The following is a 57,671-nucleotide window of genomic DNA, read 5'->3' on the forward strand; positions in this document are numbered from 1 at the left end:
AAACAATGGGTCCATACTGAATCTGAAGATTTGGTGCATTTTACAGAAACAGGTGTTAAGCTTCAACCTGATAACCCACATGATAGCCACGGTGCCTATTCTGGTAGCGCCTATCCGATTGACGATAAACTTTTCATCTTCTATACAGGAAATGTTCGTGATGAAAACTGGGTTCGCGACCCTCTTCAAGTCGGGGCTTGGATGGACAAAGATGGCAATATTGAAAAATTTGACCAAGTGCTCATCCAACAACCATCAGACGTCACAGAACACTTCCGTGACCCTCAAATCTTTGTTTACCAAGGTCAGTTTTACGCTATCATTGGGGCACAAAATCTTAATAAACAAGGCTTTATCAGACTTTATAAAGCTGTTGGTAATGACGTTCATAACTGGGAGTTGGTCGGTGACTTAGACTTCGGTGGCACTGGTTCAGAATACATGATTGAATGTCCTAACTTAGTCTTCGTTGATGGCAAACCAGTTCTTCTTTACAGCCCTCAAGGACTTGATAAATCAGAACTCAACTACGATAACATTTATCCCAACACTTATAAAATCTGTCAAGCGTTTGACACAGAGAAACCTGCACTCCTAGGTGCTTCAGAAATCCACAACCTCGACTACGGGTTTGAGGCTTATGCTACTCAAGGCTTCAACATGCCTGACGGACGTGCCTTGATTGTGAGCTGGATTGGGCTTCCTGATGTAGATTATCCAACTGACCAATACGACTACCAAGGCGCTATGAGTTTGGTTAAAGAATTGACACTGAAAGATGGCAAACTTTACCAATACCCTGTCGCAGCAATGGCTGAGCTCCGTGGGCAAGCAGAAAACTTAGCTGATAAAGCCCAAACAAACAACACTTACGAACTTGAAGTGACCGTTAAGGCTAACAGCAAAGCTGAACTTATCCTTTTTGCTGATAAAGACGGCAAAGGATTGTCATTGACTGTCGATACAGAAAATGGTCAAGTCGTCCTCGATCGTTCTCAAGCTGGCCAACAATACGCTACTGAATTTGGAACAAGCCGTAGCTGTCAAATTGACAATCATGACATCACTTTAAACATCTTCGTCGATAAATCAATCGTTGAAATCTTTGTTAACAAGGGTGAAAAAGTCTTCACCAGCCGTGTCTTCCCAGATACTGACCAAACAGGAATCACTGTCAAATCAGGCTCTATCTCAGGAACTTACTACGAATTGAATTACTAATATGGTCGCTAAACTAACTGATGTCGCTGAGCTAGCTGGTGTTAGTCCCACTACTGTCTCTCGGGTCATTAACAACAAAGGCTATCTCTCGGAAAAAACAATTCAAAAAGTCAAAGATGCTATGAAAGAGTTGGGTTACAAGCCCAACAGCCTAGCTCGAGGACTTCAAGGAAAATCTGCCAAACTCATCGGGCTCATCTTTCCAAATATCTCTAACATTTTTTATGCGGAGCTGATTGAGCATCTTGAAAATGAGCTCTTTCAGCATGGCTATAAAACCATCATCTGCAATAGCGAGAGCGATCCCATCAAGGAAAAAGAGTATCTCGAAATGTTAGAAGCCAATCAGGTGGATGGCATCATTTCAAGTAGCCACAACCTTGGGATTGATGATTACGAGCGCGTTGAGGCTCCCATCGTCGCTTTCGACCGCAACCTCGCACCAAACGTGCCCATCGTCTCTTCGGATAATTTTGAAGGGGGAAAAATGGCTGCGCGGACATTGCAAAAGAATGGCTGTGAGAAAATCATCATGATTACTGGAAATGATAACTCCGACTCCCCAACAGGACTCCGAAAACTAGGCTTCAATTTCCAAAATAAGGAAGCAGAAGTTATTCACATTCCAAATAACCTCTCCAACATCCGTCGTGAAATGGAGATTAAATCAATCCTCGCTACTCGAAAACCTGATGGTGTCTTCACCTCGGATGATTTGACAGCCCTGCTCACCATGAAGGTTGCTGGTCAAATGGGGCTCCGTATCCCCGACGATATCAAATTCATCGGCTACGACGGCACCCAGTTCATACAGGATTTCTTCCCACAGTTAACCACTATCAAGCAACCCATCAGCGAAATTGCTAAACTTTTGGTTGATGTCTTACTTAAAAAAATTAATTGTGAGAAAACCAGCAAAGATTACATTCTACCAGTGAGCCTGCATCCTGGAAATAGCATTTAAGACAAAACTGTAGATTGACACCAAATCTACAGTTTTCTTTATGCACTTAAAAAGCCATTGAGCATAGACTCAATAGCTTGTTGTTATTCTTCTTCGGATGTTACTACAAACTGGCTCAAAAGCCCGTTTACGAATTTTGCAGATGTTTCATCTGAATACTTCTTAGCAATTTCGATAACTTCGTTCAAAGCTACACGGTCAGGTGTTTCATCAAAATATTTGATTTCATACAATCCCAAGCGGAGCAATGATTTATCAACAGTTGTCAAACGGTCCAAGCTCCAACCATCTTTCAAATGGTCAGAAATTTCTTTGTCTAACTCGTCCTTGTGGTCAACAACACCGTTAACCAAGTTAAGCAAGAATGCTGGAACATCTACTTCGGTATCTTCACCAATATTTTTGTCATAGACAAAAGCAAACGCCGTCGCATCGACAAATTCACCGCCAGTTTCTAGACTAAACAAGGTTTGAAATGCACGTTCGCGAAGGTCGCGTCTTGAGTTTTTAAATAGATTAGTCATTCAAGAAATCCTCGTCAAAAAGTGATTTCATATCTGGTTTTGGTGTTTTTTCTGGGACAATGCCTTCAACATGGATGTTCACTGCTGAAATAGTTACTTCTGCCATATCATAAACGGCTGCTTTAACGGCCTGTTGAATCTCCATAGAAACAGTTGGCACGCTAACGCCATATTGAAGATAGACGTAAATATCAGCAGTTACGGTTCCATCTTCCTCAGTGTGAAGGTAAACACCTTTGCTGAGATTGGCTTTGCTGAGGCCATCTGTTACTGCTTTATTGCGAAGAGAATGCACACCTTCTACTTTTGTTGCAGCAATCCCTGTGATTACTTCAAGGACACGTGGTGAAATGACGATTTCACCGATATTTTCAGTTGTCATAGCCTATCCTTTCCATCGTGTTTTCACGAAAATCGTAAAGAAGAGGGGCAAGTCCTTGCCCACACTCTCACTTCTGATACTATCTTATTAGGCGCGTGAAACGTAAGTTCCTTCTGTTGTGTTGATAACCAATTTTTGTCCTACTTCGATAAAGTCTGGAACGTTAACAACAAGACCTGTTTCAAGAATTGCTGGTTTACCAGAACCTGTCACAGTTGCACCTTTGATTGAAGGTTGAGTTTCAGTGACAGTCAATTCAACAGTTGTTGGTACTTGCACACCGATAACTTCTGTTCCGTAGAATTGGATTTTAACATCTGAGTTTTCAAGGATGTAAAGCAATTCTTGTTCAACGTTTGCAACTGGGATTTCGTATTGATCGTAAGTTTCGTTGTTCATGAAGTAGGCAGTGTCATCCATCTTGTAAAGGTATTGCGCTGGCACTGTTTCGATGATAGCTTGTTCAAATTTTTCTTCTGGACGGTAGCTTGTATCAAATGTTGAACCAGTACGCACGTCACGCAATTTCATACGCATGATTGTGTTACCTTTACCTGGTTTGTGGTGGCTTGCTTCAAGAACGCGGATCAATTTTCCATCTGCTGTTTCAAAAGTCATACCTGCTTTAAGCTTACTTGCTTCGATCATTTTATCAATACCTCTTTTTAATTAAAAATTTTATCACTTCATTCTATCATAAAACGCAAAGATGCTCAAATGTTTTCAGCCCTTTAGCCTTTCTGTATTCGATTTCTTTAAACTTCCAGCAAGAAGCGGTCTATTTATGATGACTTTTTTGGGAAAATGGCAGAGCTGACAATTGCCATCGTTCGCCTACAAAAGGTCTCCCCCATCTTGAAAAATACCATTGTCAGCTGACAATGGGGGTTCCCAAGCAAAATGAGTCCCATTGTTTGCGAACAAGAGAGAGCTATTCTCAAACAAAATTAGCCCATTATTCACGTACAAAGGACAGTTCCGACTAGAATTCCTCCAATTGTTTTCGTACAATGAGTTTTTTCAAGCAGAATTACTCCCTTGTTCTCGTACGATGGCACTTCTCAAACTTGATAAGCTCCTTCGTTTCCGTGCGAAAAGAATTTTCAACTGGCGTTGCGTTACCTCCTCGGATCGATGCGAGGGGACTTCTCTATTGCGATTTCCGCTCTTGTTATTGTTCGAGAAGCATTATCAAACAGGTTAAGCCCTTTTGTTCTCATTTGAAGAGACTTGTCCACCAAGATTTCTCTCTTTGTTTCCGTTCGAGGGAACTTTCCAAACAAGATTGCCTCCTTGTTCCTGTTCGAGAAGGGTTCTCAACTGCGATTACCTCTCTTGTTTTCATTTGAGAATACTCCTCATCTACAACCAACCTTCTTGTCCTTGTTCGAGAGGACCTCCCAAATCAGTTAACCTTTCTTGTTCTCATACGAGTAGACTTTTCAAGGGAGCTGAACCCTTTTGTTTTCGTTCGACGGAGATTTTCTGACTGGGAAATAGCTCTTGTCAGCTGACAAAAGACATAGCAGAGAAAAATACGACTCCTTGTCTGGCTACAATGACCATCCTGAGACAAGAAAAGCCCTACTTCAAGCGAAGCAAGGCTCATCGTTTATTTGTCTAAGACCTACTTTTCCACACCCAGCCTTATCTCAGGCACATCGTGTTGGAAGTAAGGGACATTTTTGGCTTCTAGGAGCTCGATAGCAAAGGGGTGAATGCGATAGGCAGTCTTGTAGGTGATTTTCTTAATGCCTGCTTGCAGAAGAGCCTTAGTGCAGTTGATACAAGGGAAATGGGTCACGTAAATTTCGGTGTCTTTAGTGGAAATGCCTTCCTTGGCACACTGGATGAGGGCATTCATTTCGGCGTGGACGGTGCGAATGCAGTGACCATCCTCCATCTGGTGCCCCACTTCACTGCAGTTATCAGTGTCAGAAACCCCACCATTGTAGCCTGTGGCGATAATGCGTTTGTCCTTGACTAGAACAGCGCCGACAAAGGCGCGGTCACAGGTGGAGCGTTTGGAAATCAGCTCCGCGTTAGCCATGAAATAATCCTGCCATGAAAGTCTATCTGTCATCTCATCCTCTCCTTCTCATCAGCTCTGCTATTTGCCAAAAGCCTACAAAACAATCAACTCTTTAGGCGCCAATGTCAAGACTTGGCAACCTTCCTCTGTCACCACAAGGTCGTCTTCGATGCGGACGCCATACTTGCCGTCAAGGTAAATCCCAGGCTCATCAGTGATAGCCATGCCCACCTCAACCAGCTCCTGCGACTTGCCAAAGTAAGGAATTTCGTGAATATCAAGCCCGATGCCATGCCCGATGCCGTGAGTAAAGAAATCACCGTAACCCGCCTCAACAATAATGTCACGCGCCACCTTATCATAGTCCACACGGGTCATGCCAGGCTTAACAGCATCGATAAGCGCCTGATTACTGCGAAGGGTGATGTCGTAAATGGCGTGCTCCTCGTCCGTCGTCTGTCCGATGTGGATGGTACGGGTCATGTCGCTGACATAGTGGTTGTAGTAGCAGCCAAAATCCATGGTCAAGCTCTCACCAGAGCGGATAACCTTGTCGCTAGCCACCCCGTGGGGCATAGCAGAGCGTTCACCAGATGCCACGATGAACTCGAAAGAAGGCCCTTGGGCACCCAGCTCACGCATACGAAAGTCAAGGAAATTAGCCACCTGAATCTCAGTGGTTTCATTAGGTTTGATGAAGTCAAGCACGTCTAGGAAGGCCTGGTCAGAGATGGCACAAGCCTGACGAATGGTAGCAATCTCACTGTTGTCCTTAATCATACGCAGATTTTCAAGGAAATTAGTCATGGCAACCAGCTTGTAATCCGCAAAAACAGTTTCCAAGGTCTTGTAGAAGTTGTAAGACACTATTTCACCGTCAAATCCGATGGTCTTGAGACCGTCTTCCTTGATAATCTTAGCAATCTCAGTCAGAGCATCCCGCGTTTCCACAATATCAAAGCCCTTGACCACACCCTTAGCAATCAAAGTGTAACGCGAATCCGTTAAAAAGAGACGACGCTTTCCAGAAATAAAGACCGTCCCAGCTGTCCCATGAAAACCAGTTAGGTAATAAACATTAGTCAGGTTAGTCACCAAAACCCCATCGCAGTTTGTTTTCTCCATAGCAGCTACAAACTTGTCAACACGCGCTTCAAATACCATTTTATTCCTCCAAAGACTTAAATTACCTACATTTTAGCACGAAATAAACAAAAAAACAGCCCTTCACGGCTGTTTTTCAGTTTACAATTTATCTTTCAAATAATGACCCGTATAACTCGCTGGGTTAGCAGCTACTTCTTCTGGTGTGCCAGTCGCAACAATAGTCCCGCCACCGACACCACCTTCTGGACCAAGGTCAATGATATAGTCGGCCGTCTTAATGACATCAAGATTGTGCTCAATGACAAGAACGGTATTGCCATCATCCACAAAGCGGTCAAGCACACGAAGCAGACGCGCAATATCATCCGTGTGAAGGCCAGTTGTTGGCTCATCCAAGATATAGAGACTCTTACCAGTTGAGCGTTTGTGGAGTTCAGACGCTAATTTCATACGCTGTGCTTCACCACCAGATAAAGTTGTGGCTGGTTGACCTAGGGTCACATAGCCAAGACCCACATCCTTAATCGTCTGCAATTTACGAGCAATCTTAGGAATAGCACCAAAGAATTCAACCGCGTCATTGACTGTCATATCGAGAATTTGAGCGATATTTTTTTCCTTGTAATGCACTTCAAGCGTTTCACTGTTATAACGAGTGCCGTGACAAACTTCGCAAGGAACGTAGACATCTGGAAGGAAGTGCATCTCAATTTTGATAATTCCATCACCAGAACAAGCTTCACAGCGTCCGCCCTTGACATTAAAGGAGAAACGTCCTTTCTTGTAGCCACGAATCTTAGCTTCATTGGTCTGAGCAAAGAGGTCACGGATATCATCAAAGACACCAGTGTAAGTCGCTGGGTTTGACCGTGGCGTACGTCCAATTGGACTTTGGTCAATGTCAATCAAACGGTCAAGATGCTCAATACCTTCAAGCGATTTGTGTTTACCCGGTTTCTCAGAATTACGATTGAGCTTTTGAGCGACAGCTTTTTTCAAAATACTGTTAATCAAGGTTGATTTTCCTGACCCTGAAACACCTGTCACGGCGATGAATTTACCCAGCGGGAATTTAACATCTAGGTTTTGAAGGTTATTTTCAGCTGCACCTTTGATTTCTAGGAAGCGACCATTTCCAGAACGGCGTTCAGTTGGGACTGGAATGGATTTTTTACCTGACAAATATTGGCCGGTGATGGAGTTGCTGTTCTTGGCAACTTGCTTGGGCGTGCCAGAGGCAACGATTTCCCCACCAAAAGCGCCAGCTCCTGGTCCCACGTCAATAAGCCAGTCAGCAGCCATCATGGTATCTTCATCATGTTCCACGACAATGAGGGTGTTACCCAAATCACGCATCTTCTTGAGACTGTCAATCAAGCGGTCATTGTCGCGCTGGTGAAGCCCAATGGAAGGTTCATCGAGGACATAGAGGACACCAGAGAGATTTGACCCAATCTGAGTCGCCAAACGAATACGCTGGCTTTCCCCCCCAGAAAGTGTTCCCGCAGTCCTTGAAAGGTTGAGGTAGTTGAGCCCCACATTATTGAGGAAACTGAGGCGGTCATGAATTTCTTTGACAATAGGACGCGCAATGATTTCTTCGTTTTCCGTCAAGGTTAAGTGATTCAAGAGTTCCAAATGGTCGGCGATTGACAGGTCAGACAGTTCACCGATGTTCAACCCTTTTTCACCACCCACGCGCACACATAGGGCTTGGTCATTGAGACGATAACCATGACAGGTCGTACACTTGAGCTCATTCATGTACTCGCGCATGACATTGCGGGTGTAATCACTGTTGGTCTCATGGTAACGGCGGTTAACATTATTGACAACCCCCTCAAACGGCAAATCTAGATTTCGTTCGCCACCAAAATCATTAACATAGTGGAAATGGAATTCTCGGTCACTCGAACCATAAAGTGCAAGCTCTTGCGCTTCTTCCGATAAGTTTTCAAACGGTGTATCCATGTCAATGCCAAACTGCGTCATGGCTTGTTCAAGCATGGCTGGGTAATAGTTAGATGAGATTGGATTCCATGGGGCTAGCGCTCCTTCACGAAGTGTTTTGGACTTATCTGGAACAACTAAGTCCAAATCCACCTCTAGCTTGCTCCCCAAACCATCACAGGTTGGACATGAGCCAAATGGAGCATTGAATGAAAAAAGACGAGGTTCAAGTTCTGGCACTGTAAAACCACATTTTGGACAAGAATAATGTTCAGAAAAGAGTAGCTCATTCCCGTCCATGGTATCAATAATCACATATCCATCTGCCAAGCGAAGCGCAGCCTCAACGGAGTCAAAGAGACGTGAGCGGATGCCATCCTTCTGAACCAAACGGTCAACCACAATCTCAATATTGTGCATCTTGCTCTTAGAAAGCTCAGGAACCTCAGTCACATCGTAAATCTCGCCGTCCACGCGCACGCGCACATAACCATCCTTTTGAACCTTATCAAAAGTCGTCTTGTGCTGCCCCCTTTTACGACGAACAATGGGCGCTAGAATCTGCATCCGAGTCCGCTCTGGCAGCTCCAAGACCTTATCCACAATCTGCTCCACAGACGAAGCCGTGATAGCCCCGTGACCATTGATACAGTAGGGCGTCCCGACCCGAGCATAAAGCAGGCGGAGGTAATCATTGATTTCCGTCGCTGTCCCTACGGTTGAGCGGGGATTCTTGCTAGTGGTTTTTTGGTCGATGGAAATGGCAGGGCTGAGACCATCAATGGAATCCACATCAGGTTTCTCCATATTGCCCAAAAATTGTCTGGCATAGGCCGACAAGCTTTCCACATAGCGACGTTGACCTTCGGCATAGATGGTATCAAAAGCCAAACTAGACTTACCAGACCCAGACAAGCCCGTCACAACAACCAATTTATCCCGCGGAATATCCACGTTAACATTTTTCAAATTATGGGCACGCGCCCCACGAATCATTAATTTATCTTGCATTTTCTACGCGCAATCCCTTCAAAAGACTGCACTCCTCCTGTTCATATCTTTACCATTATATCAGAATTTAAAAACCAATTCCTGTATTTGATATGGAAAATGACTACTTAGATATCTAAAAAGCAGAGCTGTTTTCTAGCTCTGCTATGATTTTATTTCTTCTCTGGCAATTGAGTAGTTGGACTCAAGGCGTTTTGAACGTTGTATTTCTTTTTAAGCCAGTAACGTCCTCCAAATGCTAGGATTGAAAGAACAAAGAGAACTAGCGCTGGTAATTGTGGGTTAATCACTGCTGGCAAGAAGGATACGACGGTGAAGGCAAGGACCCAAAGAATTGTTGCTACTACCATGACAAGAATGGTCTTGACCCAACTTGGACGCTCTGATTTTGGTTTACCCATGTGGCGGTAAATGAAGTGATAAGTCGAATACATAACCGCACCACCACCGAAACTAATAGCAAGAATCGATAGAAGACCAGATTCTGTACCTTTAGTGCCGAAAAGTATCATAAAGCCGTTAAACAAGGTCACCAATCCCATGAATAGCAAGGAAGTATCCAACCACATCAACCACGGATTTGTATTTTTCTCATTTTCCTTAGCAATCGCTTCTTGTTTAGCTTTTTCAGTAAATGAAGCTGCCCAAACCGTTGGAGCACCTAAAAAGTTACGAGCTGGAATACCTCTTTCTTGATTTTCCACAATCTCTGGCATCACTTGGTCAAAGATTTCCTTGATTTCAGCTTCTGTTTTGCCATCAGCTTGAAGTTGATGGGTCGCGATGTAAACAAATTCTTGATTTTTCTTTGTCAATTCAGTCATAGTATCTCCTAGTCAGTTCTTAGAACCATTTTTTTCGAATAAAATAAATCACAACTGCCGAGCTGAGTGCCGCAGCAATCAAAATAATGTACCAAAAGGCATACGGAAGCCCGTTCAGAGGCATCCAGTTATTCTTGAAGTTCATCCCGTAAGCCGAGAAAATCACGGTCGGAACGTCGAGAGCCATGGTCATCAGGGCCAGTGTCTTCATAATCGTATTCTGGTTATTACCAATGATGGAAGCTGTCGTTTCGGTCATGGCATTCAAGACATTTTCATAGATGTTTGCCATCTCAATGGCCTGTTGGGTTTCGATGAGCGTATCTTCCAGCAAATCCTCATCTTCAATGTATTTTTTCAAGCTGCTGGTACTCGACGTCAACTTCTTAACAATACGTTCATTGAATTTCAGTGAGGCTTTCAAGTAGACGATAGATTTTTCCAGCTCCATCATATCAATCAGCTGCTCATTTTGAGTGGCATTTTCCAGTTGAGCTTCGATTTTATCGCTTTGTCTGTCGATAGAACGAAGGGCAGCTAGGTAAAGCTCTGCATTACGATAAAGCAGTTGAAAAACAAAACGCGTCTTCATAAAGGTGTAGAAATTCCTCACCCGACGGTTGTAAAAATTATCAAAAAGCGTTAATTTTTCCAAACAAGTCGTAATGACGGCATTCTCTGTCACGATAATTCCCATCGGGATGGTCACATAGTAATTTTTATTATTACGCTCTTCATAAATAGGAACGTCGACGATAATCAAGGTATAATCATCCTCTACCGAAATACGGGAAGTTTCTTCCACGTCGAGAGGAGCCCTGAGGTCCGTAATGTCAATGTTAAATTGCTCTGCTAACTTGACAGACTCCTCCTGGGAAGGGTTCACCAGATTAATCCAAGCACCCGGCTCGAATGTTTCTATTTCTTTGAATTCTAAGGCTGTTGAAAGAAATATTTGTTTCAAAGCTAGACCTCCTTAATCTGATAAATCCATACCTTATTATTATACAAGAATTATAGCCTTTTGACCATGAAAATCTGACCAATATTTTCATAGCTATAGTCATCTAGCTCATCTTTTAACCTAATTAACCCACTTTAACCCCCTTCAACTACAACTCAGTCCAACCTCACTAAAAACTATAAAGAAAAAGAAGACTGGTTTCCCAATCCTCTTTTGATTATTAGTCTTCGTTTACGTAAGGCATAAGAGCCATAACGCGAGCACGTTTGATTGCTGTTGTCACTTTACGTTGGTTTTTAGCTGAAGTTCCTGTTACACGACGAGGAAGAATTTTTCCACGTTCTGAAACGAAACGGCTAAGAAGTTCTGTATCTTTGTAATCAACGTATTCAATCTTGTTAGCTGCGATGTAATCAACTTTTTTACGGCGTTTGAATCCGCCACGACGTTGTTGAGCCATGTTTATTTCTCCTTTATAATTTTAAATTCTGTCCATTTTAGAATGGTAGGTCGTCATCTGAAATGTCCATTGGATTTGTATTACCAAATGGGCTTTCATCACGGCCAAAGTTTGGTGTAGATTGTGAAGCAGGTGCACCAAAGTTATTATTTGGTGTGGAGCTAAAGTTGTTTTGACTTTGTTGACCAAAGTTTCCACCAGCTGAATAGCCACCGTTATTTTCACGTGTAGCACGACTTTCCAAAATTTGGAAGTTGTCTGCGATAACTTCTGTTACATAAACGCGTTGACCCTGTTGGTTTTCATAATTACGAGTCTGAATACGACCTGTAATCCCAATAAGAGTACCTTTCTTCGCCCAGTTAGCCAAATTTTCAGCCTGTTGGCGCCAAATGACACAATTGATAAAATCAGCTTCGCGTTCACCCGCTTGATTTTTAAAATTACGATTGACAGCCAATGAAAAAGTAGCAACTGCTTGATTACTTGGTGTGTAACGAAGCTCTGCATCACGGGTCATGCGACCGACAAGTACTACATTATTAATCATAAGACACCTTCTTAAGCGTCAAGCTTAACGATCATGTGACGAAGAATGTCACCGTTGATTTTTGAAAGACGGTCAAACTCGTTAAGAGCTACAGCGTCAGTCGATTCAACGTTAACAACGTGGTAAAGTCCTTCACGGAAATCTTGGATTTCATATGCAAGACGACGTTTTTCCCAGTCTTTTGATTCAACAACAGTTGCACCGTTGTCAGTCAAGATAGAGTCAAAACGTGCTACCAAAGCGTTTTTAGCTTCTTCCTCAATGTTTGGACGAATAATATAAAGAATTTCGTATTTAGCCATTGATATGTTCCTCCTTTTGGTCTAATGACTCACGAGTCTACCCGTGAGTAAGTGAGGTAATGCTCACAAGATAGTATTATACAGGAAAAATAAGGTGAAGGCAAGAGAAAAGCAGGGAAAATTTTTATTTCCTGCTTTTCTTTTTATATTATGGTTGATAAGTTTTATCAATAATCAAAACTGGTTTAATGGTCTTACCAGATACTGAATCGGCATTGGCTGTGTTGATGTCTTCAAAATCATAGAATTTTTCCGTTTTATCAAAATCAAACCAACCAAGTTTGTAAAATTCAATCAAGCGAGGGATGTCAATTTGTGGGATGGAGTCACCCATGTTAACACCGACAATTTTCTTGTCGTCAACACAGAGGTCATTCCAAGTTGAAAGGTTGATATTATGTGGCGTTACGGCGATGGCTGCGCAAGTACCACCTTGAGCAAGGGCAGCGACGCTATCCATAATAACAGATGACAAGCCAGTCGTATCAACCGTCCAATCAACACCGTAGCCACCTGTCAATTCCTTGATTTTAGCAACAGCATCTTCTTCTTTGCTGTTGATGGTATGTGTTGCACCGAGCTCTTTAGCCAAGGTCAAACGTTCTGGCACGATATCTACGGCAATAACTTTGGTACAGCCTGAAATGCGTCCAGCCATCATTGCAGCCAAACCAACAGCACCTGTACCAAAGACCGCAATGGTTTGACTAGGTTTAGGTTGAAGGGTATTAAAGACAGTACCTGAACCAGTCACGTAACCACAACCAAGAGGACCTAAAATACGGAGGTCAAGGTCTTTATCCACCTTGACAGCATTACGTTGGTCAACAACTGTCGTCGTTGTAAATGATGATTGGTTGAACATGTCTGAGATATGATGACCATCTTCTGTAAAGTGGTCGTCACCATCTGCACGCACGCCAGACAAATTGTACTTAGCGTAGCTACGACATTGGGTAGGCACCCCCTTCAAACAGTTGTCACACGTACCGTCTGAATAGAATGACAAGATAACGTGGTCCCCAACTTCAAAATTCTTCACTTCAGAACCGACAGCTTCAACAATACCAGCACCTTCATGCCCCAAAATAACTGGGTAACCAAGGGAAGCATCACCCTTGCGGATAGCTTCATCGGAGTGGCAGATACCTGATGCTACCATGTGAATTTGCAAGTCCGTTGGACCTACTTCATGCAAATCAACCTTGTCATGGATTTCAAATTGAGCTCCAACTTCAGGAACTACAGCTGCTTTAATTTTCATAAGAGTAACTCCCTTTCTTTGGTGAATTCGTTTACAAGTTTATTGTATAACTTTCCACAAGATTTTCAAGTATCAAATGATTTTTCAGTAACAGTAATTGGACACCAGCAATAAATATGTGTAATTAGCTAATAGAAAATTGTTGGCATTATCACAGAAGCTCGCAAGCACATCCTGACAGTGATTAAATGCTGTTATTGATGCCCTTGCCTAACCCTGTCAGAATTACTCTGCTGTCTAGGTATTTTTTCTAAATTTCCCACAAACCACTAATCCTATCAGATAGTTCCTGTCAGCTGTTGGGCAAAGCTTTCTAGTTTAGGGGAAAACTTTTGTACAGTGGGGCAAAAAATCTTTTTTTGATACGAAGTTTCTCAAACAATGGCCTAAAAAAATATTTTTCGGTCCATATTTCTCGATCAATGTCTAAAAAATTCTTTTTTCGGTTCATATTTCTCAATCAGTAACCTAAAAAACATTTTTTAGCTCGAAGTTGACCAACGTGAGACCAACCAATGATTTTTTGGCGGATGGCTTGATTTCATTCTACTCATCATTTTTCTGATTCCTGTGGAATCACTCTGATGCAGAAAAAGATTATCATTGAATCAACTGACGATAGAGGTCTTTATTGCCCAAGTGTAACTGATTGTACTGATTATAGACGGCTTCTATGAACAGGTCTTTATTTGATAATAGGGTGCTTAATTTTTGAATCAAATGCTGCACTTCTTGTGCTTCAAAGGTATTTTGAGGAGAGACGTACTTGCTTTGGTGCTGTGTCTCCTTGAAGGCAAACAAAAGCATGGCTTGTTCAAAGGATTTTCTGACCGCAGACAAGATTTCATCGCCATGATTGATGTCCAGATAGATATCACAATTAGATAGCAAGAAATCCTTAAACTTACTTGTGACGTTTGGATAGAGCTTGACATTAGGGTACTTGGCATAGGACAGCAATTTACTTGAAATCTCTGTTATGGCAGCTATGTGGAAAGTGAGCTGAGGAAGCCCTTGGACAAGCTCAGTCAGAGATTCAATATTGTCCGAATTGGTAAAAATCAGTGCTTGGGGACGTGCTTGATTCTGACGATGCAAAGGATAGAGATAACCAAGGTAAGACAAGGCTGTTTCTTGAGGGAGTTGTTGGCTCAAGGCAAGATAAGCTTGCCAGTCTTGAACCGCAATATGTGTGTTAGACTTGGCATCCTCCAAAAGGACCTTCATATTTTCTGGAACATCGCTACGCGCTACTTCTTGCCAGAATAAGACATCCTTCCCAGGGTGAGCTAGCTTTCTAGCGACCGCCAGTGGTGTTGACAAAGAATTATAAATGAGACGTTCAGCTGCTAGCCCCATCTCTTTCAAATAGAAAATGATAAAATCAGCTTTATCCTTGAAAACAAGCAACTGCTTATCCTTATTGACGATAATATCCCCTGTCCTATGATTTTCTACAAGGACATCTCGCTTGTGAGCATCATAATAAGTCGTTGTTGTTAGTTTTTGGTCACTGCCATAAACGGTCTGGGCAAAACGATAGCCCTGTTTATTGTAGTGGTCAAGGCTGTAACGTTTTCCCGCTTCATCCAGCCATTCCACCTCTTTGACAAAACGCTGGTGGGTCGGTGAAGCGTAGATGATGTTTGCTCTGAGATGACTATAGTCATGAATCTGCCCTGTGCGATTGTTACTGCTAATCTTCCAAAAGGCTGGAACCTCTATCTGGTTAAAGTAGCGTGGCTTTCCTTGGACCTTGTCAAATCCGGTAATATACTGATAGGGAGAGAGGACATCGTCAGGCAAAAAGCCGTCGTCATGGATGACAAACGTTGGGTGTTTGTAGCCTGAGACCAGCAAGGAATAGTGCAAATCCCAACTTTCTTGAGAATAGTAATCAAATAAATTTATCACTGGTCAAAACTCCTTAATAGATTTTCCCATTTTGCTTCCACAGCAGTTGTCAAATAGTTCTCTGCTAGCTTGTAAGAAACCTGGTGCATAGCTTCTGTGTTGGCACTGGTAAAGTAAGCCACGATTCGATTGGCAAACTCTTTGACAATCTTGGTCTCATTCATCTCGTTTCTGTATGGAATTAAGTAGCCATTTGTGCCATCTTTGACGAAAGTTGGATTGCCATAAGGAACATCAAAGCCAATCAAGGGCAGACCTGAGCCTACTGCTTCCATCAAGGTCAATCCAAAACCTTCGCTAGTCGAAGCCGTCACGTAGATCTCATAATCTCTGTAAACGGTCTTTAAATCTTGGTGCCCTTTTAAGAAAATATAAGCACCCGCTTGATTATCATGGATGAGCTTTTGGAGATGAGCCTCCTCGCCGCCCTTACCATAAATAGCAAAGGTCAGCTCAGGCAAAACTTTATGGGCTTGGACAACAGACTTAAGCAACCAGTCTACATGCTTTTCAGTTGCTAGCCTTGAGGCAGTTAAGAGGGAGAAAGGCTTCCTTGCACCCTTAGGATAAAGAAGATTATCCAGACTTCCAACAGGAATCGTCTCAATCCGAGGGGACTTGTCTGCATAAGCCTTAAACTGCTCTGCCAAGACCTTTTTCTGAGCATCCGTTGCGGTGATAAAAAAGTCAACCGCGTCTGCATTGGTGAACTGATAATCATAATAGTTATTCCACAAGATATTGTCAGCTGTAGTTGAACTGGCGCTGTAATGCTCTGCATGAACGACCACTCCCAACTTTGCCTGACCATGATGGCGGAAAACAGCCTGACCGACACCAGTTGAACGGTCCAGAATGACCATATCTTTCTCAGTCAGATTGAGACAGTCCATGAAGTAGGCGATAAGTGCCTCTTTTGAAAAAAGAATCTTATCAGGAAAACGATAAATGTTGGCTTCACCATCTCTGATAATTTCTTCATAGGCCACTGATCCATCTTCATTGAAGAAATGGCGTTTTTCCAAATGGGCACGATTGTCCTTGGGACTATAAAATTCAGAAAAAATCTTGGTGTAAGAAAAGTAATCTTTTCGTATCAACTTTCCACGCGAAACATACTCCACACGGTCAACATAATCTTTATCCTCACGGGTTAGATAGGCTGTAAAAAAGAAATCATCTTGTTCGTAGAAACAACGGACAACCTTGCCATTTCGTTCTTGCCGTGTCTCCGTGTGTGGCAATCCTTTTTTGACGTCAGCAATTGTCACAGTTGTCGGTGCGATTTTAATATCTGTGAAATAGGTGTATAACCAGATAATCTCCTCATCCAAAAAGCCCATATTCTCCGTTAAATGAGCGATATTGTCCGCCTGAATCATATCCGTAAAAATAAATCTGGCCTTGCGATTCAATTGTCTAAAAACATTGGCACGGTAGGCTTGGGCGTACTCGACACCACTACTTGCCCATCTAATACCCAAATTCACATTGTAAATAGTCACAGCTCTCTCCTTTAGCACAATAAGTGGTCATCTTGCCCATTATTATAGCACAATTTGTAAATAATATGACCTACCCACTCGACAGCCAACAAAAAGTCGCTAGAGCTAATCCCTAACGACTTTGTCTATCAAAACTTAATCCTCATCTCTGTAACGGTAAAAAGCAAACCAGAAGATAAGCAAAGCAATAAAGAGCAGGATAGCAATAAACGGTGCTACCATGACTGGCTTAACCTGACTGGCATCTGATGTCACACGAGCTATCTTGGCTTGATTAGCAATGCGATGACCACGCACCAAGAGTCTATGAGTATTGACCCCGTAAGGCGTACAAGTAACCAGCGTCACATAGTCTTGCTTTGGATCAATAGCTAGCGCAGATACGTCATCCGGTGTGACTGTCCGAATCTGGTCAACCTCATAAGTCAGAGTCTCGTCCATAACCTGAATAAGGAAGGTATCTCCCTCCACCAGCTGGTCAATATCCGTAAAAAGCTTAGCCGATGGCAAACCACGGTGACCAGAGATAACAGCATGCGTCCCTTTACCACCAACTGGCAAAGAGGTTCCAGGAATGTGCCCGATAGCCACCTGCAAAATAGCATCGTCTGTCCCGTGATAGATGGGCATGGTAGTGTTTAGCTTGGGAATTTCCACATAGGCCATAATCCCCGCATCTGTGACATTCAAGACTTGATTATAAGTGGACTTCTGCTCCGCTGATAAATTCAAATCGGGGATAACTCCTTGGGGCAGGGTCTGATTATAAGCACGCGCAGCTTCCAGCATCTTGTCGGTCTCCTCTTGAGACATGTCTTCGACCTTCTCGACATAAGCCGCAACTGCTTTTGACTGGTGGAAAGAATTCCAGTAGTCACTTACCGTTGGGTACAGCAGTAGGGACAGCCCAATTAGCAATATAAAGACTAATAAAAAAGTGGTCCAATTTTGTTTTAGTTTATCTATCATTAATAGAGCTCTCCTTACTGTTGTCAAAAGAAAGAGGTAGCCAAGACCACCCCTCACCTTATAACAACAGAAATTTTTCTGTTAAGCTTGATTAAGCTTCCATACGTTTTTTAGTAATAAGAAGGATACCAGCGCCAAGAACTAAGATAGCACCTGCAATGTAAAGTATTGTAGTACCAACACTACCAGTTGAAGGAAGGATAGAACCTTTCTTGTTGACAACTTGAGTAGTCAAAGCATCTTCATTTGCTTCAGCACGAGTGAATGTGATTTCACCGTTTGCAGCAGTACCTGTAAGTTTAGTCAATTTAGGCTCAGCAGCTTCTGTATCATGTTTAGCTTCTACAGTGAACGTGATTGGTTTGATTGTATTATAACCTGCAGGAGTTGTTGTTTCTTCAAGAACATAATCCCCATCGTCAAGACCTTTAAATTCGAATTTAGTTGCTTCACCAGCAGTAATTTCTTTAACTTTAGTCTTTGTACCTTTAACCATCTTGTAAAGAGTGAATCCAGCACCTTTCAATGGTTGTTTATCTTTGTCAACTTTGTTTACAACTGTTTTGTATGTGAATACAATAACGGTGTCTTTTGGAGTTTTACCGGTATCATTTGGTTTACCTGTACCCTTTTCATTTGGATTGTTTGAGTAGATGAGTGCAACTTCGTTAGGGTTACCTTTTGAACCGATAACAGCATTTTCATTAAGTTTTGCAGAGTAATCTACAGTAACTTTACCACCTGCAACACCACCAAGTGCTTTAACATCATTGATAGCAATAGTAAGTTTTGTTGAACCATCTGTGTCAGTAGTTGTAGTTAATTGGTATTGGTCTGCTGTCAATGTCTTATCGCCAACTTTAACAACAGCGTTGTTGTTGAAAGTCAAACCTTTAGACATTGTATCTGAGAATTCAAGGTAGTAAGTTTCGTATTTATCAAAGTTTTCTGCAGGCAAAGTAGCTGTCAATTGGAAAGGGACGTCATCGTTGATATCGTAGTCAGCTGAATCTTGCCAATCAGTAGTTTCACCAGTTGTGTCGTTTGTGTCTTTAACTTTTTTCTCAACAGTTGGTGTACCAGATTTTGGTGTTACAGTAACATTTTTAACGACTTGTAAGATGTAAGAAGTGTATGCTGCTTTTTCAGCACCTTTCAAAGAACCGTCTTTATCTTTAACAAGGTAGTAACCAGCACTAAGACCTGTCAAAGCACCTGGGTTTTGCAAGTATTTACCTGCAAGGCTTGCGAATTCTTCTGTTTGACTTGCAGAGAATGTTGCCATTTTTTCAGCAAGAGCAGATGCTGAACTTACACTGTACTTATTTTGAAGAGCTGTTTGTCCATCAGTAGTAATACCATTACCCCATTGGATATTTGATAAAGTATTGTCATTCAAATCACCAGTGAAGATTTGGTAACTTTCGTAAGTATGACCTGTAGTGTCACCATTGATAGTGATGTCATACGCCAATGCCTTGCTACCTGTGAAGGCAAACAAAACTGCGACAAATGTCGCCAAAATTAATTTTAATCTTTTCATATTAAGTCTCCTTTTTAAATTTAAGCATAGTACCTAAAAGGCACCGACAACAAGGCCCGAAGGCTTAAAGGTTAGATACTTCACCAGTAAGTATCACCACCCTTAATGGCGAATTGATCCATCAGAAGCGCCCACCTCCTTGGAAACCTTTATAAAGTTTAAGTGATAATAGCAGGGCTGCTAAGCTAGCCACTATTGCACCGAGGAATAAAACAGGTTCAACACCCATTCCACCGGTCTTAGGCAGGTTGTAAGTTTTAATCTGCTTGTTAGTAATGGTGATAGTACCAGAAGTAGCCGTCACATCACTAGCCTTGGATGAGTCAGTGACACCATTTGAATAAGTAGCACTATATCCCGCAGGCACAACTTCTTCAACATAGTAAGAGTAAACCTCACCATTGTCTCCAACAGTTGGCAAATTATCAAAGGTCGTTGACCAATGACCACCATCATAGGTAATGTCACGTCTGCCATTCTCAACATCTACAGGTGTTGGGTTTTGATCTGAAAGACGTTTCAATTGGATAGTCACCGAACCCCCTGTCCGACTGGTATCTGAGCCATCTGGTTTTTGCCATTTTTTATCAACTGTGATAGAAGTTGTTGGTGGAAGTTTGGTATTAGAAACATATTCTTGCTTAGATTGTTTTGCTAAATTGACAGCTGAAGTTAAGTCTGTTAAACCTCCAAGATTCAATGGAGCAATCCCGGTCTCAGAGAAGTAGAAATAGTAGCGTTTTTCATTTTCTGGTAATTGATAGCCTGACGGTGCTTGAACCTCTGTCACATAGTACATTTTTCCATCTTCAAGTGATCCAATACTATTGACAGCTTCTTTCCCATCTTTCGTAATATTAAGTGTACCATTTGCTGCCGTTTTGTAAGTGGCTACCACTTTATCAGTGACATTTTCTCTCACCTCAAATTTAGCACCTGGTAGAGTGATGGCAAAATTAACATCAACTTTTATTAATTTAAAGAATTTAACAGTAGAGGCCGTACCACTAGTTGCCATTTTAGACCAACTAATGGAAGTGGTCTTTTCTCTTTTACCAGTTTTTAGACCATTAATCTCTGCTGTATTTTTAACGCTTAGTTGAGCAGTATTATCTGCATCGACATCTCTAGTAACTTTATACTTATACTCAAGTTTCAGTCTCTTATTATTCGGGACAGTAAGTTTCAGGATACTCTTGTAAAGTCCATTACTATCACGAACCTTTTCAACTGTCCAAGACCACTGACTTTTATCAATCTCTTGGTTGTTGACGTCATACAATTTAACAGATTCTTGTTTCAGGTCATAACTCAAATTAGTCAGGGGATCTTCTTGATACTCCAAAGTATCGGTAACAGTGTAGCTATCTTTGCCTGCAGCTAAATCTTCGGCAGCAGGGTTAATATCCAGTTTGTAGTTGACCTCACGGTTATTATTTTTCCATTCACCAGATTTAGAAATCTTTTTGCCTGGCTTGACCGTTATTTTTTGAGTATGCTCAGCTTCACCAGCAGGTGTACCATTTATTGTTGCTGACACCTTATTGGTATAAGCTTTTGTGATTGGGCTATCCAGCGGAGATAAGTCTGTTTTGAAGAAGAAACCTGCATAAAGAGTTCCAGTATTGTTTAGAGCTTCTTTTAATGTTTTTCCATTTTTAGCTGTAAAAGTAACTTTAACAGCTCCGCTTTCATCAATAGTACCGGTAACATCAATATCATTACCATAGCCACCCGGCCAGTATGGGTTTGGCCAAGTAATCTTACCATCTGAGACAGTAAAATCGCCACTATTTAGACTATACGTCGCATGACCATATCTGAAACCTATCAGGGACAAGCCGGAAGGTGGTGTATCTGTCAACGTCACCGTTTGCGTGTCATCAGCCAATTTAACTTTGACAACCCAGAATATTGTACCATCTTTTTGAATCTCATGTTCGGTGTTATTAGTATTGTACTCAGAAGCTTGACCATCCCAGGCATAACTATTCCCATCCATCTTGAAGACTTTACCTGTCTCTTCATATTTGTAACTAGCCTCTTTTGAGAAACCGCTACTTGATATAGTATTGGTGAAATAAATGACTGTAGATTTATTAATAGTAGACCGGTAGTCTAAGGTAATATCTGAACCTTGATAAGCCTTCAATAACTTAAACTTATATTTGCTATAAGTCTTATCAGAGCTAATTTGGCTATATGGCGTATACTGCCAAGTTGAATTTCCTGATTCCCAAACGTTGAATTCAAAATTTCCTGAGCCAAAAACCTGTACTAATTTATTATAGACAGCATCTAATTGGGCTCTTGTAAAATAATGTTCACCGTTGTTGGTGCCATCTTTTCCCCTTAAAACATCTTCAAATTCTGTACCAGACGGAATTTTACCACTTCCGGGCACCTTGATAGTAGACTGCCATGTCAATTCCTTGATATCCGAGTCAGAGGTTGCTTCCATTTTCTTAAAGGTTTTATCTAGCCCACCGGTTTTATCATTTTTACCTGTGACCGTTGCAGAAGCACTAGAGTTTTCCCCTCCATCTGTAATCGTTGCCGTATTAGTAAATGTTTTAGCGGATTCAGCCCAATTGTTTGGTTTTGCACCGGCATCCGTTGTGTAGGTGATAGTGTACTTATTTGTATTTCTGCTACCTGAAGTTGCTGTAAATTTATAGCCAGTAGATGTCTTTGTCGCACCTTCTGCTGGTGAGATTTTAACATCACTTGCTTTAGCAATCATGTCGTCCTTCAATTCAGCACCAGCAATGTCGTTTTGGTTTTCATTTACGATAATGGTCCATTTGACCTTGTTGGTATTCTTATCATAAGAACCAGACTTACTAATTTTATTTCGATAAAGTTCCAGTTGATTATCTTTATGTTGATTTGGAATATCTGGCGTTGTCACATCTAACCCATTTCCAACATATGTTGATTTCCCAGCTGGAAAACCCGAAATCTTATAACGATAGGTTATCGTATATTTCTGATTAGCACCGAGTTTAGGGAGCTGAGTCGTAAATTTACCATTTGATTCATTCAGATTTATACCACTTGTCACATCTGTTGTTGACCAGTCGCTATTGGTTCGAATAACCTTTAATTTTTCAAATCTTTCAATCTTGAAACCATCAACCTTTAATGTATCTGTTAGATTGACCACATCTTTAGTCCCCTTATTTGAGGAAACTTCAACAGTATAGTTCAAGTAGGCACTATCACCATCGTAAGTGACATTCCCCCACTTATTACTAGAAACATCATACTGTGCTTGCTGAGGCTCTTCTTTCTTATCAATTGATGATGATGGCACTGTTATCGTAACTTTATCTGTAAACGGAATCTCGTAGTCGCCCGTTTCTTTTCGATAAGTTTGACCGATAGACGCAGCATACTTTAGGTCTCCTTTAACATAATCCTTCGCATTGGCCACATAAGTATCCAAGAAAGTTAAAACTAGATACCTCTTACCATTTTGCTGAACGAATTTATATTTGTAGGCATCATTAGAACCATCTTGGCCTATATATTCTTGATTTTCATTGACCTTAGGATCCCAAGTGGTATCAGCTGGCAGTTCAATGGCGTAAGACTTGCTCTTATTCAGTTCAGTCAAAGGAATATTATAGTGTAACTTTAATTCAGTTGATAACGTTTTGGTATTTCCAGTAGTTGTCTCAGTAGTTGTCCCTTCAAAACCACCGTTTTGAAGGTATGGTTTAAAGTCTTCATACTCAACCCCCGCAATAGTATAAGTTGAGAAGGTATCTGACTTAAAGGCAACACTAGTAACGCTTTCCTGTTCATCTTGTTTAATATCTGTACCTGATTTTTCAGTTAAATCTTCAATTTGGTTGACGTCATTATTCTTGAAGTGATAAAGTTTCCAACCATCTTGGAGGTTTGAACTTTCAACTGCATTCTTGAAGTTCATGGAAACCTTAACCTCTTTGCTTGGTTCCACTTCTGCGCCAGCTTCATTGACAAAGGAAATGTCGTAAGAATAAGATGAAAGTAAGCTTTGTTTGCTATCATCTAAGACTTGTTGAATCTTGTCTGTGAGGGCTTGGCTATTAGTGATCGGAGTAACCTTGAGGTTAACCTTTTCTGCAAAAGTATCTGCCTCATAGTCCACCTTAACGGTGACATCATCAGTATCCGCTGACAGGCTACCTGCCTTGCGGTAACTTTCATCTGGTGTACTCTCCGTTTGACTAGCTTTTGATTCTGTCGCCTGATGGTTTGCCTCTGTAGCCGATGACTGACTGTCTTGTTCTTTTTCCGTTACAGGCGTTCCCGAAGAGGATTCCTGCGTCTGTAAAACTGAGCTACTAGTATTATTGCTCAAGGTAAGAGCTGGCAAGACTAAGGCGTAGGTGGTACAAAAAACGACCACAATAGACACCGCTAGAGCTATTTTTGCCAAACGGCTATCGCGTAATCTTTGCCTAAGTAGCAAAGCCAATTTATCAAGTAGTAATTTCATACGCATTCCTCACAATTCCTTTCCATAAAAAGCCATTAGTGAACCCAACTCACTCGATTAAGTGGCCAAATTCGGAAAGTTAACTTTCCAACTAATTGTTCATCACCAACAGTACCAACAGCGGTATTCCGTGAGTCAATTGAGACACTACGATGATCTCCCATAACAAAGACTTTCCCATCGGGGACTTGATAAGGTAATTTAATGTTGGTCTCACCATAAGCCTTCTCACCTTTAGAAAGGTAGGGTTCTTTGATTTTCTTGCCATCAACGCTGACATTCCCTTTTTTATCAATATTAACCCATTGACCTGAGGTGGCAATCACACGCTTGACCAAGACCTTATTATTATAGTAGAAGGCAATGACATCGCCTTGCTTGAGCTTTTTAGCGTTTACAGATACGACCATATCACCAGATTTTAAAGTTGGGGTCATTGAACTACCATAAATTTGAAGGACTGGAAGCCAAAGCGTGGCGATGAGCACTGCGACAGCTGCGACAGTGATTAACGTAAAAATCGTACTCTTCAAAGTACGTCGATAACGTTGCCTATATTTTATCTTAGCCAACTCTTTAGCCATGATTTCCGCTTTGGGCAAGTCAGCTAGGGTTGGCTTCATACTATTTATTTTTTCACTCTCCTGAGATTCTTTTCTCATACCGAAGAATTCCTATCTAGTTTACTTTTTTAATTGTTGAATATTGGCTAAATATTGGTCAGCTGCCTTCTGGGCTGCTTCAAAAATTCCATTCAATTCCAAGGCTGCTTCTGCAATGGATCCTGCTTTGGCAATCTTGATGTCTTTGTCATTTAAAGCTGATTTAAGTGATTCAACCTCTGCTTCAAGGCGTTCAATTTCTTGTGCCTGGGAGACCAATAAATCTAACAAATCTGTTCGACGTAATTTTCGTAATTGTTTTTCGTTCATACTATTTTCCATGATAGACAAGGGGAAGCCCATTATTTAAATAAAGTCTACAACTTCCAAAAGGATTTTTCAAGTAATATGCTCATGTAAATTATTTTATGCAAATCCACGTCTTATCTTTTTGGTATCATTACCCTAATCATGTGTTCAAAAAAAAAAAAAAAAACAGATTTCGATGAGAAATATCTTAAAATATCTTTCTCACCCCATATCCGACAACTAACAAAAAAGCCCTTAGAAAAATATTCTAAGAACTTCATTTTTGATCGTCAAGAGTCAGATTACTTGTGACCAATAACGTATGTCAATTGAGAGGCTTGGGATGCTGAGAAGGTACGGTAAGATACCACGCCAAGTCCCATAGCGTTTGATTCTGAGATAAGGACGCTACCGTCTTCTTTGACTTCTTCTACGATAGCAACGTGACCATAGGTTGCATCAGCTCCCGCTTGACCTGGCGCAAATGAGACCGCGTAACCAACTTTTGCTTCGTGGGTTGTTTCGTAGCCAACTTGATGTTGCCAGTCACCACCATTTCCCATATACTCACCAAAGCTATAGCCCAGCTCTTTGGCACGGTTATATACATACCAGGTACATTGTCCCCAAGGGTAGGTTGATGCTGTGTAGGCTGACGCATTCATTGATGCTGAGACTTGGAAGCCTGTCGGAACATTTGCGAGCATAGCTGTTGATAGATTCTTCAATTCATCTGGAATAGCTGGTGTGCCTCCGTGTTCGTCAATCCAACGGTCAAGATTTTCCATGATTTTAGCACGACGTTCTCCGCTACCAGATGCGTCTGTAAAGTAAACACCACCTTCTGCAACGGTGTTCAACTGACCAGCTGCCAATTTCTTAGCTTTATCATCTTGGACTTTGAAAGTAACATTTTTATTGTCGATGATAGTAGTCTTAGTCAATGCCATCACTGCAGCTTCATCGCTGTAGTTCTGAGCATTTTCAGGATTGTTATCAAAAGCACCGTAACCAAACATATTGGCACCAGCTAGACGAGCGACACCCGCAGTTCCTAGGGAACTTTCAGAGATAGCAATAGCTACAATCGCACGCACGTCCAAACCACTTTTACGCTCCCATTCAAGCAACTTTTTACCGTTGATGCGGTTGCTATCGTAAGCAATACCCGTGCTTTGTAAAAAGCCATCCAACTGCTCTGCGGAAATACCATAGCGGTGTGCTAAAATGTTGTGCGTGTAAGCATCTTTTCCTGACCAATGCTCAACATAAAATGGTGTTGCAGTAACTGCGCTGTTGACTACATTCTCATCAAATCCAGCTACAGCTGCTGAGATAGTAGGTTGTTGAGAAGAAGTGGCAGTCGTTGATGATGAGCTTGCAGTGGCTGCTTTAGCGACCGAAGTGGCGCTTGATGTCGCTGTTTTAGTTTCTGTTTTGGTTACTTCTTTACTTGTTTCAGTTGATTTACTGCTTTCAGAACTTGCTTCTGTAGCTTTTTTTTCTTCTGAAGAAGAGGCTGTTTCTGAGGAGGAAGTAGACTGTGTTTGCTCTGATCGATCTGTATTTGTCTCTGATGAAGCTTCAGAACTTGCGCTGATTTCACTTGTTTGAGATGAGGTTGTCTCACTTGTGTTGACAGTAGTTTCTGCTGTACTAGTTGTCGTTTTTGATTCGTCTACTGAAGGGGCAGCCTCTGTAGGAGTTTCATCGCTTTGTTCTTCAGTCTTGGCTTGATTTTCCTGCGCATTGGTACTCTCACTTAGCAATACTGAACTATGCTGAGTAGCTTCCTCAGCTAGGACTAGCAAAGGTGAACTATTTGATAAGATTAATCCACTAATTAAGAGTAGGGATAATACTTTATTTTTTTTCATTTATCTTACTCACTTATTCTTGATTTTAGTCACTCTCACTAGTTTAGCACAAGTGAATCATTTTTTCTAATAAAACTAACTGAAAATTTCACAGCCTCTAAGTCATACTTTCTTTTTCTAAAAATAAAAACTTCCAACTACTGCTCAAAAAGACGAGATACTAACCTCGTCTAAAAAATATTTGATTGTCTGGGACTTCCACCAACAGACTTCTCATAAGGAGTTGAGAGTTGGTAGGCTGTCTCCGTTTTTATAGCGATTTAGATTAAATTTCAACATAGGAGCTCCTTTATACTATCTACTTTTTCGTGCGGGATAATGGTAACATTCCAAAATCACATACCAAAAACTAGCCAATGTCACCATTTTTAAATCTTGAGATATTCAGTTGAATACCTCCTTTTGTCGCTATCCTAATCACTGAGTTACAATTCCAAGGAACTCAGTAATCTCCGTTTTTGTACCTGTTCAAATTCATCTTTAGCATTGCGCACCTCCGACAGTTTAAACATATACTACATTGGACCGACCTCCATTTTTTAGATTTGTTTGGAAACCTTGTCGCCGTTACTATAGCGACCCACATTAACCATCAACATAAGCGCTACCTCCGTAGGTTTCTAGCTGAATGACGCTTCGGCTATCCACCACTTTATTGCAATTGGAAGAAGATATACAATATTAGCTGTCGCCATTTCTATAGCGACTAGGATTCATTACCATCATATCGCTACCTCCAGTGTTAAAGTTAGGTTGCCTACCTATCTACTTGCTGGAGACTAGTCTCCATTTTTATACCTTGAGATGTTGTAACTAATCATTGGATTTCCTCCTTGATTACTTCCTTATCTTTTTTACACTTTTATTATAATGTAAGCGCTTGCTTATGTCAAATAAAAGACCTTCAAAAATGCTAGTTTTTATCAAAAAAATCACTGGAAAATGATCAACCTAAAAAAGAGTTAGCAGATTGCCAACTCTTTTTACATGATTCAGCATTAAGCATAAATCTTATCTAGAATCACATCAACAATCTCGGCACGATTTAGCTTGCCTTGATCCGAATCGTCTTTTCGGCTAGGATTGTCGATGATATCAATGATGGTCGAATGCTTAACCACTACAATTTTATCAGCCATGCGAGCTGCTTCTTCGATATCGTGGGTGACTAGAACCGTTGTGAATCCCTGCGAATCACAGATTTCTAAAATTAGATCCTGCATTTTTCGGCGGGTCAAGGCATCCAAAGCTCCCAGAGGTTCATCTAAAAGTAAAACTTGAGGTTGATACATCAAGGCACGCGCCAAGGCCACACGTTGCTTCTGCCCACCGAATAATCTAGTCGGGTAATAATCAGCAAACTCCTCTAAGCCAACGAGTTTTAGTAAATCCATAGCCTCTGCTCTTTTTTGAGCTTTTTTTGGCCAAAGGACAGATTATCTAGGACAGTCATCCAAGGTAACAGACGATCATCCTGAAACATGACACGTGCCTTATCATTGACCTTCTTGATTTCTTGTCCTGAATGGGTAATACTGCCCTCGGTAGGTTGTTCCAAACCAGATATCATCCGCAGCAAGGTCGTCTTACCACTACCACTCATCCCAACCAAAGCTACAAATTCGCCTGCCTGGATGGTCAAATTGGCATTTCCAATGGCAACTTTCTCGCCGTAGCGCTTCGTACACTTATCTATTTTTATTAGTTCTGTCATCTTAGCCTCCTATTCTCGCCAATCTAAGCAAATATCTTCCAAGGTTTTGGCAATAAAATCAGATAATTTCCCTAAACCTGCATAAATCAATATACAGAGGAAAATCGTTCGCATATTCATAAATTGCTGGGCGTTAGTGGACATATAACCAATACCAGAGTCGGCAGATACAGTTTCCGCCACAATGAGGGTCGTCCATGTGATTCCTAGCGCATAGCGCACTCCCATAAGAATGGTTGGCAAAGCACCTGGAAAAATAATCTTTCGGAATAAGTCTAATTTAGACAAGCCATAGGATTTACCCATTTCAATCAAGTGACTATCCACCGATGTAATCCCATGATAAGTGTTGATATACATAGGAAATAGGCATCCCACAGCCACCAAGCTCACCTTAGCTGTTTCATCAATACCGAAAGCTAAGATAACCACAGGAATCAAGGCTAAATGTGGAATGTTCCGTAGCATTTGAATGGTCGAATCAAAAGTTGTTCGGGCCATTTTCGAAACACCATTAACCACCCCTAGCAGAAAGCCCAAGCCTCCACCAATAACAAAACCGATGGTAGCGCGATAAAGGCTGATACCAATATTTGCTTGAAGGCTTCCTTCTTGCCACAATTTGACACCTTGCTTAATGACACCCCAAGGCGATGGCAAGAAGGAACTTGTTATCCAACCAGCCATGATAGCCGTTTGCCATAGAATAATAAGCATCAGGGGAAGTAGCCAAGGAAGAGATAGTGATAAAGTATTTGACATCTTAATCGTATTTTTCATGTGACCTCCTAGTTACTAAGGTATTGAACGTTATCTTTGATGACAACCTTGTTATTGATGATGTCATCTGTGTAGAAAAGGTCAGCGATATCTTGTAATTCTGAGACAGATTTTTCTGTCATTCCAGTCATGGCATAGGTTCTACGGTTAACCATTTTTTGAACGACTGCTTCTTCAAGACCCAGACTTTCGGTTAACATTGTCACCAGTTTATCCTTGTGTTTATTAGCCCAAGTCATGTCTTCGCTAGTATATTTAATCAAAAGTTCCGTCACGTCCTCATTTTCCTCAGCGAAAGCGGTTGGTGACACAATGTAAGAACGGTTATTAACCCCAACGTCTGAGCCTGTTACTAGCAAGGTTGAATTATCAGTGACTTCTGCCTTGGATGTCGCTGGATCCCAGTTTACCCAGGCATCTACTGTCCCGTCCACGTAAGCAACACTCGCAGCACTCTGATCCAGATTCACAAGATTGACGTCATCTTGGCTAAGACCTGCCGATTCAAGAATTTTCAAAATCATATATTGTGAATTGGTTCCTTTCGTGTAGGCAATGGTTTTACCTTTTAAGTCAGAGACGCTACTGATTCCTGAACTTTTGTGTACTAAAATCCCTGAACCAGAAGCCTTGGTTCCTCCTGCTGCTACATAGGTCAAATTGGTACCTGATGCCAGTGCAGAGACACTCGGTGTATCACCGATTCGAGCATAGTCGATACTTCCTGAAGCTAGAGCCTGCATCTCAGCTGAACCATTTTGAAACTCTCTAAAGACAACCTTATAGCCCTTAACCTTCATTTTCTTAGCGAGGACACCACGTTCTTTAGAAATATCAAATTCATCTCCTGCTTGATAACCAATGACAATTTCGGTTAAGCCGTCAGAAGTGTCGGTCTGAGTTTGTTTCCAACCATAAAAAGCAACTGCTATCCAAGCAATCAAAAGTCCAATAATAAAAGTTTTCTGGGCAATTTTCCTACGCTTCACTTAGCATCCTTTCTACCACTTGGGATTTTCTGACAAGCTTTTGCTGAATCAAAATCTGAGACAGCTGAGGTCGCATAATTTTGTTGGTCGGATTTAAAGGAAAATCATCAACAAAATAGATTTCTTCAGGGCATTCATACCTTATCAGATGTTTTTGGCAGTGAGCCATGATGGCTTGTTTGACCTGCTCATTTGCTTCCACATTTGGCTGAAGAATGACCGCTGCTGCAACGATTTCACCATAAATATCATCAGGTAAGGCAACCGCTGCAATGTTTTTAACATAATCCAAACCACCGATAGTATTCTCAATAACGGTCGGATTGATTTTTTCGCCTCCGCGGTTAATGACATTTTTTCGACGTCCGTTGAGCCAAAGATAGCCATCCTCATCAAAATAGCCCAAGTCACCCGTCAACAACCAGCCATCTTTGAAAGAATCTGGATTGGGTTCTAAATAATCGGTAATCACATGAGGACCTCTGATGACAATTTCACCTTTGATACTAGCTTCTGAAGTCATTCTATTGCCATCCAAGATTTTAACTTCGCTGCCATAAGGTTTTCCAACGGAGCCTAGCTTCATTGCATCCAAGGGGTTAAGGGTGCATTGACTACAAGATTCTGTCATGCCGTAACCTTCCAAGATGGGAACTCCAAATCGTTGACCAAATTCACGGTTACGGTCAATTGGCAACACGGCAGAGGCACATCTGACAAATCGCAACTTATGATTAGGACTGAAACTTGCTAGAGAATTTTCATTTTTCAAGAGGATGCTGACAATGGTCGGAACAACTGAAGTCCAGGTGCAATCATTGTCCTTAATCCAATTCCAAAATTGGCTAGCGCTGAACTTTGGAGCAACAACAATGCGTCCGCTGGACATGAGCGTTGAGACGATAATCAATTCTTGAGCATTGATATGAAACATGGGCATAACAATTAACACCGTGTCATCCTCAGTCATACGATGTGACACTAGGTCATCTTGACCAGCCATGTACATGAAGTGGTGAGAGAGCCCAACTTGTTTGGGTTTGCCAGTCGTCCCTGAAGTATTCAAAATCCAACCCTGAGAATCTTCCGTGGCTTGGAGAGACTTTTGGCTCTTATCATTATCTTTACGGGTCAATAAGACAAGATTTGGGAAGGTCTTTAAGGGAAGCTCTTCGTAATTCAACTCTGTCCTATCCATAAAGACACTAGCCTTTGCTCGGTTAAAAATCATTGCTGGATAACTATTTTCACTGTAATCCTCTAGTAATTCAGCATCAGGTGTATTGGGTGCAACGGGGTGAGCTGTAATACCGTATCACCACATCGCTTGATTCATAGGAATATAGACGGCTGAGTTTTCAAGAGACATAAAAACAACATCCCCACTCTCCAAACCATTTCGCTTGAAGGCTTCTTGAAAAATAGCAATGTCATCTTCAACGTCTTTACCGGTAAACCATTGATTAAGGCTGATATCCTTCAAAAATTTACGATTTTCATTTTCTTGTAAACGTGTTTTTAAGAGTTGCGTTAATTGTGTCATTTTACTTGTTTCCTTTCTTGAAATGATTTGGTCGTCCAACTAAGACACCAAACGGTGGCACCTTGTAACAAAAATAAGAGAAAAGCCAGGCACCACCTAGAACAAGGAGATAGCCCAAGGGAAATAGCAGAGCAAGCTGCAAGTCTGTAAGATAGGGATTGATAGCAGCAACCAGCAAGCCAAAAATTGTTAAGGAAGCTGTTTGGGTCAAATAAACACCAAAGGATAGCTTAGACAATAAATCAATGAATCATCGTAGCCAAACCAGACTAGCTTTCTCACGGTTATTAGCATATTGCAAGCTCAGCGCATAGACATTAGCAATCATTGCAATCGCATAAATCATCATGTAAAGCTGATGAATGAGGTGGGCGTAATGTCGGCTGAATCCTAGAATCTGAGTATTATAATAATAAAGACCAATCGTTCCCAAACTGAGGCAAGCTGTTGTTAGATAAATCCGTTTTTGATAGGTCATCAACCAGTCCGTGACTTGCTCATAATGAATCGCCACATAAGCACCAGCCATAAAATAAAATTGGTAGGTCAAGACAAGCATCCCATAAGACCTCAATAAGTATGACCAGTTGGCATGATTTTGATGCGGAAAAACATACTTGGTATAAATCAGAAAAATAAACTGTATAACAGCTGATACACCAATGATAAGCCCATGCCTTTTAGAAAATGTCTTATAAAGCCACAGCATTATTGGAAAAATCAAATATAACTGCATGGTTACTAAAATATAGTAAAGGTAAAAACGATTACCATGAAGGATAGCCGACCACCACTGGCCAAACCAAGTTGAAGCAGTTAAACGACTTGTCACCAACAGAAGCACCAAAATATAAAAGCCATTCCAAAAAACGTAAGGAATTCCTGAGCCTTTAAACCGCTTAGTCCAAAATCCCCAGATATCAATGTGGTCTTTTTTGTAATAACCAAGAAAAAGTACCAGACCCGTGACAAACATAAAGCCCATCCAAGTAAAATGAGGCATCAAATGCGTCGCAGTGAAAAAACGATAAGCCGTCGATTTTTCTGACACAGCATCCGTAAACAAGGAGCTGACATGGTTAATCAAGACACCAAAGATAAAGATGCAACGCATCAAATCCACTTCATAAAGATATCTGCGTTTCGACTGACTAGTTGCGGACAAACTTATTCCTCCCTTAACAATTAATTGATACTAACTTCTATACCGTGGAGGACTTAAGTCAAACTTAAGCGCAGCTTTCAGGAAACTTAAATCACCCTAGGCTTCTTATCAAATTTTGAATAAAATGATTTTGTTCTGAGATAGCTATTTGCTACAATAGACCTATGTTAGATTTAAAAGATTACGGCATTGAGATGTGGGAGGAAAAGAAGATTGCCTCTTTTCGCAGAACACTCCTTGCTTGGTACGACCAAGAAAAACGTGACCTTCCTTGGCGAAGAACGCAGAATCCTTATAAGATATGGGTTTCAGAAATTATGCTTCAGCAGACGCAAGTTGTTACGGTCATTCCCTACTATGAACGCTTTTTAGACCGGTTTCCGACTGTTGCTGATTTGGCTAGTGCTCCTGAAGAAAAACTTCTCAAGGCTTGGGAAGGACTAGGCTACTACTCTCGTGTTCGCAACATGCAAAAGGCTGCCCAGCAGGTTATGACTGACTATGGCGGACAATTTCCGTCAGATTACGATGGCATTGCTAGTCTCAAGGGGATCGGGCCTTACACAGCAGGTGCTATCGCTAGTATTGCCTTTAATCTGCCTGAACCCGCTGTTGATGGCAATGTTATGCGTGTCATGGCTAGGCTCTTTGAAGTTGACTATGACATTGGTGACCCCAAGAATCGCAAGATTTTTCAGGCTATTATGGAGAGTCTTATTGACCCAGACCGGCCTGGGGATTTCAACCAAGCACTCATGGACTTGGGGACAGATATCGAGTCAGCTAAAAACCCTCGTCCTGATGAAAGCCCTATTCGTTTTTTCAGCGCAGCCTATTTGAACGGCACCATGGACAAGTATCCCATCAAACTGCCCAAGAAAAAGCCCAAACCATTGCAGATTCAAGCCTTTGTCATTCGCAATAGCCATGGTGACTTTCTCCTTGAGAAAAATACCGAGGGCAGACTGCTAGCTGGCTTCTGGTCCTTTCCTTTGCTTGAGACTGATTTTATCGGGCAGCAGTTGGATTTATTTGAGGACAATAGCGGAGCGGTCATGGAGCTGCTGTCACAAAAGACACTTTTTGAGCAAAACTATAATCTCCGTCCAACCTGGCTGGACACAGCTTTCATACCCGTCAAACACACCTTCAGCCACCAAAAATGGACCGTAGAACTGACAGAAGGCTGGGTGAACAAAGACACCCTCGCTACTGGAAAAGAATTAACTTGGGTTTCCGCAGAAGAGTTCGACCAATACCCTATGGCAACACCGCAGAAAAAGATGGTTGAGACCTATTTCAAAGCAAAAAATCAATAAGATTTTGTTATAATGAGTTGGTAATCTAAAAACACAGTCGCAGTTAGGTAGTCTGCGAGCACATCCGTGTCAGTAACCTGCCCCTCCGGGTTGTCCTTGATTGCGTATTTCACATTAAGGAGGGGCTGTATGAAAATGACAGTCTATTTTGACGGCACTTTTTGGGCTGCTTTGGTGGAATGGCAGAGCAAAAAAGGTTATCAAGCGCTCAATCATGTTTTTGGAAAAGAACCCAAGACAGAGGCTATCAACCGATTTATCACCAAAGATTTAGCAAGACTCATGGAAAGACAAGAGCGTTTGGTCCAAGAAGAACCAAATCTCATGCCTGAACCCCTTGAGCCTAAGAAAGTCAATCCAAAACGTGCCCTAAGAGAAATCAACAAGTCCAAACGCAAACCTGTTTTATCCACTAAATCCCAACTTGCCATGCAGGCATCACAAGAATTAGTCAAGAAAGAACGAAAAAAACAGTCCAAAGAAGCCAAGCTAGCTGAGAAAGAACACCAGTTCCAACTCAAACAAGCCAAACGCCGTCAAAAGAAAAAAGGACACTGAAATCGTGTCCTCTCAAAACGAGCTCAGCTGAGTTCGTTTTTTATTTCGCTAAATTTGTCTATTTCACCTGAAAAATGGACCTGATAAGCCTTGAATCTTCTAAGAAAATCGAAAAATTATCCTCCACTAATCCATTTCACTCTTTCCTAAAGCCACCTCAAGGATAATCACAGGAAGGATAAAGAATTTCTTACCGTAAACTTGATAAGTTGAGGTCATGCAACTTATTTTTAGTCATTTTATTATCTATGTATCTATCAGACTTTACGATTCAACAATTTATTAACATAGTTATCTATCATCCAGATAATCTGAAACTACAAAATCTCAATCATGAATATGATTTTATCTCTGTATTTACTTATTTTGATAAGTCTGATTGAGATATCAACGATATTTTCTTGATTCATCTTGTGATGAGCTATATTTTATTCATAGATATCCTTAATATTAAAATGCTGATAGAAAAACTGCTTCTCTCAGCAGTAAAACTTTCTTAACAAGACTTGAAATCACTCTCTTTGACCTCAATTTTCTACGAGGCATTACGCTGTTAAAGAAAAAAGAGGTCTACTCAGATCCGCACAGTTGAATAGACCTTTCAATGACGATTCATCAGGGTTGAGATGCCACTCAACTACTGCGACTCATCATTATTATTGATAATAGAGCAAGAGGCCGGGTATATTTTCCCCGACCTCTTACAACTATTAAGCTAATTCTTCAATAATAGCTTTCAATTGTGGTTTGGTGTGTACACCAGCCACTTGTTTGACAACTTGACCGTCTTTTTTGAACATCAAGGTTGGGATTGACATGATGCCGAATTGACGGGCTGTTTCTGGATTTTCATCCACATCCATTTTAAGGATTTTCAACTCATCTTCATCGTATTCTTCTCCCAATTGTTCCAAGATAGGCGCTTGCATGCGACATGGACCACACCATGTTGCCCAAAAATCAATCAAAACAAGTCCTTCTTTAGTATCTTCTACAAAAGTTGCATCTGTAACTTCATGTGCCATAAGCTTTCTCCGTTTCATTTTAGTGATAAGCCTATTGTACACAAAAGCTTTGCATTTGCAAAATAATTGCTACGCAAAAATCAAGAGCAGGCTGGCTGACACAAGCCCTAGTAGATATCCGACAATGACATCACGCGGAAAATGCACACCACCAAGCACTCGACAAAGTGCCAAGAGCATAGACAAGACCAAAAGCAGAGCCCCCAAGCGTGGATAATAAATCCACACACATCCTGAAATCAGACTGGCAGAAAAAGTATGACGGCTGGGCATGGATTGGCCCTTGGTATCTTTGACCAGAAGGGGTTGGATATTCCAGACTTCATAGGGTCTAGGGCGGTTGAGCTTCTTTCGAACCAGAGACAAAATGACAAAGGCAGCTCCCGGGATGATAACTGCTAGCGCCAGCTCATTTCCCCATGAAAAACGAAGCAAAAGGCTGAGCAGAAAGAGGGGATAGACCGCATACATGAGGTAGGTCAGGACTCTGGTGACTAGTCTTAGGGCTGTGATGAGCCTTGGGTGCTTGCGGAAAATTGCCGTTAGACCTTCATACCAAGATGCGTAATCAGACATGACGGCCCTCTTCTAGCTGATTGACAAGGACTTGATAAAAGTCTGGATTCTGCTTTTTCAGTGAGACAAACTTGCCATTCTTGTCTAAGAAGCCGTGCTCCGAATGCCCCTTAAATACTAGGACGCCATCTTGATTGACCATTTGGTAATCAAGGACCAGCTTAGCAGCCTTAACCAAGACCACTTTCGTTGTGATGGTCAAGACATCCCCAAAAGTTGAAGTTGCCTTGTAATCAGCCGCAACAGCTGTCACTGGTGAGATAATTCCTTCTGCTTCAAGTCTGTCATAGGGATAGCCTAGCTGAATCAGCAAATCTGTCCTTGCTTCCTCCATAAATCGAATGTAGTTAGAATGATGGGTAATCCCCATGCGGTCAGTTTCGTAATATTGAATTTGGTGTTGATATGCTTTCATAACTTATTCTAATGTCACTATCGTCGCTCCTGAGCCACCTGCATTTTGTGGTGCATAGCCAAAACTCTTGACATGACGGTTGCGACGAAGATACTTGGTCACGCCTTCACGGATAACCCCAGTCCCGATACCGTGGATAATATCTACTTGCGCCATATTATTAAGAAGAGCTTGGTCGATAAAGGCATCCAATTCCTGCATGGCTTCTTCATAACGTTTGCCACGTAAATCCAGACGAGCATGCGGTCCAGAGCCACCCTTGACTTTCTTAACAACGTTGACTTGTTTGCGTTTAGATTCTTTAGCGACTTCTTCTTGAACACGAACGAGGGTAAACTCGTCTTCTTTGAGGGTCATCTTGATGATACCAACTTGGGCTTCCCAACGACCGTCTTTAAGTTGGGCGGTTAGTGTTCCTCGTTGACCATAGCTGGTGACAATGATATCATCTCCCAAACGCGGTGCACGCGCAGCTTTGACCTTTTTAGCCTTGTTGAGCACCTTATTTTTAGACAAATCAACTTCAGGCGCTAGTTTTTTCAACTTCCCTTTGGCTTCGATAATCTCATGCGGTTTTAGTTGGCTCTTAGCATTGAGATTTTTGAGAATGGTGTCTGATTCTTCCAAAGCCATGTCGATAATTTCTTGGGCTTGCGCGCGAACTTTTTCCATTTCCTTGTCGCGTTCGTGAGAGAATTCATTGTAGAGTTTCTTGACCGCACGGTTGAATTTAAGGTTTTCTTGTTCCACTTCCTTGATGTGGTCCAAACGTTTACGGGTTTCAAGGGTCTGAGCCTCAAGCTGATCAATGATGCGGTTGACATCAGAATCCGAATCAGTCATCTGCTCTGCTTCATTGACAATAAACTCAGCCAAACCAAGACGACGGGCAATTTCAAAGGCATTGGAACGACCAGGAACGCCTTGCATGAAACGATAAGTCGGGCTAAGTGTCTGCGTATCAAACTCCATGCTGGCATTTTCCACGTAAGCAGTCTCTATACCGTAAGCCTTAAGCTCAGGATAGTGAGTCGTTGCCATAGTCTTAATCTGACTGAGGCGCAGGTGCTCGAGGATAGCCATAGCAAGGCTGGCTCCCTCTTGCGGGTCAGTACCAGCCCCAAGCTCATCGAAAAGAACCAAGCTGTCGCTATCAGCAGCATCCAAAATCTCCACGATATGAGTCATGTGGCTTGAGAAGGTTGACAAGCTCTGCTCGATAGACTGCTCATCTCCAATATCAGCAAAAATCTGATTGAAGATAGCCACCTTAGAGCCCTTATCCGCAAGAATTGGAAGCCCTGATTGGGCCATGAGCTGCGCTAGACCCAAGGTCTTAAGCATGATTGTCTTACCACCAGTATTGGGACCTGTGATAACAATGGCAGTCAAGTCCTTGCCAAAATGCAAATCGTTGGCAACAGGATTTTTAAGCAAGGGGTGGCGGACGTTGATTAGCTGAACTTCTTTGTCACTTGATAAGGTCGGAATAGTCGCCGATTTATCAGCCATAAAGAGGTACTTGGCACGGACAAAATCCAAGTGTCCAAGAATCCAAGCGTTGTTTCGAATAACAGCAACATGGGGGCGGAGTAAGTCTGAGAAAGCACGCAAGATACGCATTTCTTCGTGACGTTCATCAGCACGCAACTGGGTGATTTCCTCGTTGAGATTGACCACCGCACGCGGTTCGATATAGACCGTACTTCCTGATGAGGAAATATCATGAACGACCCCTGACACGCGGTTACGGAAGGTATTTTTGACTGGTAGAACTGAACGCCCACCACGACTGGCAATCAGATTTTCTGCCAACATGTCAGATTTATTTTTAAGCATATCCTGCAAAATCTGACGAACTTGTGTTTCACTGTCAGTCAACTGACGACGGATGCGGTCTAATTCTGGGCTAGCAAAGTTTTCAAGAAAACCACCATCATTGATGGCTTGGAAAGAGCCTTGCAAGCTCGGGAAATCCTCAATGGTTTCAAAAAGACGACCGAGTGCTCTGAGGTCAACATTTTCAAGTTCAGCATAAAAGCGTCCCATTTCAGTTGATAAGCGCAGCACTTTTTTAACAGCTAACAGTTCAGGAATATTGAGATCAGCTTCCAGCTCCAAACGACGGAGACTCTCTGAAATATCAGTCATGCTTCCCAGTGCAAAGGAATGATATTCTATAAAAATCTGTTCCATATCCGCAACTTCCTCAAAAGCACGCGCTATCTTATCAGCATTTGCCATAGGCTCCAAAGCCAGCAACTCCTTCTGAGCTTGCTCGGTTTGTAAATATGGGGTCAAAAGTTCCTTGACCTTATTAAATTCTAAGTGTTCTAAAATCTTGTTATTCATGATTTCTATTATACTAAATTATTAAAAAAGAGTGTGTAGGACAGTCTCTCCCCAGACTGTTTCACTCCCACCTCCGCACAGTTGAGTGGCATCTAAGCACTGCGACTCACATTAGCCCGTACGAAAAGTGAAAAGGCTGAGATTTTTGTCTCAACCTCCTCTTGAGTCAGCATTATAAACCAGCCATCCACAAACTTGTCCATAAGTTTGAAAATGGTGGAAAGTGATTGATTAAAAATTTGACAAGGCTACTTGCTGCCAAATGATTTTGAATCGTTGTCATAGGCACTGTTGCTAGGGTCGTCAGTGTCATGCTCAAAAAGGCCATGAGAACCAGAACCGCTAGGACACCACTGATGATATTCAAAACAGATGAATCTAGCTTGTTTAGAGGAAAGAGATGGACTAAAATTCCCAAAAAGCGACCAATCAAATAAACCAGCGCAAAAATAGCAACAAAGGCGACACCGGCATAATAAGCCTTGTCCAAGTCAAAAACATTATAGGAGGTGAAGAAATTCATCGTAACACCTTCGGTCGGATTGGAGTAGGGAATCCACAAGCCAATCTTATCCGCAAGAGTCTGATAATGCTGCTTAGCAATAAACAAGCCCAGAACCATCACCACTGTGTAAAATCCCTGCAAAATAATGCCACGATTATAACCGATATAAAAATGCCAAAGCGCAAGAAGCAGTATGAGTAATGACAGCATGCTTATTCCTCACTTGCCTTTTCCTTAACTTCGTCAAGGTATTTCTGACGCAGTTCAGTCAGTTCTTTTTCCAGCTCATCAACCTCGATTTCACGCGTTAATTGAACTGATAAGGAATTGATTGCCATCAAAATAGCCACCGTTTCATTGTCAGCCTGAGGCAATTTTTCCTTGATAGCATCGTATTTTTCACGCGCCACACGCTCGACCTCTTCCATAAAGAGATTATCCTTGTCAGTTGTCAGCGTCAACGGTTTGTCACCAAAGACAAATTTATAACGATTTTTTTGATTTTGTTTAGTTTTCATAGCATACCTCTTAGTAGCATTATATCGTAAAAAGCGCTAGCCGTAAAATGCTAAAGTTTTTTCATCCTTAGCCCCTACAAGACCCCTATTTTGCTCAAATTATGATAGAATATTTTTTATGAACACGATTGTCATTCAGACTGATAAAGCCCTGCAAGAAAAAGTCAAAAAAGATCTGGGCAGTCACCAAATTAGTAATAACAACCAGTACGTTGCCTTCGCCGCTAAAATACAAGGAGTGACCATTCTCCTATACACCTCTGGAAAATTAGTTTTTCAAGGGAGCGGAGCTAGCAAACTAGCTGAAAATTATGGTTACCAAGCTGAGGAATCGGTTGATGAACCGTCTGGACAGAATTTTCCCATGATTGGGACTGATGAGGTTGGGAACGGGTCTTATTTTGGAGGGCTGGCTGTCGTTGCTAGTTTTGTCACACCCAGTGACTATGCCCTACTACGACAATTGGGTGTTGGGGATTCCAAGACATTAACCGATACTAAAATTCGTCAAATCGCTCCAATCTTGGAAGAAAAAATTCCGCACAAAGCCCTGCTATTATCCCCCAAAAAATACAATGAGGTGGTCGGTCCAGGTAAGCGTCATAATGCGGTTTCCGTCAAGGTTGCTCTCCACAATCAAGCTATCTACCTGCTCCTACAAGATGGGAGCAAGCCTGAGAAAATAGTCATTGACGCCTTCACCAGCCTTCCCAACTATCAAAAATACCTCAAGCAAGAGCGAAATCACTTTGATAATCCGCTAAGCTTGGAGGAAAAGGCTGAGGGCAAGTACCTGGCTGTCGCTGTTAGCTCCATCATCGCTCGAAATCTCTTCTTGGAAAACTTGGATAAGTTGAGTCAAGAGACGGGCTACACCTTACCGTCAGGTGCAGGGGCAAAATCTGACAAAGTTGCCAGTCAGTTACTGGCTGCCTACGGCATGTCCGCTCTTGAGCACACCGCTAAACTCCACTTTGCAAACACTAAAAAAGCGCAAGCGCTATTAAAAAAATAGGATATTAACACATGAAAAACTTTTTAAAAGAATGGGGAGCCTTCCTCCTCATCATGATTCTCTTCTTTGGTTCACGTCTTCTCCTTTGGCAGCCTGTCAAGGTTGATGGGCATTCTATGGACCCTACCCTAGCCGATAAAGAACGCCTCTTAGTCATCAGCCACACTAAGATTGACCGCTTTGACATCGTCGTGGCTAATGAGACTGAAAATGGCGTTAAGAAACAAATTGTCAAGCGCGTTATCGGTTTACCAGGCGATACTATCAGCTACAAGGATGATGTCTTGACAGTCAATGGTAAAACGGTTGACGAGCCTTACTTGGTGACCTATCAAAAATTATTCAAGAAGGACAAATTGCAATCGACTTATTCTTACAACAGCCTTTTCCAAGAATTAGCTGAGTCATCCAGCGCCTTTACCACAGACAGCAGTGGCAGTTCTTCTTTCACTGTCAAAGTGCCAAAAGGGCAATACTTCTTGCTCGGTGACGACCGTATCGTTTCAAGAGATAGCCGTGAAGTTGGAACTTTTGAAAAATCAACCATCGTCGGCGAAGTTAAATTCCGCTTCTGGCCATTTAACAAAATCGGAACTCTAAAATAAAGCATAGGGAGTGAGGAACACACCTTGCCATGACGAGGCTGGTCTTTCACTCCTTTTTCATATCATAAAGGACCTAATATGGAAGTATTTTTTTCAGGCACAATTGAACGTATTATTTTTGAAAATGCCAGTAATTTTTTCAAAATCTTGCTCCTTGAAATCGACGAAACAGACAGCGATTTTGATGACTCTGAGATTATTATTACGGGCACCATGGCTGATGTTATGGAGGGGGAAGAATACACCTTTTGGGGAAATCTCACCCAACATCCTAAGTATGGAGAGCAATTGCAGAGCAATCGTTACGAGAGAGCAAAACCAACCTCAGCCGGTCTAGTCAACTACTTCTCCAGTGACCAGTTCAAGGGAATCGGTAAGAAAACCGCCCAAAAAATTGTTGAAACCTACGGCGACAATACCATCGATAAGATCTTAGATGACCCGAGTAAACTGGATGGCATTTCGGGTCTATCTAAAGTCAACAAGGAAGCCTTTATCGCCAAACTTAAACTCAACTACGGTACTGAGCAAATTCTTGCTAAGATGGCTGAATATGGTCTGTCGAATCGCATTGCCATTCAAGTCTTTGATAAGTACAAGGAAACAACCATTGAGGCCATTGAAGCCAATCCCTACCAGCTGGTTGAAGACATTCAGGGCGTTGGTTTTAAGATGGCTGACCAGCTGGCAGAGCGACTCGGTGTGGAAAGCGAGTCCCCAAAACGTTTTCGCGCAGCCATTGTCCATACACTTCTAGAAATTTCTATGGAGCAAGGAGACACATATGTAGAGGCGCGTGAGCTCTTGGAAAAAGCCATCTACATCCTTGAAGAAGCTCGCCAAATCGAGCTAGACCCTGCCAGCGTCGCCAATGAACTAACCAACCTCATCGCCGAAGACAAGGTCCAAAATGTCGGCACTAAAATCTTCAATAACACCCTCTTTTATGCTGAAGAAGGCATCAAGAAGAATCTTAAGCGTATCATGGACACGCCTCTTCACAGCAAGTTCAGTGACGATGAGATTGAAGGTCAAATCCAAGATGTCCAAGAAGAATTTGGCATCAGCTACGACCAGATTCAAGAAAATGCTATCAAAGAAGCCCTGCAAAGCAAGTTTTTCATCCTGACAGGTGGTCCCGGTACTGGGAAAACGACCGTTATCAACGGTATTATCAACGCCTACGCTAATCTGCACGGCATTAATTTAGACAAGAAAAAGGACCTGCCCATCATGTTGGCAGCCCCAACTGGTCGCGCAGCCCGTCGCATGAATGAACTAACTGGTCTTCCGAGTGCTACCATTCACCGCCACCTGGGGCTCAACAGCGACAGCGATTTTTCAACCCTTGAGGATTACCTGGACTGCGACCTCATCATCATCGACGAGTTCTCCATGGTTGATACTTGGCTAGCCAACCAGCTTTTTGACGCCATCGGCTCCCACACCCAAGTCATCATCGTAGGCGACAGCGACCAGCTTCCTTCCGTTGGTCCAGGACAGGTTTTGGCTGATTTTTTAAAAATTGCAGAGCTACCTCAGGTAACCTTGACCAAAATCTTCCGACAATCGGACGATTCAACCATCGTCACCCTAGCCAGCCAAATGAGACAAGGACAGCTACCAGCTGATTTTACACACAAAAAAGCTGACCGCTCCTACTTTGAAGCCCAAGCTCAATTCATTCCAGACATGATCTCAAAAATTGTCCAATCAGCTTTGAAATCAGGTATCGAAGCCCAAGAAATTCAAATTCTTGCGCCCATGTACCGTGGTCAAGCAGGTATCAACAACCTTAATACCGTCATGCAAAATCTGCTCAATCCACTAAGAGATAACAACCAATTTCTCTTTAATGACATTTCCTTCCGCAAAGGCGACAAGGTTCTCCACTTAGTCAATGATGCTGAGCTCAACGTCTTCAACGGAGATATCGGCTACATCACTGACCTCATTCCAGCGAAGTACACCGAAAGCAAGCAAGATGAAATCTTCATGGATTTTGACGGACAAGAAGTCATCTACCCAAGAAATGAATGGCTGAAAATCACACTTGCTTACGCCATGTCCATCCACAAGTCACAGGGTAGTGAATTTCAAGTTGTTATCCTGCCAATCACACGTCAGAGCGGGCGCATGCTCCAACGTAATCTCATCTACACTGCCATCACGCGCTCCAAAAGCAAGCTCATCTTGCTGGGAGAACTATCTGCCTTTGACTATGCTGTCAAAAATGAAGGTTCAAAACGCAAGACCTATCTCGTTGAACGGTTTGGAGAGAGGGTCTCTGAGGGAAGCTCTAGTGAGGCGCAGCTGGACGGTAATCAGGAGCTAGCGCCAGCACATTCTCCTGAAGACAAGCAAGCAAAAGACTATCGTCTGACCGAGGAAAATTATCTGACCATTGACCCGATGATTGGCGTCAGCCAAGAGGATATCGACGCTATCTTCAAACAGTCAGACCACTAAAAAACCCGCAACCTTATCTGGTGCGGGTTTTACAAATCCAAAATAATGTCTTCATGCTCCTCTTCCAGTCCTGTGACTGTCACCCCCAAGAGCCTAATGCCAGACTGGCTCTCCTCCAAACTATCAAAAATGCTGTTAGCCGTCTGCTCAATCACCGCCAAATCGCGGGTCATTTTTTCCAGTGTCACGCGCTTGGTGAGGGTCTTGAAATCTGCGTAGCGCACCTTGAGCACAATCGTTTTTCCAAATTTTTGATTTTTCTCCAGCGTTTGGGCAACACGCTGCGCATTTTTAGCGATTTCTGCCTTGATATCAGCTTCGTTGTAAAGCAATTTAGCGTAGGTGCGTTCGCTGCCAATGGATTTGCGTTTACGGTTAGGTTTGACGGGTGAATTGTTGATACCTCTTGCTCTCCGATAAAGGTCATAACCAAATCGACCAAAACGGTCAATCAATTCCATCTCTGAAATTTCTAAGAGGTCAGCCCCATCGTAAACACCTAGCGCATGCAATTTTTCCACAGACTTCTTCCCAACACCGTAGAACTTTTCAATCGGTAATTCTTTCAAAAAGTCCTGAGCCTGTTCTGGCAATACAAGTGTCAGCCCATGTGGCTTTTCAAAATCAGAGGCCAGTTTTGCTAGGAATTTATTATAGGAAACGCCAGCCGAGCAAGTCAGATGCAGTTCATTCCAGATATCGTGCTGAATCAGTTTGGCGACCTTGATAGCTGATTTGATGCCCAGCTTATTGTGGGTCACGTCTAGATAGGCCTCATCAATGGACATGGGCTCTACCAAATCCGTGTAGCGATGGAAAATCTCTCTGACCTGCATCCCCACCTCGCGGTACTTGCTATAATTACCCGAAATAAAGATAGCCTGTGGACAACGCTCGTAGGCCTCCTTAGACGACATCGCCGAATGAACACCGAATTTTCGCGCTTCATAATTGCAGGTTGACACCACACCACGACCACCCGTTTTACGCGGGTCTGCCCCGATAATCACAGGCTTTCCATTCAAGGACGGGTCATCACGCTCTTCAACAGACGCAAAAAAAGCATCCATGTCGATATGGATGATTTTTCGCGATGTGTCATTGATAAGCGGAAAAATTAACATGCCGTCTCCTAGAATTTTTTAAAGCATAAATAAGCAAGTCACAATAACGAGAGTTTTCTTGTAATCTTTATTCACTAGGAGATAAACACTGCCGAATAGAAAACCAGCCAAACAAGTTAATATTCCTGTCAAGATACTTCCCTTTGACAAGATATGCATCAAGCCCCATGTCAAACCTAAGAGAATACCGCCATAGGGAATTTTATCATTTTTAAACCAAGTCTCAAAAGCCTTTTGTCCGAAAACCAGTACCAGAGAAATTAGGAAACTCTCAGCAGCATAATAGATATATTGAAATAGAAATCTCAACCAACCTAAATGCTGCAATTCAATCAAAATTTTGAAACCCTTCCAATCCCAGTATTGGACAAGTGTAATAAGGATAAAACTCAAGACAATCGTCAACCATTGCCAAACAGATACAGTTTTTTTCTCCGTTTTCAAAAGGTCAAAGCCAGTTTGTTTTTTAGCCAGAGCAATAATAGCGAATCCTAAACCTAACCAGCCCAGACTAGTTACTATCCAGTGAGCAATCATCTGAAACATTGTGGCGTGATAAATTGAAATCCCCAAAAATCCTTCCACTGTCACCAGTAATAATTCAAATAAAAAGGCAGCAATAGTATAGAAGGCTAACCACAGAAAATCAAAACCCGTAATATTTTTACTTTTTTCCATGATAAGCCCTCTCTTAACTTTGTAAACTATATAAGTTTATTAGACTCTTTTTCTGTTTTCATTTAATTTTTCAAAATTATAACACAGTTTCCCTCTATTTGTCAAACTGTATTATAAAAGAAAACGCTTAAAAATAAGAATTTCATTTGAGAAAGCGTTTACTATATGATACACTTATAACTGTAGATGTGACAGATATCGTTCTATCACAAAGAAAAGGAGAATATTATGGCAACTGTCAAAACTAACACTGATGTATTCGAAAAAGCTTGGGAAGGATTCAAAGGGCTAGACTGGAAAGAAAAAGCTAGCGTTTCTCGTTTCGTACAAGCTAACTACACACCTTACGATGGAGATGAAAGTTTCCTTGCTGGACCAACTGAACGTTCTCTTCACATTAAAAAAGTCGTTGAAGAAACTAAAGCTGCTTACGAAGAAGCTGGACGCTTCCCAATGGACACTCGTGTCGCTTCTATTTCTGAACTTCCTGCTGGTTTCATTGACAAAGACAACGAATTGATTTTCGGTCTTCAAAACGATGAACTCTTCAAATTGAACTTCATGCCAAAAGGTGGTATCCGTATGGCTGAAACTGCTTTGAAAGAACATGGTTATGAACCAGACCCAGCAGTACATGAAATCTTTACAAAATATGCAACAACTGTAAACGACGGTATTTTCCGCGCTTACACTTCTAACATCCGTCGTGCCCGCCATGCTCACACTGTAACTGGTCTTCCAGATGCTTACTCACGTGGACGTATCATTGGGGTTTATGCACGTCTTGCTTTGTACGGTGCTGACTACTTGATGCAAGAAAAAGTTAACGACTGGAACGCAATCACTGAAATCGACGAAGAATCAATCCGTCTTCGTGAAGAAGTTAACCTTCAATACCAAGCACTTGGTGAAGTTGTCAAACTTGGTGACCTTTACGGCGTTGATGTTCGTAAACCAGCCATGAACGTCAAAGAAGCTATCCAATGGGTTAACATCGCTTTCATGGCAGTATGTCGTGTCATCAATGGTGCTGCAACATCTCTTGGACGTGTGCCAATCGTTCTTGATATCTTTGCAGAACGTGACCTTGCTCGCGGAACATTCACTGAATCAGAAATCCAAGAATTCGTTGATGACTTCGTTATGAAACTTCGTACTGTTAAATTTGCACGTACAAAAGCATACGACGAACTCTACTCAGGTGACCCAACATTCATCACAACTTCTATGGCTGGTATGGGGGCAGACGGACGTCACCGTGTAACTAAGATGGACTACCGTTTCTTGAACACTCTTGACAACATCGGTAACGCTCCAGAACCAAACTTGACAGTTCTTTGGACTGACAAATTGCCTTACTCATTCCGTCGCTACTGTATGAAGATGAGCCACAAACACTCTTCAATCCAATATGAAGGTGTGACAACAATGGCTAAAGAAGGTTACGGTGAAATGTCATGTATCTCATGCTGTGTATCACCACTTGACCCAGAAAACGAAGACCGTCGCCACAACCTTCAATACTTCGGTGCCCGTGTTAACGTTATGAAAGCCCTTCTTACAGGTCTTAATGGTGGTTACGATGACGTCCATAAAGACTACAAAGTATTTGACATCGACCCTGTTCGTGATGAAGTCCTTGACTTTGACACTGTTAAAGCTAACTTCGAAAAATCACTTGACTGGTTGACTGATACTTACGTAGATGCTATGAACATCATCCACTACATGACTGACAAATACAACTACGAAGCAGTTCAAATGGCCTTCTTACCAACTCGTGTTCGTGCGAACATGGGATTCGGTATCTGTGGTTTCGCAAACACTGTTGACTCATTGTCAGCGATCAAATACGCTACTGTTAAACCAATCCGTGACGAAGATGGCTACATCTACGACTACGAAACAGTTGGTGACTTCCCTCGTTATGGTGAAGATGATGACCGCGTGGACTCAATTGCCGAATGGTTGCTTGAAGCCTTCCACGGACGTCTTGCTAGCCACAAACTTTACAAGAATGCAGAAGCTACTGTATCACTTCTTACTATCACTTCAAACGTTGCCTACTCTAAACAAACTGGTAACTCACCAGTCCACAAAGGGGTATTCCTCAACGAAGATGGTACTGTCAACAAATCTAAAGTAGAATTCTTCTCACCAGGTGCTAACCCATCTAACAAAGCTAAAGGTGGTTGGTTGCAAAACTTGAACTCATTGTCTAAACTTGACTTTGCACATGCAAACGATGGTATCTCATTGACAACCCAAGTATCTCCGCGCGCTCTTGGTAAAACATTTGACGAACAAGTTGATAACTTGGTAACAATCCTTGATGGTTACTTCGAAAACGGTGGTCAACACGTTAACTTGAACGTTATGGACCTTAAAGACGTTTACGATAAAATCATGAATGGTGAAGATGTTATCGTTCGTATCTCTGGATACTGTGTAAACACTAAATACCTCACTCCTGAACAAAAAACTGAATTGACACAACGTGTCTTCCACGAAGTTCTTTCAATGGACGACGCTGTACAAGATTTGGTTTAATCAAAAATTCTAAAAAGCCTTTGCCGACTGGCAAGGGCTTTTGCTATAATATAAACATGATTATCAAACAAACGCGAAACACCCTATCTGACACCTATCTGGATGCCATGCGCATCCGCCAGCAAGTCTTTGTCAAAGAACAAGGCCGTCCCCAGAAGCCTAGAAATCGATGCTAAGGAGCCCTATTGCCTGCATTTTGTCCCTTTATACTGATGATAATAAAGCTGTCGCTACCTGCCGTATTTTACCTGATAACTACCACCCCAAGGCTAACTTACAACGAATGGCAGTGCTTCAAAGCTATCGCAAACAAAGTTTAGGAAAACAACTGCTCCAATACATTATTGAATACCTGCAGAGCCAAGGCTTTCAAGCTATTAGCCTACACGCCCAATTACCCGCGCAAGCATTTTACCAAAATTGTGGCTTCGTCCAGGAAGGACAGACTTTCCAAGAAGCAGGTATCGACCACACCAATATGACTCGCACCCTATAAGCAAAAATGAGAAGGACGCTATGCCTTCTCATTTTCACATTTCAAGTCAGCCACTAAAGCCTGATAAATATAACGACGCACCGCAATCCACAAGGGGCGGTCATCCACATCGTAGGTACGATTGGTCAAGAAAATCGCTGCTGTCTGGTCTTTGCGGTTAACCATGACAAAAGGACCTGTATAGCCTGTGTGGTCAAGCCAGTCCCCTTCTAAATTCCAAGCCATAGAACGTGGCTTGTCACCGCCATAATTCTGCCACAAGTCCTTAGCAAAATCATCTTTGAGGTAATGCTCTAGAAATTTCTCTAAATCTCCCACCGTCGAAAATAGCCCTGCTGAACCTGCATGCTCTCCTAGGACATTGGCTTTAGGGTCATGCACTCGCCCGTCAGCTATCCCTTTCACAGTCGGAACTGCACCTATTCGCGGACCAAAACTGGTTTCAGTCATGCCAAATGAAGTAAAAATGGATGCTTCAAATAATTTCGCAAGTGATTTTCCTGTCAAATGCTCTAACATGAATCCCAGTAACAAAAAGTTGATATCCGTGTATTTAAAACGTTTGTCAGCTGTCACCTTGATATGATTGATAGCCTCTTTCAACTTTGCAGCATTGAGCTCATTTCGATTGGGGATAAAGGGGTCAATCCCACTGGTATGAGTCAATAGCTGGCGCAAGCTAATCGAATCATCGTGAAAGTCTGGATAATAAGCCTTAAGCGACTGATCTAAGGCCAAAGCTCCGCTATTAACCATAAAAATCATCTGCGTCCCAACACCAACCACCTTAGATACACTGGCTAAGTCGTAAACCAGACCCGCAGTTACTGGCGTGGTCCCATCTATAGTCCCGAGATAATGCTCAGTCCACTTGCCCGCTTGATAAGTCGCTAGTGTCGCACCTCGATAAAGGCCGTCTGTCATCTGACCTCGGATGATTTCCAATGCTCTTGTCGTCATCGTTTTTCAATCCAAATCTCGATTTTGCTCAAATCTGAGATGACAAGCACTGTCTCCTTGCGGTCAAGGTAAACAGAGGCGCCCTTGGCTTCCATGAAGTCCTTAAGTGCTGACAAATCATAATCTTTAGGAACCTGACATTCCAAAATTTCAATATCCCAAGTCACGTTAGGTTCGATGGCTAAATCTGGACCTTCTGCCTGATTGAAGACCAAAATAACAGGAAATTCACTGTTGAAAAACTGATTATAAAAATCCTGCGCAGCCCCCTTATCTGCTACGTTCAAGGTAATCGCTTCGTAAGTGAAATCAGATAAGCCTTTAAAGGTATCATCAGCTGATAATTCTGGGCGGTCAATGTCAACTAAATCAGCCACATCATCCTCGGCGTGAACTAGGAAATGGTCTCCTTCTGGAGAAATCGTTTCATAGGCATAGCCATTTTTCCCTTGGAAAACACGGCTAGCACTAGCCCCATTTCCCAAAAGCGCTACAATATCAGATGCCTTGAACACCTTAATCCTTATCTGTGATAACTTTTTAGGACCTTCCACCGCGCGCGTACGCATGCTTGGTGACTCCTCAATCACAAAGCTGGTCTCTTTATTTTCCCAAGCAGAAAAAATAGCTAGCGCATTTTCCTCACTAACCAAGCGAAGACCTAGCGATTTTTGGTAAAAGGCAATGTTCTGGTCACGGTTATTCACACGTAAAACAGGATGGTTAAACCTAATAGCATTAAACAATGTCATATATTCCTCCTCGTCCTTTCTATTTTAGAGAAATTTACCTATTTTCGCAACTATCTTTGTGCTTCTCGGATAAATTGACAGTTTCCCCATTTTCTTGTAGACTTGTTATCATGAATGAATTATTATTACTACGAGGAATTCAGGTGCTTTTGATTCTTGCTATGATTAGCATTTTGACCGTCTTGATTCATTATATTATTGCTCATAAAATCAACCCTTTTAAACGCTTTTTCACTGGGCTCTGGATTGGTTTTATTACTGATGCCTTAGACACTCTTGGAATTGGGTCTTTCGCGACTACGACAACCTTCTTCAAACTAACCAAGATAGTCGATGATGATAGTAAATTGCCTGCGACTATGAATGCTGCCCATGTGTTGCCTGTCTTACTTCAGTCGCTCTGCTTTATTCTTGTTGTCAAAGTCGAAGCGACTACTTTAATTGCCATGGCTAGCGCTGCTTTCATGGGAGCTTTCTTTGGTGCTAGGATTACCAAAAACTGGCACGCACCAACGGTCCAACGTATTCTAGGAACGCTTCTCATTGTCGCTGCCCTCATTATGGTCTTCCGCATGGTGACCAACCCTGGGGCTGGTAATTCAGATGCTGTCCACGGTTTGCACGGTATTTGGCTCTTTGTCGGTATCGGCTTCAACTTCATCATTGGCGTTCTTATGACGATGGGACTTGGAAATTATGCCCCTGAGCTCATCTTCTTCTCCCTCATGGGCTTGAGTCCAGCAGTTGCCATGCCTGTCATGATGCTTGACGCTGCCATGATTATGACCGCCTCAACCACTCAATTCGTCAAGGAAGGGCGTGTCAACTGGGATGGTTTTGCAGGAATTGTCATCGGTGGAATCATCGGCGTTCTCGTAGCAGTACTCTTCCTCACCAACTTGGATTTAAACAGCTTAAAAACACTCGTCGTCTTCATCGTTATCTTCACAGGTGGTATGTTAATCCGTTCCTCTTTCAAAAAAGATATCAAGCAACACTCACATCATTGATTGTCAAAAGTCTGATTGGAAGATCAGGCTCTTTTTTTAAGATAAATCAACCAAATCACAAGAAAAAAGCCAAGACTGACATCTTAGCTTTTTCATTTGAGTTATTAGTCTATCTTAAAGGTAGATCAATTTGAACAATGCTACAGCACAGATTGCAGCAAGGATTGGAGCTACAACTGGTACCCAAGCATACCACCATTTAGAATCGCCTTTGTGTTCACCAAGGATTGATTTTGGCAAGAAGTGGTGAACGATACGAGGACCAAGGTCACGTGCAGGGTTCAAACCAGGACCTGTAGGACCACCAAGTGATGCTACAAGAGTCATAACCAAGAAACCAATACCAAGGTGAGCTACTGCAAGTGAACCAGTAATGTATGGTGAAGCTTGTGTTTGAGCAACAGTTTGGTCATAACCAGCGTCAACCAATTTACCAACAAGTTCTGCACCAAAGTAGTTCTTAGTCATAGCCATAGCTCCTAAAAAAAGAACAAATGAACCAAGGAACTCGTTCAAGAAACCGTTAATCCAAGCTGCTTTGTGGCTAGCTGCTGTACCATCATCAACGTTAGAGATTGTTGAGAATGAACCCAAGATGTGGTTTGGATTTTCAGTTTGTAGGTAGTAAGGTTTGTGAACCATAACAACAAGCAACTGACCAAACATAGCACCAAGTACCTGTGCAATGATGTATTGTGCAACATGTGCCCATGGGAAAAGTCCTGAAACAGCAAGACCAAGTGTAAAGGCAGGGTTGATGTGGTTACCTGATACATTACCAAACATAAGTGCTGGAATCATAACACCAAAACCATAACCAAGAGTGATGATGACCCAACCAGAGTTGTTTCCTTTAGTTCCTTTAAGGTCAACGTTAGCAACGGCACCATTCCCCAAAATAATAAGGAGAGCTGTACCAATAAATTCTGTGATGTACTTCACAGTCCATGTAACATCCATGTGTCTTTGTTTCCTCCAAAATGATATTAATTTAGACATCTACCATTTTATCAAGTATAATAGATAATGTAAAGCATAACTAGAAATAAAAAACGTTTACTTAGGAAGGTCATGATGAAATGAATTATAATCAATTTAGTTACATACCTGTTAATGCTACTGAAGCGCTGTCTGAACTTCAAGAGCTTGGTTTTCCTTTATCAACTGAATTAACTGATAAAGAAAATCTTGAGAGCTTTTTGAAGCAGACTTTTTTACATTTTGCGAATAAAGATTACCCGCTGACTTTGCTTGCTGCGGATGACCAAACGGACGCTCTGACCTTCTTTAAATCGGACAAGCCTTTATCAGAAGATATTTTCTATTATCTAATTCTTCAAGTGCTTGGCTTTGTGCCTCAGGTTGATTTTTCATCAGCTAAGGACTTCATTACTAAGACACATTTTCCGATTTTATTCGATAACATTATTCAAAACTTGCATCAGTTGCTAGCAACGCGGACTAAGGCTGGCAACACTTTGATTGACCAGTTGGTGGCTGACGGTCTGCTTCCTGTTGATAATAGCTATCACTTCTTTAATGGCAAGGCTCTGGCGACTTTTGACACTGACAATCTCATCCGTGAAGTCGTCTATGTTGAAGCGCCGCTGGATACCATGCAGACTGGACAGCTGGACCTCGTCAAGGTCAATATTATCCGCCCACAGGTAGCGCAGCCCATTCCCACAATGATGACGGCAAGTCCCTACCACCAAGGGACCAACGATGTGGCTGCTGACAAGAAGACCTACAAGATGGAGGGCAAACTCTCTGTCAAACCTGCTGGTAAAATTGACGTTGAGACACACGACCTCGCTCTTAAAGAGACTCGACCGTCTACTGCTCCTGAAAGTCCTGCTGAGGAGACCTTCACCCACATCGACAGCTACAGCCTCAACGACTACTTCCTCGCTCGTGGCTTTGCCAATATCTACGTTTCTGGCGTTGGGACTGCGGGTTCCACTGGCTTCATGACTAGTGGCGACTACGCGCAGATTGAGAGCTTCAAGGCGGTTATTGATTGGTTAAATGGCAGAGCTAATGCCTATACTAGCCACAGACGCGACAAGCAAGTCAAGGCGACTTGGGCAAGCGGTCTGGTCGCAACAACTGGCAAATCCTACCTAGGCACCATGTCAACGGGGCTAGCAACAACTGCTGTGGACGGTCTCAAGGCCATCATCGCTGAAGCAGGGATTTCTTCTTGGTATGATTACTACCGTGAAAATGGTCTCCTCTGTAGCCCTGGCGGCTATCCTGGTGAAGACCTGGATGTCTTGACTGAATTAACGTATTCTAAGAACCTCTGGGCTGGTGACCGTTTGAGAAATAACGCTCGCTACCAAGACTTGCTTGATGAGCAATCTAAATTCATTGACCGCGCCAGTGGTGACTACAATCAATACTGGCATGACCGCAACTATCTGCCACATGCAGACAAGGTTGAGGCGACCGTTGTTTATACCCATGGTTTGCAGGACTGGAATGTTAAACCGCGCCATGTCTACAATATCTTCAACGCTCTGCCAGAACATGTTCAAAAACACCTCTTCCTTCATCAAGGACAGCACGTTTACATGCACAACTGGCAGTCTATTGATTTCCGTGAGAGCATGAACGCCCTTTTGAGTCAGAAATTGCTTGGCGTCGATAATGGCTATGATTTGCCAAAGGTCATTTGGCAGGATAATAGTGCTGAGCAGACTTGGCGAGTTTTAGAGCAGTTCGGTCAGAAGGATTACCTGACTTTGCCACTTGGTAAGGAAAAGGAATTGATTGACAATCACTATTGTAGTGACGATTTCAAGCGGTATGGCAAGAATTTCAATGTCTTTAAAGCAGAGCTATTTGCAGGCAAGGCTAATCAGATTCTCCTTGACCTCTACCTTCAGGAAGACTTGCGTATCAACGGAGAAATTACTCTAAACCTTGTCCTCAAATCAAGTGAAAATAAGGGGCTTATCTCAGCGCAGGTACTTGATTATGGTCATAAGAAGCGTTTCAAAGATATTCCTAGCATTCTCAGTCTCAACGCCATGGACAATGGGCGGAATTTCTCTCGCGAAGCCTTGCGCGAGCTACCATTTAAAAGCGATAGCTTCCGCGTAGTTACAAAAGGTGTGCTCAATCTGCAAAATCGTAGTGATTTGCTGACTGTTGAAGAGATTCCTAGTGAGGAATGGATGACGGTTTCTCTTAACCTCCAACCAAGTATCTACCAACTCAAAAAAGGCGACACCATCCGAGTGCTCCTCTACACCACTGACTTTGAGCATACCATCCGTGATAACAGCAATTATGCTATCACCGTTGACCTGGCTCAATCTTCTATCCAATTGCCCCACTAACTGCTTCACTGTTAAAAACCAAAAAGAGGACCCTACGGAATCCTCTTATTAATTGATAAACATAAGTACTAAGCTTTCTTAGCTGCCTTGCTCCATTGGTACCAACCAACTAAACTGTTGATGAGGTAAATGAAGTATTTTCCTTGAATTTGTAAGCTTTCTCCCCACCACAAGTAGATAGAGAAAACATTAGTAGCAGCCCAAAAAATCCATTGTTCACGGTAAACAGCTGTCATCAAGAGCTGACCGACACCATTTGTCGCATCGGTAATAGAATCACGGAATGGACGATTGGCGCCAACTGATTGGTAAATGAAACCAAATGTTAACCACCAAAGCACGCTGATTGATAGGTACTTGATCCATCCCACTGCATCCAATTTACGGGCAACAAATTCCTGCTGTTCTTTTTTGAACTGAGCTTGATAAATCAAAAAGTGTTAAAAATAAGACAGTAACCTCAGAATAGATACTGTCTTATCTCTTTTTTTACTTAAAGCCTTGATAGACTTGACAAATGGTAGAAAAGAACCGTGAGTTCTTGCCAGAAGCTGAAGTTAATCCTTCAACCTGGAAAACCCGCAGAGGTGACTTTTTCTATACATTTCGATTTTTCTGGCAATAATCATTAACCGATAAATATGTCTGTGAATCACCCAGCGACTCCGCTATGTCCATAATCCGCGGTGGTAGTAATCCCACTCGCTGGACAAGTTCGTGATCGCTGAACAATTCCCGTGGACTGCCGGCGAAGCCAAACTTCCCGTGTTCCATAACATACACCGACTCAAACTCGGCGGCGACCCAATCCATATCATGGGTGATGGTCACAACTTGGTGGCCCGATTCAGCCAACTGATGGAAAATTGCGGTCAACTTGCGCCGGCTTTCCCAATCAAGCGACATCATCGGCTCATCAAATAAATAAATCGCCGGATCCACTGACAAAACTGTGGCAACGCTCAACAGCTTGCGTTCCGACAATGACAGGTCATATGGACTTTCAGCTGCTTTATCATCCAAGCCAACTCTTTTTAGAGCCGCTAAAGCCCGCCTCGTAATCGTGTCGTGGTCATCCATGACCTGCGCGACACTCCACTCCACCTCTCGTTGAACGGTCGGGTTGAAAAGCTGATCGTCAGGATTCTGAAAAGTAATCCCAACCTTCAGTAACTTTTCGACTGGTTTAAGATCATTAAAATTTTCTCCATCGATCTTAATCACACCGGTTTGTGGTGTCAGCAAGCCCGTCAACAATTTGAAGAGCGTTGATTTGCCGGCACCATTTTGGCCGACAATCGCCACCATCTGATCGGCGAAGTGTTTGTCTTCAACATCCAAGCTAAAGGACCGTTCCGGATAAGTGAACGTCAGGTGGTTCAGTTCAATTGTGGACATAACGAACCTCCTTCAGATCAGCGTAATTCACCGGATACCGGCCATCAGCCAAGTGCCAATCCATTTTTTGAGCAAGTTGCTGGATTGTCGGGGCTGGAATCTGCCAGTCAGCTGCCAAATGATTAAACACCTCACCCGGCCTGCCCTGGGCTACCATTTGACCCTCGTGCAGCACCCACACAACGTCGGCGACTTCGCACAAATCGTCAATTTCACTGGTGACAATGAAGACAGTCGTCTCTTTGACTTGGGCCAGCCATTGGAAAAATTGTCGGCGGCCAAGGGGATCCATCTCACTGGTCGGATCATCCATAATCAAAACAGCCGGGTTAGCCGCAATCGCCGTGGCAATTGCCAACCGCTGGATCTGACCACCGGAAAGGCTCTCGGGACGCAAATTCAGCTGTTCAATCAGCCCCATTTGCGTGGCAACTTCTTCAACCCGTTTTTGAATCAGTCCTTCAGCCATTCCCTGATTAATCAAGTCAAAGGCGATTTCATCGGCAACCGTGTCTGCCAACCCGCTTAGTTGGCCAGCTGGATTTTGCAGTACAACTCCATTCATGGCATTATAAACGAGCCAATTGTCGGACACTCTCTGGCCAAACATGTGCCAGTCGCCCTCAATCTCAGCAGACACAATTTTGGGAATGACCCCTGCCAGCACACGGCACAAAGTCGATTTGCCGGAGTGGCTATTCCCGATAATCCCAACCACCTGGCCGGTATGAACCTCCGCGTTAATCTGAAGCAGTTGTGGTTGCTCAGTACCCGGATAACGGGTGGTCAAATTTTCAATTACAATCCGTTTATCTTCGTCCATATCTTCCACCCAATCAATAAAATTGCCAATCCAGTCAGACCAATGTGCAGCGTCCGCGACAGGCGATACACGCGCTGGGAGGTTCTGACAGTCCGGTTGAGATTATCAAAACCTCTCAGTTGGAGAGAAATCGACCGCGCCATCGATTGATCCAAGGTCTTAATCACCAATGGAATTAGAACCGGCAAGACTGACTTTAATTTCTGAATCAACGTTTTTTGC

General features: G+C 42.4%; 50 protein-coding genes and 3 pseudogenes (2 of these 53 cut by a window edge). 11 read left to right on the top strand and 42 right to left on the bottom strand.

Annotation, left to right across the window (positions count from 1 at the left end; translation table 11 throughout):
• Positions 1–1,221 carry the 3' portion of a sucrose-6-phosphate hydrolase gene (locus tag IYQ92_RS03930; RefSeq protein WP_195675443.1) on the top strand. It extends 219 nt beyond the left edge of the window, so 1,221 of the gene's 1,440 nt are visible here — the last part of the coding sequence; the start codon falls outside the window, past its left edge; the stop codon is at positions 1,219–1,221.
• Position 1,222: 1 nt separating this feature from the next.
• Positions 1,223–2,185, top strand: coding sequence for a LacI family DNA-binding transcriptional regulator (locus IYQ92_RS03935; RefSeq protein WP_195675444.1), 963 nt, complete (start codon positions 1,223–1,225; stop codon positions 2,183–2,185).
• A gap of 83 nt (positions 2,186–2,268) precedes the next feature.
• Here IYQ92_RS03935 and nusB read toward each other — a convergent pair whose 3' ends face one another.
• The 27 genes and pseudogenes from nusB to IYQ92_RS04060 form a co-directional block, all read right to left on the bottom strand.
• Positions 2,269–2,709, bottom strand: coding sequence for a transcription antitermination factor NusB (gene nusB, locus IYQ92_RS03940; protein WP_195675445.1), 441 nt, complete (start codon positions 2,707–2,709; stop codon positions 2,269–2,271).
• Positions 2,702–3,091, bottom strand: a complete 390-nt coding sequence (locus IYQ92_RS03945) for an Asp23/Gls24 family envelope stress response protein (protein WP_195675446.1) — start codon at positions 3,089–3,091, stop codon at positions 2,702–2,704. The genes nusB and IYQ92_RS03945 overlap by 8 nt, the downstream gene beginning before the upstream one ends.
• 87 nt (positions 3,092–3,178) lie before the next feature.
• A complete protein-coding gene (efp, locus tag IYQ92_RS03950; protein WP_195675447.1) occupies positions 3,179–3,739 on the bottom strand; it encodes an elongation factor P in 561 nt (186 codons plus the stop codon).
• 979 nt (positions 3,740–4,718) lie between these two features.
• Complete coding sequence (locus IYQ92_RS03955) at positions 4,719–5,174, bottom strand: deoxycytidylate deaminase (protein WP_195675448.1); 456 nt, start codon at positions 5,172–5,174, stop codon at positions 4,719–4,721.
• A gap of 42 nt (positions 5,175–5,216) precedes the next feature.
• On the bottom strand, positions 5,217–6,287 hold the full coding sequence (locus IYQ92_RS03960; protein ID WP_195675449.1) for a M24 family metallopeptidase: 1,071 nt from the start codon (positions 6,285–6,287) through the stop codon (positions 5,217–5,219).
• A gap of 81 nt (positions 6,288–6,368) precedes the next feature.
• Positions 6,369–9,191, bottom strand: a complete 2,823-nt coding sequence (uvrA, locus tag IYQ92_RS03965; RefSeq protein WP_195675450.1) for an excinuclease ABC subunit UvrA — start codon at positions 9,189–9,191, stop codon at positions 6,369–6,371.
• A gap of 152 nt (positions 9,192–9,343) precedes the next feature.
• Positions 9,344–10,015: a DUF1129 domain-containing protein gene (locus tag IYQ92_RS03970; RefSeq protein WP_195675451.1), complete on the bottom strand. Its 672-nt coding sequence runs from the start codon at positions 10,013–10,015 to the stop codon at positions 9,344–9,346.
• A gap of 19 nt (positions 10,016–10,034) precedes the next feature.
• Entirely contained in the window at positions 10,035–10,979 is a 945-nt protein-coding gene (locus IYQ92_RS03975; protein ID WP_195675452.1) for a magnesium transporter CorA family protein, read from the bottom strand.
• A gap of 220 nt (positions 10,980–11,199) precedes the next feature.
• Positions 11,200–11,439 carry a 30S ribosomal protein S18 gene (rpsR, locus tag IYQ92_RS03980; protein ID WP_000068665.1) on the bottom strand — a complete coding sequence of 80 codons (240 nt, stop codon included), beginning with the start codon at positions 11,437–11,439 and terminating at the stop codon, positions 11,200–11,202.
• A gap of 37 nt (positions 11,440–11,476) precedes the next feature.
• Complete coding sequence (locus IYQ92_RS03985) at positions 11,477–11,989, bottom strand: single-stranded DNA-binding protein (protein WP_195675453.1); 513 nt, start codon at positions 11,987–11,989, stop codon at positions 11,477–11,479.
• Between the two features lie 11 nt (positions 11,990–12,000).
• The gene (rpsF, locus tag IYQ92_RS03990) at positions 12,001–12,291 is read right to left on the bottom strand and encodes a 30S ribosomal protein S6 (protein ID WP_195675454.1); all 291 of its coding nucleotides are present in this window, start codon (positions 12,289–12,291) and stop codon (positions 12,001–12,003) included.
• A 148-nt stretch (positions 12,292–12,439) separates the two neighbouring features.
• Complete coding sequence (locus IYQ92_RS03995) at positions 12,440–13,555, bottom strand: NAD(P)-dependent alcohol dehydrogenase (protein ID WP_195675455.1); 1,116 nt, start codon at positions 13,553–13,555, stop codon at positions 12,440–12,442.
• A gap of 600 nt (positions 13,556–14,155) precedes the next feature.
• Complete coding sequence (gene gtfB, locus IYQ92_RS04000) at positions 14,156–15,469, bottom strand: accessory Sec system glycosylation chaperone GtfB (RefSeq protein WP_195675456.1); 1,314 nt, start codon at positions 15,467–15,469, stop codon at positions 14,156–14,158.
• Positions 15,466–16,974 carry an accessory Sec system glycosyltransferase GtfA gene (gene gtfA, locus IYQ92_RS04005; protein WP_195675457.1) on the bottom strand — a complete coding sequence of 503 codons (1,509 nt, stop codon included), beginning with the start codon at positions 16,972–16,974 and terminating at the stop codon, positions 15,466–15,468. The genes gtfB and gtfA overlap by 4 nt, the downstream gene beginning before the upstream one ends.
• 135 nt (positions 16,975–17,109) lie before the next feature.
• On the bottom strand, positions 17,110–17,943 hold the full coding sequence (locus IYQ92_RS04010; protein ID WP_195675458.1) for a class C sortase: 834 nt from the start codon (positions 17,941–17,943) through the stop codon (positions 17,110–17,112).
• A 91-nt stretch (positions 17,944–18,034) separates the two neighbouring features.
• Complete coding sequence (locus tag IYQ92_RS04015) at positions 18,035–19,486, bottom strand: isopeptide-forming domain-containing fimbrial protein (RefSeq protein WP_195675459.1); 1,452 nt, start codon at positions 19,484–19,486, stop codon at positions 18,035–18,037.
• Between the two features lie 121 nt (positions 19,487–19,607).
• Positions 19,608–23,975, bottom strand: a complete 4,368-nt coding sequence (locus IYQ92_RS04020) for a Cna B-type domain-containing protein (RefSeq protein WP_195675460.1) — start codon at positions 23,973–23,975, stop codon at positions 19,608–19,610.
• Positions 23,976–24,010: 35 nt separating this feature from the next.
• Positions 24,011–24,598 carry a signal peptidase I gene (gene lepB, locus IYQ92_RS04025; protein ID WP_229311297.1) on the bottom strand — a complete coding sequence of 196 codons (588 nt, stop codon included), beginning with the start codon at positions 24,596–24,598 and terminating at the stop codon, positions 24,011–24,013.
• A 60-nt stretch (positions 24,599–24,658) separates the two neighbouring features.
• The gene (locus IYQ92_RS04030; RefSeq protein ID WP_195675462.1) at positions 24,659–24,907 is read right to left on the bottom strand and encodes a DNA repair protein; all 249 of its coding nucleotides are present in this window, start codon (positions 24,905–24,907) and stop codon (positions 24,659–24,661) included.
• A gap of 281 nt (positions 24,908–25,188) precedes the next feature.
• The gene (locus IYQ92_RS04035) at positions 25,189–26,763 is read right to left on the bottom strand and encodes a CHAP domain-containing protein (RefSeq protein WP_195675463.1); all 1,575 of its coding nucleotides are present in this window, start codon (positions 26,761–26,763) and stop codon (positions 25,189–25,191) included.
• A 998-nt stretch (positions 26,764–27,761) separates the two neighbouring features.
• Positions 27,762–28,477, bottom strand: a pseudogene (locus tag IYQ92_RS04040) (ABC transporter ATP-binding protein).
• Positions 28,478–28,486: 9 nt separating this feature from the next.
• Positions 28,487–29,257 carry an ABC transporter permease subunit gene (locus IYQ92_RS04045; RefSeq protein WP_195675464.1) on the bottom strand — a complete coding sequence of 257 codons (771 nt, stop codon included), beginning with the start codon at positions 29,255–29,257 and terminating at the stop codon, positions 28,487–28,489.
• Positions 29,258–29,265: 8 nt separating this feature from the next.
• On the bottom strand, positions 29,266–30,246 hold the full coding sequence (locus IYQ92_RS04050; RefSeq protein WP_195675465.1) for an aliphatic sulfonate ABC transporter substrate-binding protein: 981 nt from the start codon (positions 30,244–30,246) through the stop codon (positions 29,266–29,268).
• Positions 30,236–31,555: an AMP-binding protein gene (locus IYQ92_RS04055; RefSeq protein WP_324253056.1), complete on the bottom strand. Its 1,320-nt coding sequence runs from the start codon at positions 31,553–31,555 to the stop codon at positions 30,236–30,238. Before IYQ92_RS04055 ends, IYQ92_RS04050 begins: the two co-directional genes overlap by 11 nt.
• A gap of 6 nt (positions 31,556–31,561) precedes the next feature.
• Positions 31,562–31,789, bottom strand: a complete 228-nt coding sequence (locus IYQ92_RS10240; protein ID WP_229311299.1) for a hypothetical protein — start codon at positions 31,787–31,789, stop codon at positions 31,562–31,564.
• Position 31,790: 1 nt separating this feature from the next.
• Entirely contained in the window at positions 31,791–32,000 is a 210-nt protein-coding gene (locus tag IYQ92_RS10245) for a hypothetical protein (RefSeq protein ID WP_229311300.1), read from the bottom strand.
• 39 nt (positions 32,001–32,039) lie between these two features.
• Positions 32,040–32,912, bottom strand: coding sequence for an acyltransferase (locus tag IYQ92_RS04060; RefSeq protein ID WP_324253057.1), 873 nt, complete (start codon positions 32,910–32,912; stop codon positions 32,040–32,042).
• Positions 32,913–33,118: 206 nt separating this feature from the next.
• Here IYQ92_RS04060 and mutY point away from each other — a divergent pair, with 206 nt between their 5' ends.
• Entirely contained in the window at positions 33,119–34,273 is a 1,155-nt protein-coding gene (gene mutY, locus IYQ92_RS04065; RefSeq protein ID WP_195675466.1) for an A/G-specific adenine glycosylase, read from the top strand.
• 129 nt (positions 34,274–34,402) lie between these two features.
• A complete protein-coding gene (locus IYQ92_RS04070) occupies positions 34,403–34,831 on the top strand; it encodes a YjdF family protein (protein WP_195675467.1) in 429 nt (142 codons plus the stop codon).
• A gap of 710 nt (positions 34,832–35,541) precedes the next feature.
• Here the strand turns inward: IYQ92_RS04070 and trxA are convergent.
• From trxA to zapA, 6 genes are all read right to left on the bottom strand, one after another.
• A complete protein-coding gene (gene trxA, locus IYQ92_RS04075; protein WP_195675468.1) occupies positions 35,542–35,856 on the bottom strand; it encodes a thioredoxin in 315 nt (104 codons plus the stop codon).
• Between the two features lie 69 nt (positions 35,857–35,925).
• Positions 35,926–36,432 (bottom strand): phosphatase PAP2 family protein, encoded by a 507-nt coding sequence (locus IYQ92_RS04080; RefSeq protein ID WP_195675469.1) that lies wholly within the window; start codon positions 36,430–36,432, stop codon positions 35,926–35,928.
• Positions 36,425–36,847 (bottom strand): acyl-CoA thioesterase, encoded by a 423-nt coding sequence (locus IYQ92_RS04085; RefSeq protein WP_195675470.1) that lies wholly within the window; start codon positions 36,845–36,847, stop codon positions 36,425–36,427. The genes IYQ92_RS04080 and IYQ92_RS04085 overlap by 8 nt, the downstream gene beginning before the upstream one ends.
• Before the next feature lie 3 nt (positions 36,848–36,850).
• Entirely contained in the window at positions 36,851–39,199 is a 2,349-nt protein-coding gene (locus IYQ92_RS04090) for an endonuclease MutS2 (RefSeq protein WP_195675471.1), read from the bottom strand.
• Between the two features lie 172 nt (positions 39,200–39,371).
• The gene (locus IYQ92_RS04095; protein WP_195675472.1) at positions 39,372–39,914 is read right to left on the bottom strand and encodes a CvpA family protein; all 543 of its coding nucleotides are present in this window, start codon (positions 39,912–39,914) and stop codon (positions 39,372–39,374) included.
• A 2-nt stretch (positions 39,915–39,916) separates the two neighbouring features.
• Entirely contained in the window at positions 39,917–40,222 is a 306-nt protein-coding gene (zapA, locus tag IYQ92_RS04100; RefSeq protein WP_195675473.1) for a cell division protein ZapA, read from the bottom strand.
• Positions 40,223–40,340: 118 nt separating this feature from the next.
• Here zapA and rnhC point away from each other — a divergent pair, with 118 nt between their 5' ends.
• The 3 genes from rnhC (at position 40,341) to IYQ92_RS04115 (ending at position 44,311) form a co-directional block, all read left to right on the top strand.
• Positions 40,341–41,237 (top strand): ribonuclease HIII, encoded by an 897-nt coding sequence (gene rnhC, locus IYQ92_RS04105; RefSeq protein ID WP_195675474.1) that lies wholly within the window; start codon positions 40,341–40,343, stop codon positions 41,235–41,237.
• 11 nt (positions 41,238–41,248) lie between these two features.
• Positions 41,249–41,842: a signal peptidase I gene (lepB, locus tag IYQ92_RS04110; protein WP_195675475.1), complete on the top strand. Its 594-nt coding sequence runs from the start codon at positions 41,249–41,251 to the stop codon at positions 41,840–41,842.
• A gap of 78 nt (positions 41,843–41,920) precedes the next feature.
• On the top strand, positions 41,921–44,311 hold the full coding sequence (locus IYQ92_RS04115; RefSeq protein WP_195675476.1) for an ATP-dependent RecD-like DNA helicase: 2,391 nt from the start codon (positions 41,921–41,923) through the stop codon (positions 44,309–44,311).
• A gap of 29 nt (positions 44,312–44,340) precedes the next feature.
• Here the strand turns inward: IYQ92_RS04115 and dinB are convergent, their stop codons facing one another.
• Both dinB and IYQ92_RS04125 read right to left on the bottom strand, forming a co-directional pair.
• Positions 44,341–45,435: a DNA polymerase IV gene (gene dinB, locus IYQ92_RS04120; protein WP_195675477.1), complete on the bottom strand. Its 1,095-nt coding sequence runs from the start codon at positions 45,433–45,435 to the stop codon at positions 44,341–44,343.
• An 18-nt stretch (positions 45,436–45,453) separates the two neighbouring features.
• Positions 45,454–46,113, bottom strand: a complete 660-nt coding sequence (locus tag IYQ92_RS04125) for a hypothetical protein (RefSeq protein ID WP_195675478.1) — start codon at positions 46,111–46,113, stop codon at positions 45,454–45,456.
• Positions 46,114–46,341: 228 nt separating this feature from the next.
• On the opposite strand from IYQ92_RS04125, the gene pflB reads away from it, so the two are divergent.
• Together pflB and IYQ92_RS04135 are read left to right on the top strand one after the other, a co-directional pair.
• Entirely contained in the window at positions 46,342–48,663 is a 2,322-nt protein-coding gene (pflB, locus tag IYQ92_RS04130; protein WP_195675479.1) for a formate C-acetyltransferase, read from the top strand.
• Between the two features lie 56 nt (positions 48,664–48,719).
• Positions 48,720–49,159 (top strand): annotated as a pseudogene (locus tag IYQ92_RS04135) (GNAT family N-acetyltransferase).
• Between the two features lie 18 nt (positions 49,160–49,177).
• Here IYQ92_RS04135 and IYQ92_RS04140 read toward each other — a convergent pair.
• Together IYQ92_RS04140 and IYQ92_RS04145 are read right to left on the bottom strand one after the other, a co-directional pair.
• Complete coding sequence (locus IYQ92_RS04140) at positions 49,178–50,119, bottom strand: serine hydrolase domain-containing protein (protein WP_195675480.1); 942 nt, start codon at positions 50,117–50,119, stop codon at positions 49,178–49,180.
• Positions 50,116–50,871: a CppA N-terminal domain-containing protein gene (locus tag IYQ92_RS04145; protein ID WP_195675481.1), complete on the bottom strand. Its 756-nt coding sequence runs from the start codon at positions 50,869–50,871 to the stop codon at positions 50,116–50,118. Before IYQ92_RS04145 ends, IYQ92_RS04140 begins: the two co-directional genes overlap by 4 nt.
• 110 nt (positions 50,872–50,981) lie before the next feature.
• Here IYQ92_RS04145 and IYQ92_RS04150 point away from each other — a divergent pair, with 110 nt between their 5' ends.
• Entirely contained in the window at positions 50,982–51,881 is a 900-nt protein-coding gene (locus tag IYQ92_RS04150) for a TSUP family transporter (RefSeq protein ID WP_195675482.1), read from the top strand.
• Positions 51,882–51,995: 114 nt separating this feature from the next.
• Here IYQ92_RS04150 and gla read toward each other — a convergent pair whose 3' ends face one another.
• Positions 51,996–52,841: an aquaglyceroporin Gla gene (gla, locus tag IYQ92_RS04155; protein ID WP_195675483.1), complete on the bottom strand. Its 846-nt coding sequence runs from the start codon at positions 52,839–52,841 to the stop codon at positions 51,996–51,998.
• A gap of 119 nt (positions 52,842–52,960) precedes the next feature.
• Here gla and IYQ92_RS04160 point away from each other — a divergent pair, with 119 nt between their 5' ends.
• Complete coding sequence (locus tag IYQ92_RS04160) at positions 52,961–55,228, top strand: Xaa-Pro dipeptidyl-peptidase (protein WP_195675484.1); 2,268 nt, start codon at positions 52,961–52,963, stop codon at positions 55,226–55,228.
• Positions 55,229–55,296: 68 nt separating this feature from the next.
• Here IYQ92_RS04160 and pnuC read toward each other — a convergent pair.
• The 4 genes and pseudogenes from pnuC to IYQ92_RS04180 form a co-directional block, all read right to left on the bottom strand.
• Positions 55,297–55,659: pseudogene (gene pnuC / locus IYQ92_RS04165) on the bottom strand (nicotinamide riboside transporter PnuC); the annotation flags it as partial.
• A gap of 166 nt (positions 55,660–55,825) precedes the next feature.
• Positions 55,826–56,626 carry an energy-coupling factor ABC transporter ATP-binding protein gene (locus IYQ92_RS04170; RefSeq protein WP_195675485.1) on the bottom strand — a complete coding sequence of 267 codons (801 nt, stop codon included), beginning with the start codon at positions 56,624–56,626 and terminating at the stop codon, positions 55,826–55,828.
• The gene (locus IYQ92_RS04175) at positions 56,613–57,449 is read right to left on the bottom strand and encodes an ABC transporter ATP-binding protein (protein WP_195675486.1); all 837 of its coding nucleotides are present in this window, start codon (positions 57,447–57,449) and stop codon (positions 56,613–56,615) included. Before IYQ92_RS04175 ends, IYQ92_RS04170 begins: the two co-directional genes overlap by 14 nt.
• On the bottom strand, positions 57,425–57,671 hold the 3' portion of the coding sequence (locus IYQ92_RS04180; protein ID WP_175062049.1) for an energy-coupling factor transporter transmembrane component T. 545 nt of this gene lie beyond the right edge of the window; the window shows 247 of its 792 coding nt (coding positions 546–792); its start codon lies off the right edge, out of view; the stop codon is at positions 57,425–57,427. The genes IYQ92_RS04175 and IYQ92_RS04180 overlap by 25 nt, the downstream gene beginning before the upstream one ends.

The sequence above is a fragment of the Streptococcus sp. HF-1907 genome (assembly GCF_015594605.1).
Classification (GTDB): domain Bacteria; phylum Bacillota; class Bacilli; order Lactobacillales; family Streptococcaceae; genus Streptococcus.

What these genes read in the sequence shown, in the direction of transcription:
- IYQ92_RS03935 (WP_195675444.1), top strand. Translation starts at nt 1,223, where the DNA reads ATGGTCGCTAAACTAACTGATGTCGCTGAGCTAGCTGGTGTTAGTCCC.
- nusB (WP_195675445.1), bottom strand. Translation starts at nt 2,709, where the DNA reads ATGACTAATCTATTTAAAAACTCAAGACGCGACCTTCGCGAACGTGCA.
- IYQ92_RS03945 (WP_195675446.1), bottom strand. Translation starts at nt 3,091, where the DNA reads ATGACAACTGAAAATATCGGTGAAATCGTCATTTCACCACGTGTCCTT.
- efp (WP_195675447.1), bottom strand. Translation starts at nt 3,739, where the DNA reads ATGATCGAAGCAAGTAAGCTTAAAGCAGGTATGACTTTTGAAACAGCA.
- IYQ92_RS03955 (WP_195675448.1), bottom strand. Translation starts at nt 5,174, where the DNA reads ATGACAGATAGACTTTCATGGCAGGATTATTTCATGGCTAACGCGGAG.
- IYQ92_RS03960 (WP_195675449.1), bottom strand. Translation starts at nt 6,287, where the DNA reads ATGGTATTTGAAGCGCGTGTTGACAAGTTTGTAGCTGCTATGGAGAAA.
- uvrA (WP_195675450.1), bottom strand. Translation starts at nt 9,191, where the DNA reads ATGCAAGATAAATTAATGATTCGTGGGGCGCGTGCCCATAATTTGAAA.
- IYQ92_RS03970 (WP_195675451.1), bottom strand. Translation starts at nt 10,015, where the DNA reads ATGACTGAATTGACAAAGAAAAATCAAGAATTTGTTTACATCGCGACC.
- rpsR (WP_000068665.1), bottom strand. Translation starts at nt 11,439, where the DNA reads ATGGCTCAACAACGTCGTGGCGGATTCAAACGCCGTAAAAAAGTTGAT.
- IYQ92_RS03985 (WP_195675453.1), bottom strand. Translation starts at nt 11,989, where the DNA reads ATGATTAATAATGTAGTACTTGTCGGTCGCATGACCCGTGATGCAGAG.
- rpsF (WP_195675454.1), bottom strand. Translation starts at nt 12,291, where the DNA reads ATGGCTAAATACGAAATTCTTTATATTATTCGTCCAAACATTGAGGAA.
- IYQ92_RS03995 (WP_195675455.1), bottom strand. Translation starts at nt 13,555, where the DNA reads ATGAAAATTAAAGCAGCTGTAGTTCCTGAAGTTGGAGCTCAATTTGAA.
- IYQ92_RS04010 (WP_195675458.1), bottom strand. Translation starts at nt 17,943, where the DNA reads ATGATAGATAAACTAAAACAAAATTGGACCACTTTTTTATTAGTCTTT.
- IYQ92_RS04015 (WP_195675459.1), bottom strand. Translation starts at nt 19,486, where the DNA reads ATGAAAAGATTAAAATTAATTTTGGCGACATTTGTCGCAGTTTTGTTT.
- IYQ92_RS04020 (WP_195675460.1), bottom strand. Translation starts at nt 23,975, where the DNA reads ATGAAATTACTACTTGATAAATTGGCTTTGCTACTTAGGCAAAGATTA.
- lepB (WP_229311297.1), bottom strand. Translation starts at nt 24,598, where the DNA reads ATGAAGCCAACCCTAGCTGACTTGCCCAAAGCGGAAATCATGGCTAAA.
- IYQ92_RS04030 (WP_195675462.1), bottom strand. Translation starts at nt 24,907, where the DNA reads ATGAACGAAAAACAATTACGAAAATTACGTCGAACAGATTTGTTAGAT.
- IYQ92_RS04035 (WP_195675463.1), bottom strand. Translation starts at nt 26,763, where the DNA reads ATGAAAAAAAATAAAGTATTATCCCTACTCTTAATTAGTGGATTAATC.
- IYQ92_RS04045 (WP_195675464.1), bottom strand. Translation starts at nt 29,257, where the DNA reads ATGAAAAATACGATTAAGATGTCAAATACTTTATCACTATCTCTTCCT.
- IYQ92_RS10240 (WP_229311299.1), bottom strand. Translation starts at nt 31,789, where the DNA reads ATGACACAATTAACGCAACTCTTAAAAACACGTTTACAAGAAAATGAA.
- mutY (WP_195675466.1), top strand. Translation starts at nt 33,119, where the DNA reads ATGTTAGATTTAAAAGATTACGGCATTGAGATGTGGGAGGAAAAGAAG.
- IYQ92_RS04070 (WP_195675467.1), top strand. Translation starts at nt 34,403, where the DNA reads ATGAAAATGACAGTCTATTTTGACGGCACTTTTTGGGCTGCTTTGGTG.
- trxA (WP_195675468.1), bottom strand. Translation starts at nt 35,856, where the DNA reads ATGGCACATGAAGTTACAGATGCAACTTTTGTAGAAGATACTAAAGAA.
- IYQ92_RS04080 (WP_195675469.1), bottom strand. Translation starts at nt 36,432, where the DNA reads ATGTCTGATTACGCATCTTGGTATGAAGGTCTAACGGCAATTTTCCGC.
- IYQ92_RS04085 (WP_195675470.1), bottom strand. Translation starts at nt 36,847, where the DNA reads ATGAAAGCATATCAACACCAAATTCAATATTACGAAACTGACCGCATG.
- IYQ92_RS04090 (WP_195675471.1), bottom strand. Translation starts at nt 39,199, where the DNA reads ATGAATAACAAGATTTTAGAACACTTAGAATTTAATAAGGTCAAGGAA.
- IYQ92_RS04095 (WP_195675472.1), bottom strand. Translation starts at nt 39,914, where the DNA reads ATGCTGTCATTACTCATACTGCTTCTTGCGCTTTGGCATTTTTATATC.
- zapA (WP_195675473.1), bottom strand. Translation starts at nt 40,222, where the DNA reads ATGAAAACTAAACAAAATCAAAAAAATCGTTATAAATTTGTCTTTGGT.
- rnhC (WP_195675474.1), top strand. Translation starts at nt 40,341, where the DNA reads ATGAACACGATTGTCATTCAGACTGATAAAGCCCTGCAAGAAAAAGTC.
- lepB (WP_195675475.1), top strand. Translation starts at nt 41,249, where the DNA reads ATGAAAAACTTTTTAAAAGAATGGGGAGCCTTCCTCCTCATCATGATT.
- IYQ92_RS04115 (WP_195675476.1), top strand. Translation starts at nt 41,921, where the DNA reads ATGGAAGTATTTTTTTCAGGCACAATTGAACGTATTATTTTTGAAAAT.
- dinB (WP_195675477.1), bottom strand. Translation starts at nt 45,435, where the DNA reads ATGTTAATTTTTCCGCTTATCAATGACACATCGCGAAAAATCATCCAT.
- IYQ92_RS04125 (WP_195675478.1), bottom strand. Translation starts at nt 46,113, where the DNA reads ATGGAAAAAAGTAAAAATATTACGGGTTTTGATTTTCTGTGGTTAGCC.
- pflB (WP_195675479.1), top strand. Translation starts at nt 46,342, where the DNA reads ATGGCAACTGTCAAAACTAACACTGATGTATTCGAAAAAGCTTGGGAA.
- IYQ92_RS04140 (WP_195675480.1), bottom strand. Translation starts at nt 50,119, where the DNA reads ATGACGACAAGAGCATTGGAAATCATCCGAGGTCAGATGACAGACGGC.
- IYQ92_RS04145 (WP_195675481.1), bottom strand. Translation starts at nt 50,871, where the DNA reads ATGACATTGTTTAATGCTATTAGGTTTAACCATCCTGTTTTACGTGTG.
- IYQ92_RS04150 (WP_195675482.1), top strand. Translation starts at nt 50,982, where the DNA reads ATGAATGAATTATTATTACTACGAGGAATTCAGGTGCTTTTGATTCTT.
- gla (WP_195675483.1), bottom strand. Translation starts at nt 52,841, where the DNA reads ATGGATGTTACATGGACTGTGAAGTACATCACAGAATTTATTGGTACA.
- IYQ92_RS04160 (WP_195675484.1), top strand. Translation starts at nt 52,961, where the DNA reads ATGAATTATAATCAATTTAGTTACATACCTGTTAATGCTACTGAAGCG.
- IYQ92_RS04170 (WP_195675485.1), bottom strand. Translation starts at nt 56,626, where the DNA reads ATGTCCACAATTGAACTGAACCACCTGACGTTCACTTATCCGGAACGG.
- IYQ92_RS04175 (WP_195675486.1), bottom strand. Translation starts at nt 57,449, where the DNA reads ATGGACGAAGATAAACGGATTGTAATTGAAAATTTGACCACCCGTTAT.